Below are 42275 nucleotides of genomic sequence, written 5' to 3'. Positions count from 1 at the left end.
TTGATCACCGCATAAGTGTCCTTCCAGTCCCAGCCGCGTTTTTTCGCTTCGGCGGCCATGGCGGCTCCTTGTTTCTGGCCCACTTCAAACGCGGCCATGCCCAGGTACGGCACGTCTTCCATGAAGTTGCCCTTGGCATCGACAAAGCGGTCATCCACAGCCATGACTTTCAGGCCATTGACCTTGGCCTTGGCGACAATGGCCGGGCCCAGGGACACGTCCGGTGGGCAGATCACAAAGCCCTTGGCACCGTTGGCGGCGAGGCTGTCGATGGCCGAGAGGGTTTTCTCGCCATCGGGCACGGCGATCTTGATCACGGTGAAGCCATGCTCCTTGCCGGCTTTTTCGGCGAAGGCCCATTCAGTCTGGAACCACGGCTCTTCGGCCTGCTTGACCAGGAAGCCGATCTTCACTTCTTCGGCGGATACGATGCTGCTGAGGCTGCTTAACGCAACAGCGGCAGCCAGAACGCGTAGAACCTTTTTCATGAACGACACCTCTTGTTGTTGTTTTTGAGTCTTGGGTTTAACCGGCGAAACGATGGCAAGGCTTGCCAGGGACATCCACTTCAATGGCCAACAGCGCACCGTCCAAAGGGTGATCCAAGGGACTCGCGGCACTGGTGATATACAAGGTGGTGAGGTCGGGCCCACCGAACACGCAACTGGTGGGACGGCTGACCGGCAGCTCGATGATGCGGTCGACCTCACCTGCGGGCGTCAGGCGCAGCAGGCAACTGCCGTCCCAACGGGCGTTCCAGATGTAGCCCTCGCTGTCCATGGCCGAGCCGTCCGGCCCACCGCGCTCATGGGGTGCAAACCATACCTGGGCGGGTTCGAGCTGGCCGTCGGACTGGATCGAATGCTGATACAGCGTGCCGTCCATGCTGTCGCCGAAATGCACCTGGCTACCCTCCTCGTTCCAAAGCAACGTGTTGGGAATGCCCAGCCCGGTCAGCAACGGCGTGACCCGCGCATCGGCATCGACACGGAACAGGCCACCGGAGCGCCGGGTGATGGGCAGGTCTTCGCCCTGCTCACCGATATTGTTCTGCATGGTGCCCAGCCACAGCCGGCCCTGGGCATCGCAGCGCGCTTCGTTGCCACGGTTGCCCGGTTGCGGGTCGGCCACGCACAGCAGGGTCAGCGCCTGGGTAGCCAGGTCGAGGCGATACACACCGCTGCTCAAGGTCACCAGCGCATCGCCGCTTTCACACGGAATGAACGCCGAGACATGCTCGGGCAACTGCCACACCTGCAACTGCCCGTCCATCCAGCGCAGTGCCTGTTTGGCGGCGATATCCACCCAGTAAAGCGCCTGGGATCGAACATCCCAGAACGGTCCTTCGCCCAAGCGGGCACGGTGTGGGGTGACTGCGCTCAACGACATGAGGCCTCCTGATGACTTACAGCGATTCTCGAGACGGTGCGCCATCCACCAAGCGCTGGATACGCAACGGGTTGGCGTTTTTCAACGCGTCGGGCAGCAGGCTATCAGGGTAATTCTGGAAGCACACGGGCCGCAGGAAACGGTCGATGGCCAGGGTGCCGACCGAGGTGCCGCGGGCGTCGGAGGTCGCCGGATACGGCCCGCCGTGCACCATCGAATCGCAGACTTCCACCCCCGTGGGGTAACCGTTGAGCAGGATGCGCCCGACCTTCTGCTCCAGCAGCGGCGTCAACTCGGCGAACTGTTGCAGGTCAGCCGGTTCGCCGATGATCGTGGCGGTCAACTGGCCGTGCAGCCCATGCAGGGCGGCGCTGAGTTGAGCCTGGTCGACGACCTCGACAAACACCGTGGTGGGGCCGAACACTTCTTCCTGCAGCACTTCGTCGCCGTCGATCAGCAAGCGTACATCCGCCTTGAACAGTTGCGGTTGAGCCTGGTTGCCCACTTGCGTACTGCCTGCCAGATGCTGGATGCCCGGGTGAGACAGGAGTTTTTCCAGGCCCTTGCCGTAGCTGTCCAGGGTGCCGGTGTTGAGCATGGTTTGCGCCGGTTGCTCACCGATCAATTGCGCGACCTGTTGCGTGAACGCGGTGAACGCAGGCGAAGCGATGCCAATCACCAGTCCGGGGTTGGTGCAGAACTGGCCGCAGCCTTGTACCACCGAGGCAGTCAGGTCGCGGGCGACGCTCTCGGCACGCGTTTGCAGGGCCTGGGGCAGCACGATGACCGGGTTGATGCTCGACATTTCGGCAAATACCGGGATCGGTTGCGGGCGTGCGGCCGCCATATCGCACAGGGCACGACCACCCTTGAGCGAACCGGTAAAGCCCACCGCCTGGATTGCCGGGTGCTTGACCAGCGCTTCACCGACACCGCCGCCGAAGATCATGTTGAACACGCCCGCCGGCATCTCGCTGGCCTCGGCGGCGCGAATGATCGCATCGGCCACGCGCTCGGCGGTCGCCATGTGCCCGCTGTGCGCCTTGAACACCACCGGGCAACCGGCGGCCAGCGCAGCGGCGGTGTCGCCACCGGCGGTGGAAAACGCCAGGGGGAAGTTGCTGGCACCGAACACAGCCACCGGGCCCAGGCCGATACGGTATTGACGCAGGTCCGGACGCGGCAACGGCTGGCGGTCGGGCTGGGCTTTGTCGATACGCGCCCCGTAGAAATCACCACGGCGCAGCACGGTGGCGAACAAGCGCATCTGGCCACTGGTACGCCCGCGCTCGCCTTTGATACGGGCAGCAGGCAACGCAGTTTCGCGGCAGACCAACTCGACGAAATCATCGCCCAGCGCGTCCAGCTCATCGGCCACCGCGTCCAGAAACCGCGCACGCCGTGCGGCGCTCAAGGCGCGGTAGGCCGGGTAAGCGGCCGCCGCGGCTTTGGCGGCGGCATCCACCTCTTGCGGGGTGGCCTGGTAGAAATCCTGGGGCAAGGCTTCGCCGGTGGTGGCATCGATACTCTGCAGCTTGACGCTGCCGTTGGCGCTGCGCTGGCCGCCGATGTAGTTGTGGCCGAGGAACTGGGTCATGTAGGTCTCCTTAAAGGGTGATGACGTGGCCGGGTTCGAATACCGCGTCGACCATGCCGATGCCGTTGATCAATGGCGCGCCGAACTCAGCCTGGCTGATCTGGAACACATCGCCCGGTTGAGTACGTATACCGTCGGCGAATGACAGGGTGGCGGTGCCGAAGAAGTGAATATGCACATCGCCCGGTTTGAGAAACTGACTGTATTTGAAGTGGTGGTATTCAAGATTTTCCAGGCTGTGGCACATGTTGGCTTCGCCGCTGAGAAATTCGCTCTGCCAGATCACCTCGCCGTTACGCAGGATGCGGCTGGTACCGGCCAGATGCACGGGCAACTCGCCCACGCGCAACTCCGGGCCATAGCTGCAACTGCGCAGTTTGGAATGGGCCAGGTACAGGTAGTTCTTGCGTTCCATCACATGGTCGGAGAACTCGTTGCCCACCGCGAAGCCCAGGCGATAAGGCTTGCGGTCGTGACCGATCACATACAGGCCGCCGATTTCCGGCTCTTCGCCGGCGTCTTCGGCAAACGGCGGCACCGGGAAGGCGGCGCCTGGACGCACGACAATGCTGCCGTCGCCCTTGTAGAACCACTCCGGCTGCACACCGGCCTGGCCGGCAGCGGGTTTGCCGCCCTCCACGCCCCATTTGAAGATGCGCATGGTGTCGGTCATCGCGCTGTCATCACCGGCCTGCTGGTGCATCTTGTCGCGGGCCGAGGCACTGCCCAGGTGGGTCAGACCGGTGCCGCTGATCAGCATATGGGCCGGGTCCGGGTGGTCCAGCGGTGGCAGGATTTTAAGTTCGGCCAGCAGCGCCGCGTAGTCATGACTGGCGCCCAGGCCCAGGCTCTGTACCTGTTGCTGCAATTTGACCCCGGCTTCGATGGCGGCCAGGGCCAATTCGCGCACGCTGTGCGCGCCCTGCACTTCCCGCAGGGTGTCGCCTTCCACCACGCCGACGCGGCGCTCACCGTTGCTCAACTCGAACTGAACTAAACGCATGCAGGTTCTCCTGGATTTAAGTACGTGTGGCGCCACGGGCGCTGGCGGCAAATTGATCGACGGGCAGTACGTGCTTGCGCTCCAGCAAGCGGTAGACCACGAGGGTCAGCAGCAACCCGAACAGCATCACGCCGGATAGGAAATACAGGCCCGAGGCGAGGTTGCCGGTGTACTCCTTGAGCGCCCCGATCACGAACGGGCCGATATAGCCGCCAAGGTTGCCCACCGAGTTGATCAAGGCGATGCCGGCCGCCGCGCTGGCACCGGCAAAAAACCGTCCCGGCAAGGTCCAGAACACCGCAGTGCAGGAAAACATCGCGAAGGCCGCCAGGCACAGCGCGGCCATCTGCAGCACAGGCACACTCAGCCAGGCACTGCAGAACAGGCCAATGGCGCCGAGCACATAGAGCACGGCGAGATGGCCATAGCGGTCGTTCAATCGATCGGAACTGCGCGGGATGATCAGCAGGCCGATGATGCCGAAGATATAGGGCACGGCCGAGATGAAGCCGGTAGTGAGGTCACTGCCACCGAACTGCTTGATCAGGGTCGGCAACCACAGGCCCAGGCCGTAGATGCTCAGGGTCACCGGCAGGTAGAACAGCGCCAGCAACAGCACGCGTTTGTCTTTGAGCGCGTGCAGCGGGTTGCCGTGACGGGTCTGGCCGTAGGCTTGCAGGTCTTTTTCCAGCTCGCCGGTAAGCCAGGTTTTCTCTTGCTCGCTCATCCAGCTGACCTGCCTGGGACCGTCCGGCAGGTAGCGCAGCACCGGCCAGGTCAGCAGGATCGCCGGGGTGCCGATCACGATAAACAGCCACTGCCAACCGTGCAGGCCAAGAATGCCGTCCATGCCGAGCAAACCACCGGACACGGGCCCGGTGATCATCATTGCAATGGGTTGGGAGAGAATGAACAGCCCAAGGATCTTGCCGCGATGGCGCACCGGGAACCACTGGGTGATGTAGTACAGCACGCCGGGGAAGAACCCCGCTTCCGCCGCGCCCAGCAGAAAGCGCATCACATAGAAACTGTGCGGCCCCTGCACAAAGGCCATGCCGATGGTGATGGCGCCCCAGGTAATCATGATGCGCGCAAACCAGCGCCGCGCGCCGAAGCGGTCGAGCATCAGGTTGCTGGGGATCTCGAACAGAAAGTAGCCGATGAAGAACAACCCTGCGCCCAAACCATAGGCAGCGTCACCGATACCTACGTCGGCGCCCATGTGCAGCTTGGCGAACCCTACGGCGGAACGGTCTACGTAGGCGATCAGGTACAGCAGGATCAGGAAGGGAATCAGTTTCAGCGTGATGCGCCGAATAAGCCGCAATTCCTGGCTCATGGGGTCGATCTCCGATTGTTGTTTTTATAGAAGCTCGGGGGGACGCCTCTCGCGAAATCCGCCAGGGTCATACCTCAGTTGAGAAAGACTATATAGTATGACTATTTACAAAACAACACTTCCAAAGCAGCGATTTTGCGCTTATGTTTAAGCACGCATAGAACATATAGTCATACAATAAGAGAATCGATCATGCCTGACAAAAAGCCCGGCCTACGCTCCGCCCAATGGTTTGGTACCGCCGACAAAAACGGCTTCATGTACCGCAGCTGGATGAAGAACCAGGGCATTGCCGACCACCAGTTCCATGGCAAGCCGATCATCGGCATCTGTAACACCTGGTCGGAGCTGACCCCGTGCAACGCGCATTTCCGCCAGATCGCCGAGCACGTCAAGCGCGGCGTGATCGAGGCCGGTGGCTTCCCGGTGGAGTTCCCGGTGTTCTCCAACGGCGAATCCAACCTGCGCCCTACCGCGATGCTGACCCGCAACCTGGCAAGCATGGATGTGGAAGAAGCGATTCGTGGCAACCCGATTGACGGTGTGGTACTGCTGACCGGCTGCGACAAAACCACCCCGGCGCTGCTGATGGGCGCCGCCAGTTGCGACGTGCCGGCTATCGTGGTCACCGGCGGGCCGATGCTCAATGGTAAACACAAGGGCCAGGACATCGGCTCGGGCACGGTGGTGTGGCAGCTCAGCGAACAGGTCAAGGCTGGCACCATCACCCTGGATGACTTCCTCGCGGCCGAAGGCGGCATGTCGCGCTCGGCAGGCACCTGCAACACCATGGGCACCGCCTCGACCATGGCGTGCATGGCCGAGGCACTGGGCACGTCCCTGCCCCACAACGCGGCGATCCCAGCGGTGGATGCGCGGCGTTATGTGCTGGCGCACATGTCCGGTATGCGTGCGGTCGAGATGGTGCGCGAAGACTTGAAGCTGTCGAAGATCCTCACCAAAGAAGCGTTTGAAAACGCGATTCGCGTGAACGCGGCCATCGGCGGTTCGACCAACGCGGTGATTCACCTTAAAGCCATCGCCGGGCGCATCGGCGTGGAGCTGGACCTCGATGACTGGACCCGCATCGGGCGCGGCATGCCGACCATCGTCGACCTGCAACCCTCAGGGCGCTTCCTGATGGAAGAGTTCTACTACGCTGGCGGCCTGCCTGCCGTGTTGCGTCGCCTGGGTGAGGCCAACCTGATCCCCCACCCGAACGCCTTGACCGTCAACGGCAAGTCCCTGGGCGAGAACACCAAGGACTCGCCGATCTACGGCCAGGACGAAGTGATCCGCACCCTCGACAACCCGATTCGCGCCGACGGCGGCATCTGCGTGCTGCGCGGCAATCTGGCGCCGTTGGGTGCGGTGCTCAAGCCGTCTGCCGCCAGCGCCGAACTGATGCAACACCGTGGCCGTGCGGTGGTGTTCGAAAACTTCGACATGTACAAGGCGCGCATCAACGATCCGGAGCTGGACGTGGACGCCAACTCGATCCTGGTCATGAAGAACTGCGGCCCCAAGGGTTACCCAGGCATGGCCGAGGTCGGCAACATGGGACTGCCGGCCAAACTGCTGGCCCAGGGCGTGACTGACATGGTGCGCATTTCCGATGCGCGCATGAGCGGCACCGCCTACGGCACGGTGGTCTTGCACGTGGCACCGGAAGCCGCTGCCGGCGGGCCGTTGGCGGCCGTGAAGGAAGGTGACTGGATTGAACTCGACTGCGCCAATGGCCGCCTGCACCTGGACATCCCCGACGCCGAGCTGGCGGCGCGCATGGCTGATCTGGCGCCACCGCAAAAGCTGATCGTCGGTGGCTATCGCCAACTGTACATCGACCATGTGCTGCAAGCCGACCAGGGCTGCGACTTTGACTTCCTGGTGGGCTGTCGCGGAGCGGAAGTCCCACGGCATTCCCACTAATTGGGATGCTATGATGCGGCGAATTCAAGCCAGAGCCTGCCCGTCGTTATGGATCACCAGCCGCCCAAGCCGCGCAAGAGCCAGCATGCCCAGATCGTTCAGGACCTGGGCATGCACATCGTTTCCGGTCGCTTCAAGCCCGAAGAACGGTTGCCCATGGAAGCCACGCTGTGCGAGGAATACCAGGTCAGCCGTTCAGTGTTGCGCGAGGCGACGCGGGTGCTTAGCGCCAAGGGCCTGGTGTATTCCAAGCCACGGGTGGGTGCGGTGGTACGGCCACGCTTGAAATGGCACCTGCTCGACCCGGATGTGCTGTCCTGGTTGATGCAGTCCACGCCCCACAGTGAGTTCTTCAATACACTGGCCGGGGTGCGCCGCATCCTCGAACCGGAAATCGCTGCCATGGCCGCGACCACCGCCACCGATGAAGACATCGCCATCATTGAACAAGCCTACCAGGGCATGGAAACCGCCAAGACCCACGAGGACCTGTTGCAGGCCGACCTGGACTTCCACCGCGCGATTGCCGACGCCACCCGCAACGACCTGCTCGCCTATATGTGCAACATGCTCTCGTTGCCGCTGCGCGAGTCGATCAATATCACCAACCGCCGCCCGGATATCCAGGGCCTGAGCCTGCCCCGGCACAAGGCAATCCTCACCGCGATCCAGAACCGCGATGCGCTGGGCGCAAGGCATGCTTCGCTGGTACAACTGGATGACACGCGGGTGGCGCTGGATACGGTGATGAATGTATTGACGCCGTTGTAACCCCACCCCGTCGCACTCACTCCTGATTGTTATTGTTGGCTCTGGGGCAGGTGTTATCGCCCTCTTTTTTCAGCGCCAGCACCGCCTGGCGCTCGGACAACAAGTGGGTGATAGCCCCGCCGATAGCGGCAGATATAAGCGCCAGGGCTTCTTTAGGCAGATTGATCGCCGCCCACGTCAAGCCGCCGATCAGCAGGATGACAAACAGGATATTGAAACGTGACACACCCAGTTTTATCGAGCGCACGATATCGGACGTGTCCTGCATCTTTTCAAAGCGTTTAAGGTCTTCGAACTTACGCACCGATTCCAACGTTTCCAGATAGTGGGTTTCGGCCCGTTTCAATTTCTTGATCACGTCGGCTTCGAGCATAACCTCCTCTATCTCGATCCTGACCAGGCTGATATTGGCACCTGGCCGGCCGAGGATTTCGGAGCTCAACGAACTTTCGGCAAGCTCGGCCAACAGATACGTGTATGAGGTCTCGCTGATTTCCTTGGCGTATTTTTGCAAGGCTGACGTGTAGCACTTGGTGGCGTACCGGGTGAACAGACGCTCCGCATCGTTGGTTTTTTTAATCAGTTCTTCAACTTCATTTATGAGTTCCTGTTCCATTTTTAATATCCCTATTAAGCGTGGCTTGGAAAAATAATAAGCGCCGACCACTACGCTGACACGTTAACGGCAAACATCCCTCCATCGCCCTTCACTGTCTACTGTCAAACCTGACAGTAACGCAGCTGCAAATGTGGGAGGGGGTTTGCTCCCGATAGTGGTGTATCAGTCAAAAACATTGAGACTGACTCACCGCTATCGGGAGCAAGCCCCCTCCCACATTGAGTACTGTGTATAGCCTTATAGGGTGTAGGAGATTCCGACCTGCACGGTGCGTGGTGCGCCTGGGTAAGCGTAGATATTGCCGAACGCGCCTTCCTCATACTCGCGGTTGAACAGGTTTTTCACGTCCAGATTCAGACGCACCTGCTCGTTGACCTTGTAGTAACCCAGCAGGTCGACCACGGTGTAGGCGTCCATCGAGAAGGCCGTATTGGCGGTCTGGCCGGCGCGCTGGTCGACGTACTTGCCACCGGCCCCCAGGCCCAGCCCTTTGAGTGCGCCGTCCTGGAACTCGTAGACGTTGAGCAGGCTGAAGCTGTTGCGCGGGATGTTCATCAAGCGGGTGCCGGCGCGCAGGGTGGTGTCGCGGGTGACTTCGGCGTCCACGTAGGCGTAGCCGCCGATCACACGCCACTCGGGTGTGAGGTTGCCCGCCACGTTGAGGTCAAATCCGCGGCTGCGTACCTGGCCGGTCGCGACACTCAGGGTATTGTCCAAAGGGTCGGTGGCCAGCACGTTTTTCTTTTCGATCTGGTAGATCGCCGCGTCGACGCTCAGTTGACGATCAAGCGCCTCCCACTTGATGCCCATCTCGTAGGACTTGCCTTTCTCCGGCGCGAAACCACCGCCTTCGCGGCTGGCGCCGGTGTTGGGTTTGAACGAACGGGCGGCGTCGGCATAGACCGCGACGGTGTCGGTGAGGTCGTAGATCACGCCCACACGCGGGGTGACGGCGTTGTCGGCGGCGGTCCACGGTTTTACTCCCGCCACATAACTTTGGTAGTCATGTTCAAAACGCTCGAAACGCGCACCTGCCAAGACTTTCAGACGCTCGGTCAGTGCCACCTGGTCCTGCACGAAGGCGGCGTAGGTCTTGAGGTTTTCTTTATCGTGGGTGGGCGTGCGAGTCAGCGCCGGTCGCGTTTGGCCGTACACCGGATTGAAGATGTCGATCGGGTAAGTGCCCAGGGCCGCACTGGAACGCTGGATGATCGACTTGTAGTCGTAATCCTCGTACTCGATACCGGTGAGCAAGGTGTGCTCGAACCCGCCCGTGGAGAAGTGGCCCGTCAGGTTGAGCTGGTAATCCTTGTCGGTCCATTCCAGCTTGCGGTAGTTGAAGTTGCGTTGCAGGGTACGGCCATCGGCGCCCAGGCTGCTCGGTCCATTGGCTTCAATGGCGTTACCTTTCAAGCTGCCGTCCAACCATTGGAAACCGCCGCCCAGGGTCCAGTTGTCGTTGAGCGCGTGCTCGAAACGCAACTGGGCCATGTTGTTGTCGTTGTGCAGCTTGCCGGCATCCTTGTCGCCCCAGAACGTATCGCGCGATGGCGTGCCGCGCTGGTTGGGGAAACGCGTCAGGCCACGGTCCAGCGGGTGGTTGTTGCGCATGAAGTCGCCTTCGAAGGTCACCTTGGTGGCGTCGGTGGCCTGCCAGGTGATCACCGGCGTCACGCCGTAGCGCTCGGTCTCGACATGATCGCGAAAGGTATCGCCACCCTCGCCCACCACGTTGAGGCGATACGCCAGACGGCCCTCTTCGTCCAGAGGGCCGGAGGCATCCAGGGTGCCGCGCTTCATGCCCTGGTCATTCACCTGGCTGCCCAGGGTGACGGTGCGTTCGGCCAAGGGTTGCTTGGACACCACGTTGAACGTACCACCGGGGTCGCCACGGCCGTAGAGCATGGTTGCAGGGCCGCGCAACACCTCAAGGCGTTCGATGGTGTTGGCATCCGGCATGTTCGGGTAGCCCCGGTTGATCGGGAACCCATTGCGGTAGAACTCACCGGTGGTGAAGCCACGTACGGTGAAGGTGGTCAGGCCCTGCCCGCCAAAGTTGTTGGCGCGACCGACGCCGCCGGCGTAGTCGAGGGCATCTTGCAGGCGGGTTGCGCCGATATCCTCGACCACGTCTTTGGAGACAACGCTGATGGACTGCGGGGTTTCATGAATCGAGGTGTCGGTGCGCGTCGCACTGGCTGAACGGGTGGCGTGGTAGCCCTGCACCGGGCCCTGCGCCGATTCGAAATCTGCAGTAGCGGTCACATTGGTGGCTTGCAGCTCGATACTGGCTTTTTCAGCAGGGGCATCCTCTGCCCAGGTCAAAGGGGAAAACGCCTGGAGCACACAGATTGAGATCAGGGTACGACGCATGGATGTAAACCTAGTGAATGAGCCAGATGGGGCGGCAAACCTGCCAATAATTCGCCGCGCATCATATCTCAGCACATTCTCGCTTGATATCGGTTCTCATTTGTTATTTTTCGAGTATCGGCGTTGTATCGAGCGGGCACTGCAAAAACCACGGGCGAAAAAAAGCCACTCAATCGAGTGGCTCATATCACCGGCTGGCTGGCCTCAACGGTAGCGTTCCAACCAATGTGCGTAAGGCGCCGGCAAGGTCCAGGAGGACTTGTCCACGCCCAACTCCTTGGCGGCAAAGTACGCCCAGTGCGGATCGGCCAAATGCGCACGCCCTACCGAAACCAGGTCCAGATGACCTGCCTGCAGCGCGCCTTCGGCCAGTTGCGGAGTACCAAAGCCCCACGCCGACGTCACCGGAATACCGGCTTCACGACGTACACGTTCAGCAATTGGCCCCATGAACGCCGGACCCCACGGGATGTTGGTGTCAGGAATCGTGAAGCCGACACTGACGCTCAACAGATCCAGGCCACCGGCCTTGAAGCGGCGCGCCAACTCGATGGATTCGGTAAGCGTCTGCTCGTCGCGGCCGTCATATTCGATCACGCCAAAGCGTGCGGTCAGTGGCAGGTTTTCCGGCCAGACTTCGCGTACGGCGGCCAGGGTTTCCAGGAGAAAACGGCTGCGGTTATCGAAGCTGCCGCCGTAGGCATCGGTGCGCTGGTTGGAGTGCTCGGAGAAAAAGCTTTGGCCCAGGTAACCGTGGGCGAAGTGCAGTTCGATCCATTCAAAACCGGCATCGCGGGCGCGACGGGCGGCATCGACGAAGTCTTGCTGGACGCGGGCGATGTCTTCCAGGGTCATGGCACGCGGCACGTTGGGCAAATTGGCGCCGAATGCAATGGCCGACGGCGCGATGGTTTCCCAGCTGCGGGCATCGGAAGCCGGGATGTGGTCATCGCCCTCCCATGGGCGGTTGGCGCTGGCTTTGCGGCCCGCGTGGGCGATCTGGATGCCCGGTACCGAACCTGCGGCCTTGATGGCCTTGACCATCGGCACGAACGCCTGGGCATGGGCATCGCTCCAGATACCGGCGCAGCCTGGGGTGATACGCCCCTCCGGTGCGACTGCTGTGGCCTCGACTACCAGCAGGCCGGCACCGCCCCGGGCCATGCCGGCCAGGTGCACATGGTGCCAGTCGTTGACCATGCCGTCGTCGGCCATGTATTGGCACATCGGCGGGATGGCAATGCGATTGCGCAAGGTAACGTCTTTGAGTTTGAACGGTTCGAACAATGCGGACATCAGATACTCCGAGAGAAGCGTGTGTGATTCGATAGTTCGATGGTAATCGAACTATGGTATTGAACGCTACCCCCCTGTTATGATCCGCCCCATGCGAGCCTTCAAACACCCTACCCTGCAAGAATTGACGCTTGAGCGCGTGCTGTACGCCCTCAGCGACCCCGTGCGCCTGGACATCGTGCGCTGCCTGGCCGGCGTGGCCGAAGCCAGCTGTGGTGAACTGGATGGCGGGCGACCCAAGTCCAGCATGTCCCACCACTTCAGGGTATTACGTGATGCAGGCCTGGTACACACGCGCAATGTGGGCACCACCCATATGAATTCGTTGCGCCGTGAAGAGCTTGAGAGCCGCTTTCCCGGGTTGCTGGCGAGTGTTCTTGCGCAATCCTAGCCGGCGTTTTGCCCCCTCAGGACGCAACAGGCTGCAGCAACACGCCATTAAGGTGCACGCAGTCCTTGCCATTGCGCTTGGCGCCGTAGAGATTTTTGTCCGCCATCTTGAGCACCGCCGATAACTCGTCACCTGGCGCGAAGCGTGCCATGCCCGCACTGCAGGTGTAGTTGTGAGGCGCGGCAACACTTGAGCGTATGGCCTGCAACAAACCCAGCACGAACTCACGGGCGAAGACCGGGTCATCGTCCTGCAACAACACGCCGAACTCCTCCCCGCCGATTCTTCCAAAGCTGTGGCTGCCTTTGGCGTTTTTCAGGCACACGGCCATGGCCCGCAGGATCTTGTCACCGACATCGTGACCGTACAGATCATTTTTTGCCTTGAAGCTGTCGATATCCAACATGATGAAGTAGCCAGCCTGGCCGCTGTCGAGCAACTGTTCGAAGCTTTGCATAAAAGCGCGACGGTTAAGGATCGAGGTCAAATAATCGGTTTCGGCCAAGGCGCGAAACTCGCTTTCCACCAACAACACCGAACGCAGGTTCTTCAAATACGAATAACTCAGGATAAAACCGATGGAGACCGAAGATGCGCAAAATATCAGCAGATAAGCCTGTGTTCCTGCATATATATCGGCCTGCATCGGCGACCATAATATGAACCAGACCAACAGGGCGCCGACCAGATAATCCTGAACACTGATAAACAAGATAGCGCTGCCGACCACCAGGGTGACGGCCAGGGGCAAGCCGTAGATACGCAACTCCTGATTAAGGCCAATGACATAGGCAAACCCCACGGATAACATCACGATATAGGCCACTCCCAGCATCCGCCACAGTAGAAAGTTGGCGGTTTTGGAGTGAAACCGGCACACCAGCAACAGGCCAATGGTGACACCCAACATGGACAGGTCGAACTGCATGGCCGGATGAATCAGCCAGATACCGACCCAGGCAATGATCCCGATCCATTCCGCTTGGGTCACCGCAGGCGACAACAACCTGCGCATCCTGGGCCTTAACTTCAAGTTAGCAGGCATCCTTACGCTCCCATCTCAATAGCATGCAGGCCCAGCGCAAAAGAAAAGGCCATAAAGCGTTTTACCAGGCTGACAAAAGGCGGCAGCACTTCCAGCCGGGTCTTGGAGTGAGCTTTGAAATACCCCTTCTCGACACCCTCCTGGACCATTCGAATAATGTGAGTCTTGGACACGGAAAGTTGCTTGGCCAAGGCCAGATAAGACGATGACCGGAACGTGGCCCGATCATTTTCCGGCGCGAAGGCATCGTTATAAATCGCCAGCATCAACAGATGCCCGGCGTCTCTTTTCACCAACCAGTAACACTCGGGAAGCAGTACATCCACCGTGAGATCGGCGTCGAGGATAATGGCAAAGCCCTTGAAATAAAGGGACAGGAAGCCACGGTCATCCAACTCGCGCATTTGCCGGAAAATCGCCCGTTCAGGGTAAAGCCGCGCCAATGACTCGGTGAGCGAGGTCAACATCAAACGCGCTTCGCGACAGGCCTCATCCGACGGCGCGTAGACCCTGAAGCGACTGTCTTCGGGGTGCGGCGCGACGTCCATGAAGCCCAGCGCCCGCAATAAAAGGAACATTGATTCCAGGCTGTTTTTTGAACAATACCTGCGCGTCACACACAGGGTCTTAACTTCCGACAATAACGGTAAGGGTGTGGCGAAGTATTCACTCAATAAGGCAAACGACACCATCAAACGGCTGTATTTAAGTGCACTCTTGTAGAAAAACGGTCTTCGGGAATAGGGCACGAGCAGCACGTGGTAATGCGCTCTCAGGCACGATTCAAAATCCTTATGACGTTCGAGCGCTTGCGCGGTATTACACATAGCCGACTTCAACGAACTGACATGCATGAAAGAGCCCTGATCATCCAACTTGATTCCACTGATCTCAGCTACGAAATCCCTGCAGCCCGGCCCCAAAACAAATCACGTGGTAAACCCTACGGTTAATGGCTTTTTGCCTCGAACGCAATGTACAGCGATTGCCGGACAAGACGTCATCAGTACCAAAGTTGTTCCAGATTCAAGTGGACCCTCTGCGCACACCTGCGCGTAACTTCTCGTTACATCCTCCGAAGCGAGTGACTGGTCGACGAATCGATTCAGCAACCGGCGAACCTTTCTCCCTTGCATGGCGTCGTAACAGAGCATTGACGCCAACCGCCCGCCGCGAGGTTCTCGTTTGAAAGCTGCCGTCCTGAAGAAATACCGCCTGATCATCAAGACCATGGGCTATGTGGGCTGGGCCCTGTTCTGGCTATTGCTGTGGGATGTGGCAGTAACCGTGGACTTCATGCTGTTTCTGACCACCAAGATCAACCTGCCGCTGATGCCACTGACATTGCTGGGTTCGGCGCTGGTGGTGTTGATCAGTTTTCGCAACAGCAGCGCCTATAACCGCTGGTGGGAAGCGCGCACATTATGGGGGGCGATGGTCAACAATTCGCGCAGCTTTGCGCGCCAGGTGCTGACGCTGCTGGATGACCCCGGCGGCGAAGTGAATCCGATCAAAGCCACATTGCTGCGCCGCCATGTGGCGTATGTGAATTGCCTGGCCGCCCACCTCAAGGGCGAACCCTGCCCGGATGAAGTGCGAGCGTTTATCCCCGCCGAGGAATTCGCCCGCAATGGCGCGACCAACAATTTTGCCAATGACATCCTGACCGGGTCAGCGGCGTTGCTGGCCAAGGAATACAAGGCCGGTCACCTGGACAGTATTCGCCTGGCGCGGCTGGAGTCGACCCTGGTCGACCTGTCCAATGCCCAAGGCGGCATGGAGCGCATCGCCAATACGCCACTGCCCTACCCCTACGTGTATTTCCCGCGGCTGTTTATCTCGCTGTTCTGCCTGATCGTACCGGTGGGCCTGGTGGAATCTCTCGGCTGGTTTACCCCGCTGGCTTCCACGGTAGTGGGTTTTATGCTGCTGGCCATCGAGCGGATCGGCACCGACCTGCAAAGCCCGTTTCACTCCAGCGAGCATCAGATCCAGATGGAGGCGATTTGCGAAACCATTGAGAAGAACCTGCAATCGATGCAGCGCGATGCGTTGGCCTGAGCCAAGGCATCGTCGCCGTAGTTGTAAAAGACTATTACGAGGCACAATGTACTAACCGGTTACTTATCTTGCTAAAATCGCGTCTTTGCCCTCTCTCACTCGAGTCTATTCGACATGAAACGAGCATCGCGCGCCGCTGGCGTCTCTAGATTTCTACTCCTGGGCCTGGGCGTTGTCATCGCCCTGCTCGGCCTTGCGCTTGCCGTGGGCGGCGCCAAACTGGTCAGCCTGGGAGGTTCCTGGTACTTCCTGGCAGGTGGCGTGGCCATGGCCGTCTCCGGGCTGCTGATCGCTCGGCGCAAGCCTGCCGGGGCGTGGTGGTTTGCCGCGTTCCTCGTCGGTACGGCCGTATGGGCGGTGGCCGACGTGGGCCTGGTGTACTGGCCGCTGTTCTCGCGGCTGTTCATGTTCGCAGTGATCGGCGTGGTGGTGGCGCTGGTATATCCATTGCTGGCCGGCAAACCGGCGCGTGGCGCTTATGCGGTCGCGGCTTTGTTGGCAGTCGACGTGGCGGTGGCGGCAGGCAATATGTTCGTCGCTCACCCAAGCGTGGCGCCGACCGGTGCCGGCCCTGGCATCACCCCGGTAGCCGAAGCCGATGCACAGAAAGACTGGGCGCACTACGGCAACACCGAGGGCGGCAGCCGCTTCGCCGCGCTGGACCAGATCAATCGCGACAACATCGACAAACTCAAAGTCGCCTGGACCTACCACACCGGTGACGTGGCCATCAGCGACGGCAACGGCGCCGAAGACCAGTTGACGCCCTTGCAGATCGGCAACAAAGTCTTCATCTGCACCCCGCACAACAACTTGATCGCCCTGGACGCCGACACCGGCAAAGAGCTGTGGAAGAACGAGGTCAACGCCCAGTCAGCGGTGTGGCAGCGTTGCCGTGGCATGGCCTACTTCGACGCCACTGCGCCGATTGCCCAGCCGACCCAGCCCAACAGCTCGCCGATCATTGCCGCCAGCGTGCCTGCCGGTGCGCAGTGCCAGCGTCGCCTGCTGACCAACACCATTGATGCGCGCCTGATCGCCGTGGATGCCGACACCGGCAAGTTCTGCGAAGACTTCGGCACCCATGGCCAAGTGGACTTGAAAGCCGGCCTGGGTAATGTGCCGGACAGCTACTACCAACTGTCCTCGGCGCCTTTGATCGCCGGCACCACCGTCGTTGTCGGTGGCCGTGTCGCCGACAACGTGCAGACCGATATGCCAGGCGGCGTGATCCGTGGTTTTGATGTGATCAGCGGCCAGATGCGTTGGGCGTTCGACCCAGGCAACCCTGAAGACAAGCAAGCGCCGGCCGCGGGCAGCACCTATGTGCGCAGCACGCCGAACAGCTGGGCGCCGATGTCCTACGACCCGCTGATGAACACCGTTTTCCTGCCGATGGGCAGCTCCTCCACCGACATTTACGGCGTGGAACGCACCCAGCTGAACCACAAATATGGCGCCTCCGTGCTGGCGCTCGACGCGTCCACCGGTGCCGAAAAGTGGGTCTACCAGACCGTCCACAATGACCTCTGGGACTTCGACCTGCCGATGCAGCCGAGCCTGATCGACTTCACCCCGCCAGGCAGCGACAAAACGGTACCGGCTGTGGTGATCGGCACCAAGGCCGGGCAGATCTACGTGCTCGACCGCGCCACCGGCAAACCGCTGACCGACGTGCAGGAAGTGCCGGTCAAGGCCGCGAACATTCCCAACGAACCATACTCCCCGACCCAGCCAAAATCGGTGGGTATGCCGCAGATTGGCGCGCAGACCCTGACCGAATCGGACATGTGGGGTGCCACCCCGTACGACCAGTTGCTGTGCCGTATCGACTTCAAAGGTATGCGTTACGACGGCCTGTACACCGCGCCGGGCACCGATAAATCCCTGAGCTTTCCGGGTTCGCTGGGCGGCATGAACTGGGGCAGCATCTCCACCGATCCGGTACACGGTTTTATCTTCGTCAACGACATGCGCCTGGGGCTGTGGATCCAGATGGTGCCGTCGCAAAACAAGGCCCAGGCCTCTTCCGGTGGTGAAGCGCTGAACACCGGTATGGGCGCCGTGCCGCTCAAGGGCACGCCTTACGCGGTCAACAAGAACCGCTTCCTGTCGGTGGCCGGCATTCCCTGCCAGGCACCGCCATTCGGCACCTTGACCGCCATCGACATGAAGACGCAAAAAGTTGCCTGGCAAGTGCCGGTGGGCACGGTTGAAGACACCGGCCCCCTGGGCATCCGCATGCACCTGCCAATCAAAGTCGGCCTGCCGACACTGGGCGGCACGCTGTCCACCCAAGGCGGCCTGATCTTTATCGCCGGCACCCAGGACTTCTACCTGCGCGCCTTCAACAGTGGCAACGGTGACGAAATCTGGAAAGCCCGTTTGCCGGTCGGCAGCCAGGGTGGCCCGATGACTTACGTGTCGCCAAAAACCGGCAAGCAGTACATCGTCGTCACCGCCGGCGGCGCGCGCCAGTCCACCGACCGCGGCGACTACGTGATCGCCTACGCCCTGCCGTAACCCCTCTCTGTTCGCGCGGTGCTCCCGCACCGCGCTTTGCGTTTGGAACTCCGCATGAACCCTACTTCTCATACCTCCCTTGGGCGCCTGGTGCTCGGCCTGGCGTTGACTGCTGCCCTGCCCGTTCAAGCCGACGACACCACCCTGACCGGCGACTGGGGCGGCCTGCGCCGTGAACTCGACGCACAAGGCATCCGCTTTACCGGCGACTACAGCGGCGAAACCGCTTACAACGCCCACGGCGGCCAGCATCGCTCGGCCCGCTATTCGCAAAACCTCAAGCTCGGCGTGCAGTTCGACCTGGGCAAGCTCTACGGCTTCAACAACGGCGACCGCATCCAGCTAACCATCAACGACCGACGCGGCAACAGCGCTTCCGAAGACCTGGTGGGCAACCGCCTGCCGATCCAGGAAAACTACGGCGGCCTCTACACGCGCCTCACCGAGTTGAGCTACGAGCGCACGCTGTTCACCTCCGCACTCAACATCAAGCTCGGCTACATGGCCATGGGCAATGACCTCGGCGGCCTGGACAGCGGCATTTTGTGCAATTTCATGAACGCCGGCTTCTGCGGGCATCCGCTGAACATGTCGGGCGGCAGTGGATGGGCCAATTACCCGAATGCGCACCTGGGCGCGCGGGTGAAATATGACTTTTCGCCAAACTGGCAACTGCGGGTGGCTGCGTTCAACGTCGACCCTTCCAGCAATGGCAACCCCAGCCGCGCCTGGCACCTGGGGCCCAAGCACACCACCGGCACCGTGGTGCCCATCGAGCTGATCTACAAGCACGCGGGCAGCCTGCCGGGTGAATACAAACTCGGTTATTACTACGACAGTTCCGATGTAAAACGCATTGGCAGCAACAAGGACGTCAGCGGGCGCGGCGGTCACTACCTGTTGATCGACCAGGCGGTGTGGGCCTCCCAATCCTCCCAAGGCCGCAGCTTGCACGCCTTCGGCCAATACTCTGCCGCCAGCGAAGCGGCTTCGCCGTTCACCAAGTGGTATGGCGCGGGGCTGGTGCTGTACAAACCGTTCGACAGTCGCCCACGGGATACCGTCGCCCTCGGTTATGGCCGTGCAGTGCCCAACCCGCGCAGCCGGGATAACGCGGATGCGGCCTACGCCAACCTGGACAACGCTGAACAGCTGATCGAACTCAGCTACGGCTACCAGGCCACACCGTGGCTGACCTTGCGCCCGGACGTGCAATACATCATCGAGCCGGGGGCGTTTTCCGCACAGAACATCGACAACGCGCTGGTGCTGGGACTGCAGGTGAAAGCGACCTTCTAGTCAGCCGACATCCAGGGCTCTGCCGCGCCCGCCATTTTTCAACATCGACGGATTGATCCCGAACTGCTTGCGGAACGCCGTGGCGAAATGGCTGGCGTTGGCATAACCGAGGTCCGAGGCGATGCGCATCACCGATTCATTGCCGCTCATCAAGCGGCTGCGCGCCTGGATCATGCGCGTCTGCTGGAACACGCCATAGACGCTGTTGGAGAACAGTTGGCGAAACCCGCGGGTGAGCTTGGGCTGGCTCAAGCCGGATTCACGGGCCAACTCCGACAGGCTTGGCGCCTTGCCCAGATCTTCCAGCAAACGATCGCGGGCCCGCACCAGGCGCTGGCGGTCGGTGTGGCTGACGCGGCAGGTGCATTCGCCATCCTGGCGCGCTTCGAGGAACAGACTGACCAGCGTGACACTTTGCCCGTACAGCCACAGGCTGCTGCGCGGCGGGGCCGATGGCAGGCTGGCGCCGTGGTCCATGGCCAGGCCGAGCATGTGCGCGGTAGCACTCATTTCACCGCTGCGATGGCCGTCGAGGAAGCAATGTTCGCAGGCCAATGCCTTGTTCAGCAGCGGGTCGAGCTTCAATTCCCACTGGGCCAGCAACTCGGGGCGAATCATGACGGTGATGTTGTCGATCTCGCCGTGCTGGTGATATAGGCCGTGGCGGCAACGGCCAAAGCTGATGCTGCCCGCGCCTTCATCAATCACATAGCGACGTTGCCGGCGCCCATCGCGAAAGCTGCACGCGGCCTTGCCCTTTAACAGGTTGGTGAAGCTGAAGTGAATGCACTCGCTGTCGTCTTGCAAGGGCAACTCTACCGGCTGCTCAAAGGTGCTCTGCCAACGCACGATGTCCAGGCCCTCCTGCAGGGTCATACGCGTGACCCGGCAATGCGCTCCCGGCCCGAGATCGCTACCAAACCCTCCCGTAATGATTCGCGAGACCGGCATCGGTTCTCCTGCGCCTCCCTGAACGGCTGACATCGTAAATCTCCTGGCTGACCGGATACGGCTCGAATCAGACCACATCGGGGTAGAACTCTGCAATTGATAATTATTAGCATTTGGCGCACCGCACGTGCCAAGCCAGATTGCTGCTGCCCCTGAGCAACGCACGCCGATCAGAACTCTCAGTCAAGGTCCCATCATGTCTGCACGATGCAACACGGCGGCTACCCGTCAATCTTGCTACAAACGTAATAGTATAACAATAGCGATTGCTTTGACACTGACCCCTACCGCCTTCGCCGCCACCCTCAGCGAACCCCTGCAACTGCCCGCCTCCACGGTAACGGCGCGCTTGGCCCAGGAAGATTCCAAGGAAGTACCGATCAGCGTCAGTGTGGTCGATGGCGAACAACTGCGTACTCAACGCCTCGATACCCTGGAAAGCGCACTGCGCAATACCTCAGGGGTCAGCGTCAACTCTTCCGGCGGGCCCAACGACTTCAACGTGTTGATCCGCGGTGTCGGTTCGCTTTACCAGATGTCCATGGACGACAGTTCGGTCGCGTTCAATATCGACGGCGTACCTGTGTCGTCGCGCAGCCTGGGGTTCGGCACCCTCGACGTCGACCGCATCGAAGTGCTCAAGGGGCCGCAGGGCACACTGTCCGGCGCAATCGGCCAGGCCGGTGCCGTGAATATCACCACTCGCCAACCCAGCCGGGAACTCGAAGGTTACGTGCGTGGTGAAGTCGGCCAGAAAGGCCAGTTCCTCACCGAAGGCGCCATTGGCGGGCCGCTCAGTGACAGCCTCAGCGGCCGCCTGGCGGTGCGACGTGCCGGCTACGACAGCTGGATCGACAACGACCAGACCCATAACCCCATTACCAAACCGCGCAACGAAGCCTATCGCGCCAGCTTGTTGTGGGACCTCAACGATGACACCCACGTGCTGTTCAGCGCCGAACGCCAGCAGACCGAACGCGCCACCAATTCCCTGGTACTGCGCCCCTACGGCAGCCACCCGAGCCTGGACCTGACGCCTGGCCTGTTCGACGACAACGAAAAGACCACCGAGCGCTACACGATCAAGGTCGACCACGACTTCGCCAACAGTCGGCTGACCTCCACCACCGCCACTGGCACTGCCGACTTCACCGGCTTGATCGCCTACGACAGCAAGCTGATGGGCGCCCTCTATGGCACGCCCGGTGAGTTCTGGGTGGTGGACAAATCCTTCGAGCGCAGCTGGAGCCAGGATATACACCTGGGCTCATTGCCCGATTCCGACGTGTTCTGGGTCGCCGGCGTCGCCGCCAGCCGCAGTGAACGCAGCTACGACACCCCACGCAACACCTACGGCACCTCCGGCGCCAAGTTCCGCGACTTCACTACCACCACCTACGCAGGCTACGGCGAAGTGACTGTCCCGCTCACCGAACGCCTGAAACTCACCACCGGCTACCGCCATTCCTGGGACCGCAAGACCTACGACGGCCAATACTTCGCAGGTTCGAGCGCCGTGGACGACTCGCGCGCACTCACCGACCACTATGGCACCGGCCGCGTCGCCCTGAGTTATGCGATCACCCCACAGACCAACGTCTACGTGCAATTGGCAAGAGGGTATAAATCCGGCGGGTTCAATGATTATGCCTCCCAGGTCAGCGACAGCGAACCCTACAAGGCCGCCGTCAGCAGGGCCGCCGAACTGGGCTTCAAGAGCGAGACCGACGACCGTCGCGGCAGCCTCAACGGCGCACTGTTCTACACCCGCGTGCACGATGATCACTTGCTTGGTTACGACGCAGCGACCTTCGCCACCAACGCCTTCAACGCCGACACCCGCACCCGCGGCGCCGAACTGGAAGGTAGCTGGCGCTTCGACTACGGCCTGACCCTGGCCGCCAGCGCCACCTACCTCGATGCCAAGATCACCAGCGGTGTGCAAGGCATCCAGGCTGGCGACGTCGCCGCCGGCAACCGTACCCCGGATGTGCCCCGCTGGAGCGGCAACGTCAACGCCAGCTGGAAACATCCCCTGGGCAACTTCGCCAGCCTTGGCCAGACCAGCCTCAACACCAGCCTCAACTACCACCTGGTTGGTGAACGCGCGGCTGACCCGCAGAACCACTTCAACCTGGACAACTACGAGAAACTCGACCTGCGGGCGGGCCTGGAGAGCAAGTTTGGCGAGGTGTATGCGTTTGCCGACAATCTGTTGAACCAGACGTATGACACCTATGGTTTCTACAGTGACCCGGTGGCCTATGGTGGGCCGTCGCGTCGGAGGACGGTGGGCGTGGGCTATACCTATCAATTCTGAACCGACGCGATTCGGCCGGCTGTCCTGAGTTCAAATGTGGGAGGGGGCTTGCTCCCGATGGCGGTGGATCAGTCACAAATGTCCTGACTGACACTCCCCCATCGGGGCATGGGTATCTACACAGCTGTGTAGCAGCCGACGGTAACCACGATGCGCAGCGAGCCGCTCTTGATCTTGATCTTGATCTGCTTTTGATCTTAGGCGCCCCGTTAAACCACGCTGGCCGGAATTCGACAGGGATTTGGGGGGTAAACCGGCAGGGATGCCGGTTTAGCCGCCCCGCGCCATGGATGGCGCGTGGCGGCGGCCCCCCAAATCCATCGCGGATTACGGGCACACCGAGCCTAAGCGAGGTGCCGAGTGGTGGGGCAAGAGCGTTTGGTTACTTTGCGCTTTTCAAAGTGACCCGCTGTAAAAGCGGAACCAATAGTGGCCGTTACCTAAATAATGGATATGTACTCGGTCTGATCCAACATCCTGGTCAACTGTCAGGTCGCCATCGGGGGCAAGCCCCCTCCCACATTTGGATCGTAGGGCATCAGTAAGATAGCTATAGGCTCTCAGGTCGCCAGCGGGAGCAAGCCCCTCCCACATTGCACCCAGTGGCTGCCTCAGAACTGATAGCTATACCCCACCCCCGCCGAACGCCCGCGCCCCGGCATCCCGGTCAGCACCGTGTCGGTGGAGTACGCGCCATACAGGTCATACCGCGCATCCAGCAAATTATCGCCCCACAGATAAACCTCCGACCCCCCACTCTCCAGCCCAAGGTGCAAGTCCAACTTGGCGTAACCCTTGAGGTCATAGTGGTTCTGCGGATCAGCCGGGCGGTTTTTCTGTACGCGGTAGTTGAGCAAGGTGTTCAAGCGCGGCGCGGGCAAGCCCAGCAGTTCACCCAAAGGCTTCTTCCAGGCCACACTGAAGTTTCCACTCCACAACGGCACATCCGGCACGCGGCTGCCCTTGGCCACATCACCACCGGAAACACCTGGCGCATCGGAGGTGACCACCGCGTTGGTGTAGCTGATGGCGCTGCCCAGGGTCAGTTCATCGGTGACATGCCAGGTGCTCGACAACTCGGCGCCTTTGCTGCGGGTGTCGGCATTCACGGCGCTGACGGCCATGCTCTTGAAGTCATACCCCAGCAGGTGGTCATCCTGCACACGAGTGATAAACAAGGCGCCTTCCAGGCTCAGTGCACCGCCTTCGCTTTCATGCTTGAAGCCGACCTCGGCGGAGTTCACCTTGGCCGCCTTGTAGGGTTCGCTGTCCTTGATCGAGGTGGCGTAGTCGTTGAACCCGGCCGACTTATAGCCCCGCGACAACACCGCATACACATTGGTCTGCGGCGTCCAAACGTAGCTCAGGGCCACGCGCCCGGTGTTGTAGTCGTCCTGCAAGCGTCGGCTGTCGCTGACCAGCTTGCCGCCACCGCTGTAGTCGGCGCCGTAGGTCTTGCGGTCCCAGGTATGGCGCAGGCCGGTGGTGAGTTTCCAGTCTTCGGCAATCGGGAAGGTGACTTCGCCGTAGGCGGCATAACTGTTGGTGGTGAAGTCGCGCAACTGCTTCGCGCCGTTGGTGAAGTTGTTGGAGTCAAAGCTGCGCTCGGAGCGCGACAGGTTCACCCCGGTCACCCAGAACACCTCGGCATCCGCCAGCGAACCCAGCCGCAGGTCCTGGCTCCAGACCCGCTCGTGGGCCGAGTCTTCGATCAGGTATTCAAACGGTTGACCATACAGCGCCTGGGTGATGTTGCGGTCATAACCCTTGACCGCATTGAAGTCGGTGCTGGTGTAGGCGCTGATCGAGGTGATCCGGGCCTGGGCCAGGTCATGGTTGAGCTCGAAGGAATAACGCTCGTTGGTCTTCTTATTGCCGTTGAACGTACCCGGGGTGTAATCGAGACTCGGGCGATTGCCGAACGGGCGCAGGATCTCCGAGCCGGCATAATGATCGGCGCGCTGGCGTTCGACGGTCAGCAGGCCGGTGGTCCCTTCATCGTTGTCCCACAACAGGCTGCCGCGCAATGCCAGGTCGCGGGGCTTGGTCAGGGGGTCGCCATCCTGCTGGTCATCGACCCAGTTATCAAAGCCGCTGCGCCGCACGGCAAGTCGCCCGGCCAGGGACTCGGTCAGCGGCCCGCCCACTGCGCCCTCGGTCATGAACTGGCCCTGGTTGCCCACTTCGCCGCGCACATAGCCTTCCAGCTCACGGGTGGGTTTGCGGGTGGTGACGTTAATCGCGCCGGCCTCGCTGTTACGTCCGAACAACGTGCCTTGCGGCCCCTTGAGCACTTCCACTTGCTGCACGTCGAGGGTGGCCATTGCCGCGTTGCGCACCGACATCGGCACGCCGTCCACGTTCAGCACCACCGAGCCGTCATCCATGCTCATCTGGTTCAGCGAGCCGACCCCGCGGATGCGCACGTTGGCGTCGTTGGCGCCGCCCCAGGAGTTCACATCCACCCCAGGCGTGGTGCGCAAGGCATCTTCCAGGGTGCGTAACCGCCGGGTCTCAAGCGTTTTCCCATCAAGCACCGAGAGACCGAATGGAATGTCCTTGGCACTTTCCTGGGTCAACCGCGCACTGACCGTCACCGGCGCCAACTCGATGGTCTCGCTACTGGCGGCGGGTTGATAGTCAGCGGCATAGGCCGTGCACATCTGGCTGGACAAGGTCAGCGCCATGGCTTGGGTCAATACGTTGGCGCGCCAACCGAAAGGACGACGCAGCGGCTGGATAGACAGTTCAGATGACATGGCAAAGCTCCAAAAGACAGGGATGATTCAACTTCATTGCACAGGCCCCCAGCGCTTGAGCGCGGCGGCAATCACAGGATCGGAGGGCGCGCCCAGCAGGCCCTGGATCGCGGTTGGCCATCCCTGGCCGTTACGGACATCGGCGGTCAGCGCCGTGAGCTGTTCGGGAGTTTGCCCGGCGACCCAGTCAAGGCTGACCAGTGCGGCATAACTGGCGGCCCACCCCTGTTCGCGGGCATCGGCCAGGGTGCCGACGGGCTCACCGTCATTGCCCAGGGCACGGGTCAGGTCGTCGGCCATCAGCTTGACCAGCGCTGCACGGGCATCAGCACCGTCGATGTCCTCCACACACAGCAGGCCCAGCGCACCTGCCACACCCTGGCTGAGCCACAGGTAGCCGGGGGTTTGGCGCAGGTTGCTCGCCTCGACCAGCGATTGGCGGGCAAGCAGTTCGGCGATATGGGCACGGCGCGTCCAGCGCCCAACGCCTGTCGGCGCCACGTCCCAATTGGGTGACTGGCCAAGCAGTAAATGGCCATGACTCAGACGGCTGGCACCCATGCCGACAGGCCACTGACTCAGTTGTTCGACGCTGGGACGGCTGCCCAGACGCCGCGCCACACAGGCGCTCATCGCGTCCAGGTCCTCCTGCACTTCACGGGCGGTGTTCTCGCGGCTGATATCCTTCTGAGCCGACGTGGCATAGGCAAAGTCCAGCGGCCCCTCACTGCTGCCGGTAATGGCCTGGCCATCGACCTCAAGCTGCCATTGCCAGTGCCCGGCCGGTGCAACGGCATCCACCGCCACCGCAGCGCCCGTCGGCAACCGGGGCACCGCTGTCGGCAACCCGGCTTCGCTGCGCTGGGCCGGTGCACGCAACAACCGCTCGCTGTCCAGGCCCAAGCGTGGCACCACACGGTGCGCTTGCAGCCACACACCCTGAGGCCCAAGCCAGAATGCTTCACCCTCGGCAGGCCAGCCGTCAGCACTCACCGTCCAGTTCAACACCACCTGACAACCGCTCGCTGCGCACCCCTCCAACGGCACCCGCAGGTGCTCGGTGGCGTGTTCAAACACAACGGGGCGCCCCATCACGCTGACCGCGATCACCTGCATACCCGGTGGCAACTCGGCATCGAGGCCGGTAGTGAGCACCCCATCCAACGTCCACTGGCCCACCACCTGCCGGGCGGCCGAATCGACCTGCACCTGCAACTGCCCGCCCGCCACCTGCCAGGCACTCGCCCCGGGCAGCCAGCGCCGTTCCCAGTCGGCGCGTTCGGCGCGTTGCTCGGCGACAGACTGGTAATCGCCCTGCTCCACCAAATGCCGCTGCAACAACACGCCGCTGCCAAGCAAGCCGACAGCACCCAGAGCCAGCAACACACCGGGCAAGCCGAGCAAACCGCGGCGCACGTCGCTCAATCGACGATGCTCCGGCCCACGGGGCAAGGCCAGTGCCGCGATCGCGAGCATGACCAGGCAACCGGCCAGTTTCCAACCGGCCAAGGTCGTCAGAAACGCCAGCCACGGCGCCCAGCCGGTCAGCAGCGACACGCTCACATGCGCAGGAATCGCCATGGCATAGGCCGGATAGGTGACCAGGCCCAACTCATGGTTGAGTACCAGGAAAAACGTCAGCAGCATCGAGGCGGCATACGCCAGCCCGGATCGGCGGATCAGCGCATGCACCAGCACTGTGAGCATCGCCAGCTCCACCAATGGAGGCGCGAACACCAACGCCTGATACACCAGCACAAAGCCCGGCGCCAGGCTGTCGGGCGCGGCAATCGCACTGATCAGCAAGCTGGCCAGGCCCGGCACCAGCGCAAGCGTCAAGGTCGCCAGCAGCACACAAGCCACCCGCCCCAGCAATCGCAACCACGCCGGGGCCGCAGTTGCCTGCAACATAGCGCCAAACCCTTCGACGTCATCGCGCCGGCACACCAGCCCAACCAGCGCCGCAACGATAAAGGCGATCACCAGGAACAACGCACTCGACAACAACGGCAGGGTCAGGGCCGCCCGGGGCACCATCGGCCCTCGCGCATGCCACACGCCGTGGACAAAGCCACTGAGCACGCCCATCACCAACAGCAAGCCGAGCGCCACCCACCAAAGGCGCCGGGCAAACAGCTGGCGTACCTGCCAACGTGCCTCATGCCCCAGGGCGCGCGACCATTGGCCATGGGTCAGCGGGCCAGGCAAGGTCACTGCGCCTGTCAGTAACATCGGCGGCTCCGCCAGCACTGCCCCGCTGCGTTTGCCCATCAAGCCCTGGCGCGTGGTGCGCGCCAATACAGCGGCCAATAACAGCAGCGGCACAACGCACCACAACAGCCGGTTAAGCCAGAACCCCGGGGTCAAGGCCAACAGCGATTGGGATTTCTGCGCGGCGCTCCAGGTCTCGACCTGGGCCTGGGCAAAGGTGAACAGCGACGGGTCCAGGCTGGCAGCCAACAGCGGGTTTATATGCCCCCCCTTGAGCACCACCACGGCAAACATCCACAGCAGCATCAACACCGTCGCCAACCCAAACGGTGCCGCCAGGCCACGGCTGCGCAAGGCCAGCAGGTAATACAAGGCCCCAACCCCGGTGCTGACCGGCAACAGCAACGCAACCCAGGCAAACCCCAGCGCCGACCACATCGGTGCACCGATACTCGCGGCCGGCACCCAGCCGAGCCAGCCCAGTACCGGGCTGACCAGAAAGCCCACGATCAGCGAACTGGCGAGCAAGCCACCCACCAGCGCCGCACCGATAAAGCGTCCCCACAGCAGCGCCGGCAGCGACAGCGGCAAGGCCAGCAGCACCTCTTCCAATTGCGCCTCGCGGTCGCGCAGTGCCGGTTGGGCGAACACCCAGGCCCAGGCGAAAAACAGGAAAAACATGCAACCGCACGACATCAGGTAGATCAGGCTCGGCGCATTGCGTGCGATGTCGCTGGCGCCCATTTTCTGCACATAGTCGGCATTGGTCAGGGACATCAGCAAATAGCCGGTGAGGCCCAGGAACACCAGGAGTGGAATGCCGCTGCGCAGTCCGGCGCGCACTTGCACCCAGGCCTCGCGCATCAAGAGAGCAAAGGTATTCATGCCGCGACTGCCTCGCCAGCCTGGGCCAGCGCCAGGTAATAGATGTCTTCCAGGCGCGGCGCGTGGGGCCTGAAGCGCGGATCAGCCGGACGTTCGCCGTGCACGATCACGCGGCTGCCGTCGGGGCTCGCCGCCACATGCAAGGCGTGGGGCAGCGGCTCACCACGGCCGAACGACGCCTCCCATAAACGGCCCTGCTCAGCATCGAGCAAATCCGCCGGGCGCCCTTCGACAATAATCTGCCCAGCGGCCAGCACCGCCAGGCGGCTGCACAGGTTCTCGACGTCTTCAACGATATGGGTCGAGAGCAACACGATGGACTCGGCCGCCACATCCGCCAACACTCGGTGAAAACGGTTGCGCTCGGCCGGGTCGAGCCCGGCGGTCGGCTCATCGACGATCAGCAAGCGCGGCGAGCCGATCAGGGCCATGGCGATGCCGAAGCGGCGCAACATGCCGCCCGAATAGGTGGCCAGCGCCCGGTGCGCGGCTTCCTGCAGGTTGACCTTGGCCAGCAAGCCCTCGACTTCCTCGCGGCGCTGGCGAGTGTCGGTACGCCCCTTGAGCCAGGCAAACCGATCAAGCAAATCCCGCGCACTCACCCCCGGATACGCCCCCAGCTGCTGTGGCAAGTAACCCAGGCGACGACGCAAATGCTCGGCATCGGCCAACACATCCACACCATCCAGGTGGATGCTGCCGGCGTCCGGCTGCTGCAAGGTCGCCAGGGTGCGCATCAGGCTGCTTTTGCCCGCGCCATTGGGGCCGAGCAAACCGTACATGCCCGGCCCCACATTCAGGTCAACACCGCGCAGCGCCTCAACGCCATTGTTGTAGCGCTTGCACAAACCGCGCACCTGCAAACCCGAATCGACTGACATCCACAACTCCCTCAAGGACAAGCCCTGCAAAAGGGCGGCGAGCGACGGTAGTCAAGGGCGGCGGCGCGGCTCTACCCGATTCAAGTCATTTTCCAACCGTATCCCGCACGCTGATCGGCGTTATGCCCCACCCCTCACACGCCCGAAACCGCGCGAGGGAAACGGATACGGGGCAAAAACGATTCGATCCGGGTAGTCGAGACAATGAGAATGACTAGCATCTCCTTCCACGCAATTACCTGCCCCTCAGCGCCTGGGCCAACGCCGGTCCGGGCCCTAGCGATGAGAAGACGTTGAGCCATGGCCACTCCCAGCACCTCAACCCTAACCCTGCTGCGCCGTTCCCTGTCCGAAGCCCTGGGACAGCCTGCCGAGCAGATCCCTCTGGAGGCCAACCTGATCGAATGGGGCCTGGATTCGGTCACCCTGATCCGCCTGGCAGGCCAATGGCGGCGTCAGGGTCTGGCCGCACGTTTCGCCGAGCTGGTGGCCGACCCGCGCCTGTGCACCTGGCTGGCCCTGCTCGACACCGCGCCGGCTCCTGCCGCGCCCGTCAATCACAGCGCCGACGATGGCCAGCCCTTCGAACTGGCCCCCATGCAACATGCGTACTGGATCGGCCGTGCCCCTGGCCAGGCACTGGGCGGTGTGGCTGCACACTTCTATAACGAATTCGACGGTCACGACGTTGACCCGGCCCGCCTGGAAGCCGCCGTGCACGCCTTGTTGGCCCGCCACCCCATGTTGCGGGCGCAGTTCCTCGACGATGGCCGCCAGCAGATCCTGCCCCGCAGTCCATGGCCGGGACTCAAAGTGCATGACCTGCGCCAGGCCGATGCCGCACAGCGGCAACACCATCTGCACGCCTTGCGCGCCGAACTTTCCCATCGCCAGTTGGCCGTGGAACACGGCCAGGTGCTGGACATCCAGTTATCACTGTTGCCCCAGGGCACGCGCCTGCACCTGAACCTCGACATGCTCGCCGCCGACGCCTTGAGCCTGCGTACCCTGCTCGGCGACCTGGTGCAGCTGTACCGCCTACAGCCGCTGCCCGCGCTGGATTACAGCTTCCCCCGTTACCTGGCCGACCTGCGCCTGGAGCACGCCAGCCCCGAGCACCGCGAGCGCCATCGACACGCCCGCGACTACTGGTTGCAGCGCCTGGACGCCTTGCCCGGCGCCCCACGCTTGCCCATCAAGAGCCAGGGCGATGAGCGCCAGGTGCGCCGCCGTCACCACTGGTTGTCGCCGTCCCAACGCCAGGCGTTCGAACGCCACGCCCGCGAGCACGCCCTCACCCCGGCCATGGCCCTGGCCGCGGTGTTTTGCGAAGCCCTTGGCGCCTGGTGCGAGACGCCTGAGCTGCTGCTCAACCTGCCGCTGTTCAACCGTGTGCCTTTGCATACCGATGTCGAGCGCCTGGTCGGCGACTTCACCTCCTCGATCCTGCTGGCCTGGGACGGCCGCATGACCGGCACCTTCGCCGCCCGAGCCACAGCGCTGCAACGACGCTTTCATGGCGATGCCGCACACAGTGCGTTTTCCGGCCTTGAGGTGTTGCGTGAACTGTCCCGCCATCGCGGCGAGCAAGTGTTGGCGCCGGTGGTGTACACCAGCGCGCTGGGCCTGGGGGAACTGTTCGCCGAGGGCGTGCAGGAGAGTTTCGGCCAGCCGGCCTGGATCATTTCCCAGGGCCCGCAGGTGTGGCTGGACGCCCAGGTCACCGAGCTGGACGGCGGCATTCTGGTCAACCTCGACGCCCGCGAAGGGTTGTTCGCCGAGGGGGTGCTCGATGGCCTGTTCGATGCCTATACCGGCCTGTTGCAGCGCCTGTGCCATGATGCTGCGGCCTGGGATCAGACGGTGCCGGCGCTGGTTCCCGCCAGCCAGCTTGACGTACGCCGCGCCACCCAAGGCCAGCACACAGCATTACCGGTAACACGCCTGCACGAAGGTTTTTTCACCCTGGCGCAGTTGACGCCCGCCCTGCCCGCACTGCTGCACGGCAACCACATCATCAGCTACGGCGAGCTGGCCGAGCGAGCCCTCGCCGTCGCCGCCTACCTCGAAGGCCAGGGCGTGCAGCGCGGTGACATCGTGGCGTTGCAACTGCCCAAAGGCCCCGAGCAGGTGATCGCCGTGCTGGGCATCCTGGCGTGCAGCGCCACCTACCTGCCCATCGGCGCCGACCAGCCCGAGGCGCGTTGCCGCAAGATCTGCCAGTCGTCCGGCGCACGCTTGCTGCTCACCCGCTTGCCGCACGCCGACACCACGTTGCAAGCGCCGCGCCCCGGTGCGATCAGCGACCTGGCCTATGTTCTATATACCTCCGGTTCCACTGGTGAGCCCAAGGGCGTAGAGGTCAGCCACCTGGCCGCCGCCAACACCCTGGAAGACCTGCAACGGCGTTTGCAGCTCAATGGCGAAGACCGAATCCTGGCGCTCTCCGCGCTGGAATTCGACCTGTCGGTGTTTGACCTGTTTGCCGCGCTGGCCAACGGCGCTGCGGTGATCCTGATCGAGCCCCAATCGCAACGCGACGCCCCACGCTGGCGTGAACTGGCCGTGCAGCACCGCGCCACTGTGCTCAATTGCGTGCCGGCGCTACTCGACATGTTGCTGAGTTGCGCCGACGCCCCACTGCCCCTGCGCGCTGTATTGCTCGGTGGTGACAAGGTCGCGCCGCAGTTGGCGCCACGTCTGTGGGCCCAGGCGCCCGGTTGCCGCTTCATGGCCCTGGGCGGCGCAACGGAAGCGGCGATTCACTCGACGCTGTTCGAAGTCGCCCCCGGCCAGGCACTGCACTGGCATTGCCTGCCCTACGGCAAGCCGCTGGATAACGTCAGCCTGCGCATCGTCGACCGGCATGGCCATGACTGCCCGGATTGGGTGGCCGGTGAACTGTGGATCGGTGGCGCCGGGGTGGCCGAGGGTTACCGTGGCGACCCGGTACGCAGCGCCGAACGATTTGTGCAGCACCAGGGCCTGCGTTGGTACCGCACCGGCGACAGTGCGCGCTACCACCCCGACGGCACGGTCGAGTTTCTGGGGCGCACTGACTTCCAACTCAAATTGCATGGCTACCGCATCGAAGCCGGTGAAGTAGAACAGGCGCTGCTGGCGTGCCCCGGCGTCGAACAGGCGGTGGCGCTGCTGGTCGGCCAGCACCTGGCAGCGGCGGTGCGCCTTGCAAATGGCCCGGTGCAGCCCACAGTGCTGGAGCTGCCGGACCTGGCCGAGCGCCTGCCGGCCTATATGATTCCCAGCCTGATCCTCGGCTGCGCGCAGTGGCCCCTGACAAGCAATGGCAAGGTGGATCGCAACGCACTCAACGGCTGGCTGGCCGACCACAGCAGCGCCGTCCCTGCCCAGCTGTCGCCACCCTGCGGAGCCATCGAACAACAGGTGGCCCGCGCCTGGCAGCAATTGCTCGGCTGTGACGAGGTCTGCCGTGAGCACAACTTCTTTGCCCTCGGTGGTGACTCCCTGAGCGCCACGCGCCTGGTGCGCCTGCTGGCCGAACAAGGGCTGGGGGGCGCACGGATCGCCCAGGTGTTTGCCAAGCCGGTGCTGGCGCAGTTCTGCACAGGCCTGCATCAACAGGCCCAGGCCGAAACACAACGCACCGTGGTACCGGACCTCGACCAACGTCACGCGCCCTTCCCCATGACCGAGGTGCAGCAAGCCTACTGGCTGGGCCGCGACCCCAGCCTGGTATTGGGCGGCGTGAGCTGCCACTTCTACCGCGAATACGACGTCGAAGACCTCGACCTGCCACGCCTGCAACACGCATTGGCACGCCTGATCGAACGCCACGAAACGCTGCGCACAGTGTTCGACCACACAGGCCAGGCACGCATCCTCCCCCAGGTGCCCACCTTCGTGATCGGCCAGCGCTACGCCTGCCTTGAAGACCTGCGCGAACACTGTGCCCACCGCGTGTTCGATCCCGCCCAATGGCCGCTGTTCGATGTGCAGGCCGTGACCCAGGGCCGGCACACGCGGCTGGCGATCAGCCTGGACAACCTGATTCTTGATGCCCTGAGCATCCTGCGTTTCTATGCCGAACTCGACGCGCTGTACCGCGAGCCGACGCTGGCCCTGGCACCGCTGCAGCTTTCATTTCGCGACTATCAAGTGCAATCCCATGTGGAACCTGACGAATTGCACGCCGCGCAACAGTTCTGGCAGGAACGCCTGCCCACGTTGCCGACGCACCCGCAACTGCCCCTGGCAACCGACCCCGCCAACCTGGGCCAACCGCGCTTCGAGCGCCTGCAAGGGCAGGTCAAGGCCGATGCCTGGCAAGCGATCCTGGCCAAGGCCCAGCAACACGGCCTGACTGCTTCGGCGGTACTGCTCTGCGCGTTTGCCGAAACCCTCGGGCGCTGGAGTGCGCGCCCCGACCTGAGTCTCAACCTGACCCTGTTTGACCGCCGGCCGGTGCATCCGCAGATCGATCAGGTCATGGGCGATTTCACCTCCCTGACCCTGCTCGGCTATACGCCCAAGGTCGGCGAACGCTGGATCGACCGCGCACGGCGCACCCAGCAGCAACTCGGCGATGCGCTGGAACACCGCTGCATCGGTTCGGTGAACTTGCTGCGTCAACTGGCGCGGCAACGCGGCGAACAGCAGGTCAACATGCCGGTGGTCTTCACCAGTGCCCTGGGGGTGCCGGATGGCACCGCCGCACCGGTAGACGGGCCGTTCGCCCGGCAGGTATTCGGCCTGACCCAAACCCCACAGGTATGGCTCGATCATCAGGTGGTGGAAGCCGACGGCGGCATCGCCCTGAACTGGGACCGCGTGGTCGGCCTGTTCCCCGAAGGGCTGGTCGAAGCCATGTTCGACGCCTACCTGCGCAGCCTCCACTGGCTGGCCGAACACGCCTGGGACGACGCGCCGCCAGACTTGCTGCCCCTGGCCCAGGCGCAACTGCGCGCCCAGCTGAATGCACCCGGCCCCGGCGTGCCGGGTGATCCGACCTTGCATCAGGGCTTTTTCCAGCATGCGCACCACGCCCCGCATCGCCCTGCGCTGTTGTGGGGTGAGCATGACAGCCTGAGCTACGGCGAACTGGCCGAACGGGCGTTGCGCATCGCCCGTAGCCTGATAGACGCAGGGGTGACAGCCGGTGACCTGGTGGCGGTGTCCCTGGCCAAGGGCCCGCAACAGATCGCGAGTGTATTGGGCGTGCTGGCCGCCGGCGCCGCCTACCTGCCAGTGGGTGTCGACCAGCCGTTGCAGCGTTGCCAGCGCATCCTGCAACAGGCCGGCGTCAGCCTGATCCTTGCCGAGCACGACCCGCAACTGCCGGGCGTCAAACATCTCAAGCCGACCCAGGCGCAAAGCGCTGAACCGCTGCACGCGCCGTTACCCGTGAGCGCCAACCAACTGGCCTACGTGATTTACACCTCCGGCTCCACCGGCCAGCCCAAGGGCGTGGAAATCACCCACCGCGCCGCCATGAACACCGTGGCCGAGATCAACCGCTGCTACGGCATCGACGCGTCGGACCGCGGCCTGGCGCTATCGGCGCTGGACTTCGACCTGTCGGTGTATGACGTGTTCGGCCTGCTCTCGGTGGGCGCCGCCCTGGTGTTGATCGACGAAGACCAGCGCCGCGACGCCCGCGCCTGGCTCAAGGCCCTGCGACACCACCGCGTGAGCCTGTGGAACAGCGTACCGGCGCTGCTCGACATGCTGCTGGAAGCCAACGCCCTTGAGCGCCAACCCCTGGCGCTGAAGGTGGCCCTGCTGTCGGGCGACTGGATCGGCCTCGACCTGCCGCAACGCCTGCGCCAACAAGCCCAGGATTGCCGCTTTATTGCCTTGGGCGGCGCCACCGAAGCGGCGATCTGGTCCAACCATTACGAGGTACGGCAACTGTTGCCGGGCTGGCGCTCGATCCCCTACGGCGTGCCGCTGGCGAACCAGGCTTACCGCGTGGTCGACGCCCTTGGCCGCGACTGCCCGGACTGGGTCACGGGCGAGTTGTGGATTGGCGGCGCCGGCGTCGCACGCGGCTATCGCCATGCGCCGCAATTGAATGCCGAGCGCTTTGTCGAGGGTTGGTACCGCACCGGCGACCTAGGCCGCTACCACCCGGGTGGGTTGCTGGAGTTTCTCGGGCGTGCCGACACCCAGGTGAAGATTCACGGCCATCGTATCGAGCTGGGGGAAATCGAAGCCGCGCTGGCCCGTCATCCCTGCGTGAACCGTGCCGTGGTGCTGGTCGAGGATCAGCGCCTGCTGGCTGCTGTCACCGCCAGCACCTGCGCCGAGGTGCTGGCCAAGCACCTGGTGCAATGCCTGCCCGCCTATATGCGCCCGGAACAGATCCTGGTGCTGGAACGCCTTCCCCTGAGCAGCAATGGCAAGGTGGATCGCCGTGCCTTGCTTGCGCCATTGGCGGCTGCCCGGTCCCACTGCGTCGTGGATGAAGCCCCGCTGAGCGCCGCAGAACAACTGGTCGCCGAGCTGTGGCAGCAGTTGCTCAACGTGCCCAGCGTGTCGCGCCACGACAATTTTTTCCGCCTGGGCGGCGACAGCCTGCTGGCCACGCGGTTTCTCGAAATGCTGCGCAGCCGTGTTGGCCTGGAATTGCCCATGGGCCAGTTGTTCGGCGCCGCCAGCCTGATGGAAGTGGCCCACGCGGTAGAGCGCCAACCCACCCCGCACACCGTTGAAGAGGGCGTCATCTGATGCCCGCGCAACCTGCCCTTATCCCAGGAGCTGCCCCCATGCCCGCCGCCAAACTGTTAAGCGAACTCAAGTCCCTGGGCGTCGAACTCTGGCCCCAGGATGGTCAACTCAAATTCCGCGCGCCCCAGGGCCTGCTCGACGCCGAGCGCCTGGCGCAACTGCGCGAGCACAAGCAGCAGATCCTGCACCTGCTGCAAACCCAGGAGCGGCCCCAGGTAATGGCCGACCCGGCACAGCGCCACGCGCCGTTCCCGCTCACCGATGTGCAGAACGCCTACCTGCTCGGCCGCCAGTCATCATTCGGCTACGGCAACGTGGCCTGCCACGGTTACCTCGAACTGAGCTGGCCGAGCCTCGACCTGCAGCAGGTCGAACACGCCTGGAACCGCCTGATTGCCCGGCACGACATGCTGCGCGCGGTGATCGCCAGCGAAGGCTCCCAGCGCGTGCTGGCCGAAGTCGCCCATTACCCGGTGGAAGTCGCCGACCTGCGCGGCGCCACTCGTGAACAGCACCAGCACGCCGTGCAGCAGATACGTGAGGCCATGGAGCAGAAGCTCTACCCTACCGATATCTGGCCGTTGTTCGAATTGCGCCTGAGCCGCAGTGACAGCGGCGACACCCTGCACTTCTCCATGGACTCATTGATTGCCGACTGGGCCAGCGCGCAACTGCTGTTCAATGAACTGGAACAGCTACTGCACGACCCCCAGGCCAGCTTGCCCAGCCTGGACATCACCTTTCGCGACTACCTGCTGGCCGAACGGGGCCTGCTCGAAGGCAGCCGCCACCAACGCGACCGTGACTACTGGATGGCGCGTATCGATGAACTGCCCCCCGCCCCGCAACTGCCGGCGCCCCTGAGCGGCGAAGACACCAGCGTGCCACGCTTCCAGCGCCACTGCGCGCAACTCGACGCGCAACCATGGGCAGCCTTGAAAAGCGCCGCCGGCGCCCTCGGCCTCACCCCGTCCATCGTGGTGCTCAGCGCCTACGTCGGCACCTTGCAACGCTGGAGCCAGCAACCCACCTTCAGCCTCAACCTGACACTGCTCAACCGCTTGCCGCTGCATCCGCAAGTGGGTCAACTGGTTGGGGATTTCACCTCGGTCAGCCTGTTGCAGGTCAATGATCCCCAGGGCCAGGATTTCACCAGCCAAGCACGCCAACTGGGCAATCAACTGTTTGCCGACCTGGAGCACCGGCTGTTTTCCGGCATCCAGGTGATGCGCGAAATCGGTCGCCGGCGCGGGCGTGAAGCGGCGTCCATGCCGGTGGTGTTCACCAGTGCTATCGGCCTGGCGATCGAACCACCTCCCGCCAGCCAGCGACAGGTCGGCCACGGCATCACCCAAACTCCGCAGGTGACCCTCGACTGCCAGGTGATGGACGACGCGCAGGGTTTGCACATCCACTGGGATGTGCGCCAAGGCGTGTTCCCCGACGGCCTGATCGAAGACATGCAGCAGGCATTCGTCGCCGAGTTGCAGTTACTGGCCCTCGACCCGGCCGCCTGGGACCACCCCATGCAAGTGCCGTTGCCGGCCTGGCAACAACGTGAGCGCCTGGCCGCCAATGCCACCGCCGCGCCGCTGCCCACCGGCCGCCTGCATGACAGCCTGCTGAGCATGGCCTGGGAACAGCCGCAGGCCCTGGCAGTGATCGATGCCCACGGCAGCCTGACCTACGCCGCCCTGATGGAGCGTGCCTTGGCAGTCGCTGCTGCCCTCAGCGCCGCCGGTTGCCGCGCCCAGGAACCGGTGGCGATCCTGATGCCCAAGGGCCGTGACCAAGTGGTGGCGGCCTACGGCGTACTGCTGGCCGGCGCCGCCTACCTGCCTCTGGACAGCCATGCCCCGGCCGCCCGCCGCGACCGCGTGCTGCACAGCGCCAAGGTGCGCCACGTGCTCGGCCAGTCCCAGGCCCTGCCCCACACGCCATTGCCGGAGGGCTTGCACTGGCATGCCGTGGATCAACTGGCGCCGACCACTTCGGACTTCCCGGCACCGCACGGCAGCCCCGACGATCTCGCTTATGTGATCTACACCTCAGGCTCCACCGGTGAACCCAAGGGCGTGATGATCAGCCATCGCGCTGCGCTCAATACCGTGCAGGACATCAACCGGCGCTTTGCGGTCAACGCCGCCGACCGCGTACTGGGCCTGGCGCAACTGAGTTTCGACTTGTCGGTGTATGACCTGTTCGGCCCCCTCGCGGTGGGCGGCACCCTGGTGCTGCCCGATCCGGCACGCGGCGCCGACCCGTCGCACTGGGCCGAGCTGGTGCAGCGCCATCAGGTGACGCTGTGGAACTCGGTACCGGCGCAATTGCAGATGCTGGCCCACTACCTGCAAGCCGAGCCGCGCCCCCTCGACAGCCTGCGCCTGGCGTTGTTGTCGGGTGACTGGATCGCGCTGAACCTGGCGCCGCAACTGCACGCGCTGTTGCCGGGCCTGGCCCTGGTGGCTCTGGGCGGCGCCACCGAGGCTTCGATCTGGTCCAACCTGCACCCCATCGGCGCAATTGACCCCGCGTGGCGCAGCATTCCCTACGGCTTGCCGCTGGCCAACCAGGGCTTTCGCGTGCTGGACAACCAATGGCGCGACGTGCCGACCTGGGTGCCGGGTGACCTGTACATCACCGGCGTCGGCCTGGCCCAGGGTTACCTGGGCGACCCGGCGTTGACTGAGGCACGCTTCTTTGCACACCCGCTCGACGGTCAGCGCCTGTACCGCACCGGTGACCGTGGCCGCTATCTGCCGGGGGGTGAACTGGAGTTCCTCGGCCGTAACGACGGCCAGGTCAAGATCCGTGGACATCGGGTGGAACTGGGCGAAATCGACGCCGCACTGCTCTCCACCCCGGGCGTGGACAGCGCGGTCAGCCTGTTCAGCGACGAACTACTGGCCTTCGTCACGCCTGCGCGGGCCGAACCCGAACCGCTATCCGGTGCGCCGTTGCTGACGGCGGTGCAGCGCTACGCCGACAGCCAGGTCGGCAGCTTTGACCCCCAACAGGTACGTGACTATCAGGCGGACCTCAGTGGCGCAGCGTTGAGTTCGATGCTGGACGTGATGCTCAAGGCCAATCTATTCAGCGGCGCGTGGGCCGAGCCGGATGCACCCACCATCCTGCAGGCCCTGCAAGCGCAGCCCCGCCATCACTGGCTGGTGCGGCGCTGGCTCGCGGCCTTGTGTGACGCGGGCCTGTTGCACCGTGAACAGTCCCGCTATCGCCTGCTCGACAGCGCGCCAAACCCGGCGCTGGCATGGGGCCGGGTGGAACAGGCGGTCGCGTCCGGGCTGTGCAGCCAGACGCTGCTCGACTACCAGCTCAATCACGTCGGGCAACTGCAGAAACTGCTGCGCGGGGAGGTCAATCCGTTCGACCTGTTGTTCCCTCAGGGCGAGCAAGACCTGGCATTGCAGCTGTATGGCGGGGATGCCGTGTCGCGCTACAACAACCACAGCATCGCTGCGCTGATCAACCGCCTTGCTACCCACCACGACGGCGACGGCCCGCTGCGCATCCTCGAAATCGGCGCGGGCACCGGCGCTACCAGTGCGCCGGTGATCAGCCTGCTCGATGGGCTCGAAGTGGATTACCTGTTCACCGACATGACCGCGTTTTTCCTGCCGGCGGCCAGGCAACGCTTTGCCGACCACGCCTGGGTGCGTTATGGCGTGCTGGACATCGATCAGCCCATCCGCCCCCAGGGCCTGGCCAGCAACAGCGTGGATATCGTGCTGTGCGCGGGCATGCTCAACAGCGTCAAGGACATCGACAACGCCCTCGGCCAGATCACCGAACTGCTCAGCCCGGGTGGCTGGCTGGTGTTCAGCGAGCCGACCGGCGAATGGCCGCCGATTCTACTGACCCAGGGCTTCATGATGACGCCGTCAGACAGCGATCACGACCAAGGCCGCAGCGGCTTGTGCAGCGCCGACACCTGGCGTGAGCGTATCCAGGCATTCGGCGGCGAAAGCCTGCCGGCCCTGCCCCACGCCGACCACCCGCTGGCGGCCCTGGGTATGCAGGTGTTTGCCGCACGCTTCAAGGCCGGGTTCCAGCGCCTGAGCGTCGACAGCCTGCGCAGCGCTCTCGCGCAACGCCTGCCGGACTACATGCTGCCAGCGCATGTGCAAGTACTCGACCGCCTGCCCTTGACCGCCAACGGCAAGGTCGACCGCAAGACTCTGGCCAGCTGGCGCCCCGCCGTGGATACCCAAGCCGCCAGCAGCGAGCAGGTACCCAGTGACCCACTCACCGCGCAGCTGTGCCAAGTGTGGGCCGAGGCCCTGGGCCTGGCGCAGATCGGTGCCGACGACAGCTTCTACGAAAAAGGCGCCGACTCGCTGATCCTCGCCCGGGTCGCCGGCCAGTTGCGCGAACAACTGCCCCAGGCGCAACGCCTGAGCTACGACACCCTGTTGCGGCAGATGCTCAACGAGCCGACTGTCAGCGCACTGGCGCGCCTGCTCAACCATGGAGAAAGCGCACCGTCTGCGGTCAAGCCCGGCCAATCCCAGCGTTCATCCAACAGCAACGCCCTGGTGGTGCCCTTTGGCGGCGGCGACGTCGGCCCGGTGCGGGTGATGTTCCACGCGGCCCTCGGCACCCTGGATTATTTCCAGCACCTGGGCCGCTCACTCGCCGCTCAGCAGGCCGGCCCGGTGATCGGTTTTGCGGTGGCCGACACCGCGCAGTACCTGGCCCTGGAACCCAAGCGCCTGATCGAAAGCGTGGCCCAGGACTACACCGAACGCTTGATCGCCGACGGCCATCAGCGCTTCCAGTTGATCGGCTACTGCCTGGGCGGCCTGCTCGCCACCGAAGTCGCCCGGCGCCTGCTGGAACGTGGCATGGAGGTGGTGGACCTGAGCCTGATCGACAGTATCCCGATGTTTATCGACACCGACGAAGAGCTGGCCTATGAGGCGATCTTCGTGCCCAACCTCAACCTGGACCCGGTAAAGACCGTGTTCGGCGCGCATATCGAAGACTACGACGTGTACCGCGCCATCGACCTGCTGATGGCCCGCGACAACCGCCGCGTACCCGCCGGGGCTATGGCTGCCTTGGGCGGCGACCCGGGCCTGGACGCGCTGGCATTGGCGGTGCGGCAACAGTCGGCGCGCAGCCAGGAAGAACGCCTGGCCGAGTATGCGCGCCTGGCGTCCGGCCAGGCCGGGGTGCCCATCGGCCCGGAGCTGGTGCCCACGCTGTTCCGCGTATGCCGCCACAGCATGCGGGCGGCGCGGTTCGACCCGCCGCCGTTCCTCGGCAACATGACCTACCTGCGCTGCCTGGAGCAGCAATCGTTCGGGATCACCGGCGGCGTCGGCCATCTGGCGGCGCCGTTCTGGGAGGACGCGTGCCTGGGGCAATTCAACCTGATCGACGTGCCGGGCAACCATTTCAGCGTCATCGAGCCACCCCACGTGCACACCGTCACCGCGCACCTGCTTGAGGCCCTTCGGAAAAACTCATGAGCACCGCACTCGATACCCTCAAACGCCCGGTCAACCGCCTGATCCGCCTCGGTGTGGTATTCGCCGCCGTCGGCGCACTGGTCAACCTGGTGCCCTTTATCGGCCTGACCGAACTGGGCCGCTTGCTGCTGGCCGGCAATGCCCACAGCCACACGTTGTGGCTGTGGGCGGCGCTGGTAGTGGTCGCCCTGAGCCTTGGCTGGATGGCCAGCGGCGTCGCGCTGTGGCTGACCCACCTGGCCGACCACCGCCTGCAATCGAGCTTGCGCGAAGCCATGGTGCGCAAGCTGGGGCGCGTGCCGCTGGGCTGGTACACCGACACCACCTCCGGCGCGGTGCGCAAAGTGGTGCAGGACGACCTGGAAGACCTGCACCACCTGGTTGCCCATCACGCAGTGGAAGTGACGGCGGCGATAGTCACCCCGCTGGCAGG

Annotated in this window: 24 protein-coding genes; 10 read left to right on the top strand and 14 right to left on the bottom strand. The window is 63.2% G+C overall.

Annotated elements, in window-relative coordinates; all coding sequences use genetic code 11:
• The 5 genes from E4P01_RS15110 to E4P01_RS15090 all read right to left on the bottom strand — a co-directional run.
• Positions 1-488 (bottom strand): substrate-binding domain-containing protein (locus E4P01_RS15110; RefSeq protein WP_248130085.1); only part of this gene is annotated, 488 nt, incomplete at its 3' end.
• A gap of 37 nt (positions 489-525) precedes the next feature.
• Positions 526-1389, bottom strand: a complete 864-nt coding sequence (locus E4P01_RS15105) for an SMP-30/gluconolactonase/LRE family protein (protein ID WP_078821053.1) — start codon at positions 1387-1389, stop codon at positions 526-528.
• Between the two features lie 16 nt (positions 1390-1405).
• On the bottom strand, positions 1406-2986 hold the full coding sequence (locus tag E4P01_RS15100; RefSeq protein ID WP_216091189.1) for an aldehyde dehydrogenase (NADP(+)): 1581 nt from the start codon (positions 2984-2986) through the stop codon (positions 1406-1408).
• Positions 2987-2996: 10 nt separating this feature from the next.
• Positions 2997-3989 carry an AraD1 family protein gene (gene araD1, locus E4P01_RS15095; protein ID WP_216091188.1) on the bottom strand — a complete coding sequence of 331 codons (993 nt, stop codon included), beginning with the start codon at positions 3987-3989 and terminating at the stop codon, positions 2997-2999.
• Between the two features lie 16 nt (positions 3990-4005).
• Positions 4006-5328, bottom strand: coding sequence for an MFS transporter (locus tag E4P01_RS15090; protein ID WP_078821050.1), 1323 nt, complete (start codon positions 5326-5328; stop codon positions 4006-4008).
• A 192-nt stretch (positions 5329-5520) separates the two neighbouring features.
• Between E4P01_RS15090 and E4P01_RS15085 the strand changes: the two genes are divergently transcribed.
• Both E4P01_RS15085 and E4P01_RS15080 read left to right on the top strand, forming a co-directional pair.
• Entirely contained in the window at positions 5521-7257 is a 1737-nt protein-coding gene (locus E4P01_RS15085) for an IlvD/Edd family dehydratase (protein ID WP_005787482.1), read from the top strand.
• Positions 7258-7305: 48 nt separating this feature from the next.
• Positions 7306-8028, top strand: coding sequence for a FadR/GntR family transcriptional regulator (locus E4P01_RS15080; protein WP_005787481.1), 723 nt, complete (start codon positions 7306-7308; stop codon positions 8026-8028).
• Between the two features lie 16 nt (positions 8029-8044).
• Here E4P01_RS15080 and E4P01_RS15075 read toward each other — a convergent pair whose 3' ends face one another.
• From E4P01_RS15075 to E4P01_RS15065, 3 genes are all read right to left on the bottom strand, one after another.
• Positions 8045-8644 (bottom strand): hypothetical protein, encoded by a 600-nt coding sequence (locus E4P01_RS15075; RefSeq protein WP_078821049.1) that lies wholly within the window; start codon positions 8642-8644, stop codon positions 8045-8047.
• Positions 8645-8884: 240 nt separating this feature from the next.
• Complete coding sequence (locus E4P01_RS15070) at positions 8885-11020, bottom strand: TonB-dependent receptor (protein ID WP_032876478.1); 2136 nt, start codon at positions 11018-11020, stop codon at positions 8885-8887.
• 204 nt (positions 11021-11224) lie between these two features.
• Positions 11225-12316, bottom strand: coding sequence for an NADH:flavin oxidoreductase/NADH oxidase (locus E4P01_RS15065; protein WP_032876480.1), 1092 nt, complete (start codon positions 12314-12316; stop codon positions 11225-11227).
• A gap of 91 nt (positions 12317-12407) precedes the next feature.
• Here E4P01_RS15065 and E4P01_RS15060 point away from each other — a divergent pair, with 91 nt between their 5' ends.
• A complete protein-coding gene (locus tag E4P01_RS15060) occupies positions 12408-12707 on the top strand; it encodes a helix-turn-helix domain-containing protein (RefSeq protein ID WP_050549300.1) in 300 nt (99 codons plus the stop codon).
• 16 nt (positions 12708-12723) lie between these two features.
• On the opposite strand, the gene E4P01_RS15055 is transcribed toward E4P01_RS15060, so the two are convergent.
• Together E4P01_RS15055 and E4P01_RS15050 are read right to left on the bottom strand one after the other, a co-directional pair.
• Positions 12724-13752: a GGDEF domain-containing protein gene (locus E4P01_RS15055; protein WP_032876486.1), complete on the bottom strand. Its 1029-nt coding sequence runs from the start codon at positions 13750-13752 to the stop codon at positions 12724-12726.
• Positions 13753-13754: 2 nt separating this feature from the next.
• Positions 13755-14606: a hypothetical protein gene (locus E4P01_RS15050; RefSeq protein WP_228309729.1), complete on the bottom strand. Its 852-nt coding sequence runs from the start codon at positions 14604-14606 to the stop codon at positions 13755-13757.
• A gap of 331 nt (positions 14607-14937) precedes the next feature.
• On the opposite strand from E4P01_RS15050, the gene E4P01_RS15045 reads away from it, so the two are divergent.
• The 3 genes from E4P01_RS15045 to E4P01_RS15035 all read left to right on the top strand — a co-directional run bounded on the left by E4P01_RS15045 (position 14938) and on the right by E4P01_RS15035 (position 19635).
• On the top strand, positions 14938-15813 hold the full coding sequence (locus E4P01_RS15045; RefSeq protein ID WP_216091187.1) for a bestrophin family ion channel: 876 nt from the start codon (positions 14938-14940) through the stop codon (positions 15811-15813).
• A 114-nt stretch (positions 15814-15927) separates the two neighbouring features.
• Positions 15928-18336 carry a glucose/quinate/shikimate family membrane-bound PQQ-dependent dehydrogenase gene (locus E4P01_RS15040; protein WP_248130084.1) on the top strand — a complete coding sequence of 803 codons (2409 nt, stop codon included), beginning with the start codon at positions 15928-15930 and terminating at the stop codon, positions 18334-18336.
• Between the two features lie 54 nt (positions 18337-18390).
• Entirely contained in the window at positions 18391-19635 is a 1245-nt protein-coding gene (locus E4P01_RS15035) for a carbohydrate porin (RefSeq protein ID WP_216091186.1), read from the top strand.
• On the opposite strand, the gene E4P01_RS15030 is transcribed toward E4P01_RS15035, so the two are convergent.
• On the bottom strand, positions 19636-20619 hold the full coding sequence (locus tag E4P01_RS15030) for an AraC family transcriptional regulator (RefSeq protein ID WP_228309727.1): 984 nt from the start codon (positions 20617-20619) through the stop codon (positions 19636-19638).
• 238 nt (positions 20620-20857) lie between these two features.
• Between E4P01_RS15030 and E4P01_RS15025 the strand changes: the two genes are divergently transcribed.
• Entirely contained in the window at positions 20858-22906 is a 2049-nt protein-coding gene (locus E4P01_RS15025) for a TonB-dependent receptor (RefSeq protein ID WP_248130083.1), read from the top strand.
• A 611-nt stretch (positions 22907-23517) separates the two neighbouring features.
• On the opposite strand, the gene E4P01_RS15020 is transcribed toward E4P01_RS15025, so the two are convergent.
• From E4P01_RS15020 to E4P01_RS15010, 3 genes are read right to left on the bottom strand one after another with little or no spacing between them, the layout of a single operon-like run.
• Positions 23518-25665, bottom strand: a complete 2148-nt coding sequence (locus E4P01_RS15020; protein WP_248130082.1) for a TonB-dependent receptor — start codon at positions 25663-25665, stop codon at positions 23518-23520.
• 33 nt (positions 25666-25698) lie between these two features.
• Positions 25699-28761, bottom strand: a complete 3063-nt coding sequence (locus tag E4P01_RS15015) for a hypothetical protein (protein WP_216091184.1) — start codon at positions 28759-28761, stop codon at positions 25699-25701.
• Complete coding sequence (locus E4P01_RS15010) at positions 28758-29642, bottom strand: ABC transporter ATP-binding protein (RefSeq protein ID WP_216091183.1); 885 nt, start codon at positions 29640-29642, stop codon at positions 28758-28760. The genes E4P01_RS15015 and E4P01_RS15010 overlap by 4 nt, the downstream gene beginning before the upstream one ends.
• A gap of 300 nt (positions 29643-29942) precedes the next feature.
• Between E4P01_RS15010 and E4P01_RS15005 the strand changes: the two genes are divergently transcribed.
• The 3 genes from E4P01_RS15005 to E4P01_RS14995 form a co-directional block, all read left to right on the top strand.
• Positions 29943-36350 carry a non-ribosomal peptide synthetase gene (locus tag E4P01_RS15005; protein ID WP_216091182.1) on the top strand — a complete coding sequence of 2136 codons (6408 nt, stop codon included), beginning with the start codon at positions 29943-29945 and terminating at the stop codon, positions 36348-36350.
• 38 nt (positions 36351-36388) lie between these two features.
• Positions 36389-41842, top strand: coding sequence for a non-ribosomal peptide synthetase (locus E4P01_RS15000; RefSeq protein WP_216091181.1), 5454 nt, complete (start codon positions 36389-36391; stop codon positions 41840-41842).
• Positions 41839-42275 (top strand): ABC transporter transmembrane domain-containing protein (locus E4P01_RS14995; protein WP_248130086.1); only part of this gene is annotated, 437 nt, incomplete at its 3' end. The genes E4P01_RS15000 and E4P01_RS14995, both read left to right, overlap by 4 nt.

Source organism: Pseudomonas sp. NCIMB 10586, from assembly GCF_023127895.1.
Lineage (GTDB): Bacteria > Pseudomonadota > Gammaproteobacteria > Pseudomonadales > Pseudomonadaceae > Aquipseudomonas > Aquipseudomonas synxantha_A.
The sequence above is the reverse complement of the archived record's forward strand: the minus strand, read 5'-3'. Positions and strand labels throughout refer to the sequence as shown.

Bases quoted from the DNA above. Each gene is read 5' to 3' on its own strand.
- E4P01_RS15105 (WP_078821053.1), bottom strand. From the start codon at position 1,389: ATGTCGTTGAGCGCAGTCACCCCACACCGTGCCCGCTTGGGCGAAGGA.
- E4P01_RS15100 (WP_216091189.1), bottom strand. From the start codon at position 2,986: ATGACCCAGTTCCTCGGCCACAACTACATCGGCGGCCAGCGCAGCGCC.
- araD1 (WP_216091188.1), bottom strand. From the start codon at position 3,989: ATGCGTTTAGTTCAGTTCGAGTTGAGCAACGGTGAGCGCCGCGTCGGC.
- E4P01_RS15090 (WP_078821050.1), bottom strand. From the start codon at position 5,328: ATGAGCCAGGAATTGCGGCTTATTCGGCGCATCACGCTGAAACTGATT.
- E4P01_RS15085 (WP_005787482.1), top strand. From the start codon at position 5,521: ATGCCTGACAAAAAGCCCGGCCTACGCTCCGCCCAATGGTTTGGTACC.
- E4P01_RS15080 (WP_005787481.1), top strand. From the start codon at position 7,306: ATGGATCACCAGCCGCCCAAGCCGCGCAAGAGCCAGCATGCCCAGATC.
- E4P01_RS15075 (WP_078821049.1), bottom strand. From the start codon at position 8,644: ATGGAACAGGAACTCATAAATGAAGTTGAAGAACTGATTAAAAAAACC.
- E4P01_RS15070 (WP_032876478.1), bottom strand. From the start codon at position 11,020: ATGCGTCGTACCCTGATCTCAATCTGTGTGCTCCAGGCGTTTTCCCCT.
- E4P01_RS15065 (WP_032876480.1), bottom strand. From the start codon at position 12,316: ATGTCCGCATTGTTCGAACCGTTCAAACTCAAAGACGTTACCTTGCGC.
- E4P01_RS15060 (WP_050549300.1), top strand. From the start codon at position 12,408: ATGCGAGCCTTCAAACACCCTACCCTGCAAGAATTGACGCTTGAGCGC.
- E4P01_RS15055 (WP_032876486.1), bottom strand. From the start codon at position 13,752: ATGCCTGCTAACTTGAAGTTAAGGCCCAGGATGCGCAGGTTGTTGTCG.
- E4P01_RS15050 (WP_228309729.1), bottom strand. From the start codon at position 14,606: ATGCATGTCAGTTCGTTGAAGTCGGCTATGTGTAATACCGCGCAAGCG.
- E4P01_RS15040 (WP_248130084.1), top strand. From the start codon at position 15,928: ATGAAACGAGCATCGCGCGCCGCTGGCGTCTCTAGATTTCTACTCCTG.
- E4P01_RS15035 (WP_216091186.1), top strand. From the start codon at position 18,391: ATGAACCCTACTTCTCATACCTCCCTTGGGCGCCTGGTGCTCGGCCTG.
- E4P01_RS15030 (WP_228309727.1), bottom strand. From the start codon at position 20,619: ATGTCAGCCGTTCAGGGAGGCGCAGGAGAACCGATGCCGGTCTCGCGA.
- E4P01_RS15020 (WP_248130082.1), bottom strand. From the start codon at position 25,665: ATGTCATCTGAACTGTCTATCCAGCCGCTGCGTCGTCCTTTCGGTTGG.
- E4P01_RS15015 (WP_216091184.1), bottom strand. From the start codon at position 28,761: ATGAATACCTTTGCTCTCTTGATGCGCGAGGCCTGGGTGCAAGTGCGC.
- E4P01_RS15010 (WP_216091183.1), bottom strand. From the start codon at position 29,642: ATGTCAGTCGATTCGGGTTTGCAGGTGCGCGGTTTGTGCAAGCGCTAC.
- E4P01_RS15005 (WP_216091182.1), top strand. From the start codon at position 29,943: ATGGCCACTCCCAGCACCTCAACCCTAACCCTGCTGCGCCGTTCCCTG.
- E4P01_RS15000 (WP_216091181.1), top strand. From the start codon at position 36,389: ATGCCCGCCGCCAAACTGTTAAGCGAACTCAAGTCCCTGGGCGTCGAA.